At 39.8% G+C, this 57671-nt stretch carries 48 protein-coding genes (1 of these 48 running past the window's edge); 17 read left to right on the plus strand and 31 right to left on the minus strand.

Annotated features, from left to right (window positions below; genetic code table 11):
- Nucleotides 1-354: 354 nt before the first annotated feature.
- The 5 genes from MMO38_RS04455 (at nt 355) to MMO38_RS04475 (ending at nt 6507) form a co-directional block, all read left to right on the plus strand.
- Nucleotides 355-942, plus strand: a complete 588-nt coding sequence (locus MMO38_RS04455; protein ID WP_241322709.1) for a 5-formyltetrahydrofolate cyclo-ligase — start codon at nt 355-357, stop codon at nt 940-942.
- A gap of 145 nt (nt 943-1087) precedes the next feature.
- Nucleotides 1088-3517, plus strand: coding sequence for an endopeptidase La (gene lon, locus MMO38_RS04460; RefSeq protein WP_005197736.1), 2430 nt, complete (start codon nt 1088-1090; stop codon nt 3515-3517).
- Between the two features lie 338 nt (nt 3518-3855).
- On the plus strand, nt 3856-4335 hold the full coding sequence (gene rlmH, locus MMO38_RS04465; RefSeq protein ID WP_004670478.1) for a 23S rRNA (pseudouridine(1915)-N(3))-methyltransferase RlmH: 480 nt from the start codon (nt 3856-3858) through the stop codon (nt 4333-4335).
- Nucleotides 4336-4442: 107 nt separating this feature from the next.
- Nucleotides 4443-5216 carry a dioxygenase gene (locus MMO38_RS04470; RefSeq protein ID WP_241322710.1) on the plus strand — a complete coding sequence of 258 codons (774 nt, stop codon included), beginning with the start codon at nt 4443-4445 and terminating at the stop codon, nt 5214-5216.
- Nucleotides 5217-5400: 184 nt separating this feature from the next.
- Nucleotides 5401-6507, plus strand: a complete 1107-nt coding sequence (locus MMO38_RS04475; protein WP_241322711.1) for an META and DUF4377 domain-containing protein — start codon at nt 5401-5403, stop codon at nt 6505-6507.
- Nucleotides 6508-6571: 64 nt separating this feature from the next.
- Here MMO38_RS04475 and gdhA read toward each other — a convergent pair whose 3' ends face one another.
- The 7 genes from gdhA to MMO38_RS04510 form a co-directional block, all read right to left on the minus strand.
- Nucleotides 6572-7918 carry an NADP-specific glutamate dehydrogenase gene (gene gdhA, locus MMO38_RS04480; RefSeq protein WP_241322712.1) on the minus strand — a complete coding sequence of 449 codons (1347 nt, stop codon included), beginning with the start codon at nt 7916-7918 and terminating at the stop codon, nt 6572-6574.
- A gap of 603 nt (nt 7919-8521) precedes the next feature.
- Nucleotides 8522-8683, minus strand: coding sequence for a hypothetical protein (locus MMO38_RS04485; protein WP_005197745.1), 162 nt, complete (start codon nt 8681-8683; stop codon nt 8522-8524).
- 241 nt (nt 8684-8924) lie between these two features.
- Entirely contained in the window at nt 8925-9692 is a 768-nt protein-coding gene (locus MMO38_RS04490) for a putative type VI secretion system effector (protein WP_241322713.1), read from the minus strand.
- Complete coding sequence (locus MMO38_RS04495) at nt 9689-10453, minus strand: putative type VI secretion system effector (protein WP_241322714.1); 765 nt, start codon at nt 10451-10453, stop codon at nt 9689-9691. The genes MMO38_RS04490 and MMO38_RS04495 overlap by 4 nt, the downstream gene beginning before the upstream one ends.
- A gap of 1 nt (nt 10454) precedes the next feature.
- Nucleotides 10455-13211, minus strand: coding sequence for a T6SS effector BTH_I2691 family protein (locus tag MMO38_RS04500; protein ID WP_241322715.1), 2757 nt, complete (start codon nt 13209-13211; stop codon nt 10455-10457).
- Nucleotides 13208-14134, minus strand: coding sequence for a hypothetical protein (locus tag MMO38_RS04505; RefSeq protein WP_241322841.1), 927 nt, complete (start codon nt 14132-14134; stop codon nt 13208-13210). The genes MMO38_RS04500 and MMO38_RS04505 overlap by 4 nt, the downstream gene beginning before the upstream one ends.
- A gap of 23 nt (nt 14135-14157) precedes the next feature.
- Entirely contained in the window at nt 14158-16773 is a 2616-nt protein-coding gene (locus MMO38_RS04510) for a type VI secretion system Vgr family protein (protein WP_241322716.1), read from the minus strand.
- Nucleotides 16774-16959: 186 nt separating this feature from the next.
- Here MMO38_RS04510 and MMO38_RS04515 point away from each other — a divergent pair, with 186 nt between their 5' ends.
- Together MMO38_RS04515 and nth are read left to right on the plus strand one after the other, a co-directional pair.
- On the plus strand, nt 16960-17757 hold the full coding sequence (locus MMO38_RS04515) for an RnfABCDGE type electron transport complex subunit B (RefSeq protein WP_241322717.1): 798 nt from the start codon (nt 16960-16962) through the stop codon (nt 17755-17757).
- Nucleotides 17758-18444 (plus strand): endonuclease III, encoded by a 687-nt coding sequence (nth, locus tag MMO38_RS04520; RefSeq protein WP_241322718.1) that lies wholly within the window; start codon nt 17758-17760, stop codon nt 18442-18444. It begins immediately after the preceding gene.
- Here the strand turns inward: nth and MMO38_RS04525 are convergent.
- The 4 genes from MMO38_RS04525 to MMO38_RS04540 all read right to left on the minus strand — a co-directional run bounded on the left by MMO38_RS04525 (nt 18441) and on the right by MMO38_RS04540 (nt 21320).
- Nucleotides 18441-18629, minus strand: a complete 189-nt coding sequence (locus MMO38_RS04525) for a hypothetical protein (RefSeq protein ID WP_004670461.1) — start codon at nt 18627-18629, stop codon at nt 18441-18443. The genes nth and MMO38_RS04525 overlap by 4 nt on opposite strands.
- Before the next feature lie 60 nt (nt 18630-18689).
- Nucleotides 18690-19343: an adenylate kinase gene (gene adk / locus MMO38_RS04530; RefSeq protein WP_004670460.1), complete on the minus strand. Its 654-nt coding sequence runs from the start codon at nt 19341-19343 to the stop codon at nt 18690-18692.
- 82 nt (nt 19344-19425) lie between these two features.
- Nucleotides 19426-20739 (minus strand): hypothetical protein, encoded by a 1314-nt coding sequence (locus MMO38_RS04535; protein WP_004670459.1) that lies wholly within the window; start codon nt 20737-20739, stop codon nt 19426-19428.
- Nucleotides 20740-20801: 62 nt separating this feature from the next.
- Entirely contained in the window at nt 20802-21320 is a 519-nt protein-coding gene (locus MMO38_RS04540) for a hypothetical protein (RefSeq protein WP_241322719.1), read from the minus strand.
- Between the two features lie 239 nt (nt 21321-21559).
- On the opposite strand from MMO38_RS04540, the gene mrdA reads away from it, so the two are divergent.
- Together mrdA and rsmD are read left to right on the plus strand one after the other, a co-directional pair.
- Complete coding sequence (mrdA, locus tag MMO38_RS04545; protein ID WP_005197767.1) at nt 21560-23608, plus strand: penicillin-binding protein 2; 2049 nt, start codon at nt 21560-21562, stop codon at nt 23606-23608.
- Nucleotides 23608-24159, plus strand: coding sequence for a 16S rRNA (guanine(966)-N(2))-methyltransferase RsmD (gene rsmD / locus MMO38_RS04550; RefSeq protein WP_241322720.1), 552 nt, complete (start codon nt 23608-23610; stop codon nt 24157-24159). Before mrdA ends, rsmD begins: the two co-directional genes overlap by 1 nt.
- On the opposite strand, the gene MMO38_RS04555 is transcribed toward rsmD, so the two are convergent.
- Nucleotides 24156-24560 carry a hypothetical protein gene (locus MMO38_RS04555; RefSeq protein ID WP_171063425.1) on the minus strand — a complete coding sequence of 135 codons (405 nt, stop codon included), beginning with the start codon at nt 24558-24560 and terminating at the stop codon, nt 24156-24158. The two genes, rsmD and MMO38_RS04555, sit on opposite strands and share 4 nt — an antisense overlap.
- 260 nt (nt 24561-24820) lie before the next feature.
- Here MMO38_RS04555 and MMO38_RS04560 point away from each other — a divergent pair, with 260 nt between their 5' ends.
- Nucleotides 24821-25171 (plus strand): hypothetical protein, encoded by a 351-nt coding sequence (locus MMO38_RS04560; RefSeq protein ID WP_004670454.1) that lies wholly within the window; start codon nt 24821-24823, stop codon nt 25169-25171.
- Nucleotides 25172-25209: 38 nt separating this feature from the next.
- Nucleotides 25210-25848, plus strand: a complete 639-nt coding sequence (locus tag MMO38_RS04565; protein ID WP_005197773.1) for a DUF2238 domain-containing protein — start codon at nt 25210-25212, stop codon at nt 25846-25848.
- A gap of 27 nt (nt 25849-25875) precedes the next feature.
- On the opposite strand, the gene blp2 is transcribed toward MMO38_RS04565, so the two are convergent.
- The 8 genes from blp2 to MMO38_RS04605 form a co-directional block, all read right to left on the minus strand.
- A complete protein-coding gene (gene blp2, locus MMO38_RS04570) occupies nt 25876-28053 on the minus strand; it encodes an Ig-like repeat protein Blp2 (protein ID WP_241322721.1) in 2178 nt (725 codons plus the stop codon).
- A gap of 326 nt (nt 28054-28379) precedes the next feature.
- Entirely contained in the window at nt 28380-29342 is a 963-nt protein-coding gene (sohB, locus tag MMO38_RS04575) for a protease SohB (RefSeq protein ID WP_004670451.1), read from the minus strand.
- Between the two features lie 179 nt (nt 29343-29521).
- Complete coding sequence (gene pstB, locus MMO38_RS04580) at nt 29522-30433, minus strand: phosphate ABC transporter ATP-binding protein PstB (protein ID WP_034595073.1); 912 nt, start codon at nt 30431-30433, stop codon at nt 29522-29524.
- Nucleotides 30434-30447: 14 nt separating this feature from the next.
- On the minus strand, nt 30448-31845 hold the full coding sequence (gene pstA, locus MMO38_RS04585) for a phosphate ABC transporter permease PstA (RefSeq protein ID WP_004670449.1): 1398 nt from the start codon (nt 31843-31845) through the stop codon (nt 30448-30450).
- A complete protein-coding gene (gene pstC / locus MMO38_RS04590) occupies nt 31842-33221 on the minus strand; it encodes a phosphate ABC transporter permease subunit PstC (protein WP_241322722.1) in 1380 nt (459 codons plus the stop codon). Before pstC ends, pstA begins: the two co-directional genes overlap by 4 nt.
- A 104-nt stretch (nt 33222-33325) precedes the next feature.
- Nucleotides 33326-34357, minus strand: coding sequence for a substrate-binding domain-containing protein (locus MMO38_RS04595; RefSeq protein ID WP_241322723.1), 1032 nt, complete (start codon nt 34355-34357; stop codon nt 33326-33328).
- A gap of 283 nt (nt 34358-34640) precedes the next feature.
- On the minus strand, nt 34641-36173 hold the full coding sequence (locus MMO38_RS04600) for an aspartate aminotransferase family protein (RefSeq protein ID WP_241322724.1): 1533 nt from the start codon (nt 36171-36173) through the stop codon (nt 34641-34643).
- A 3-nt stretch (nt 36174-36176) separates the two neighbouring features.
- Entirely contained in the window at nt 36177-37547 is a 1371-nt protein-coding gene (locus tag MMO38_RS04605) for a diaminobutyrate--2-oxoglutarate transaminase (RefSeq protein WP_241322725.1), read from the minus strand.
- A gap of 467 nt (nt 37548-38014) precedes the next feature.
- Between MMO38_RS04605 and MMO38_RS04610 the strand changes: the two genes are divergently transcribed.
- Entirely contained in the window at nt 38015-38719 is a 705-nt protein-coding gene (locus MMO38_RS04610) for an SIMPL domain-containing protein (protein WP_241322726.1), read from the plus strand.
- Nucleotides 38720-38900: 181 nt separating this feature from the next.
- Nucleotides 38901-41111, plus strand: coding sequence for a TonB-dependent siderophore receptor (locus MMO38_RS04615; protein ID WP_241322727.1), 2211 nt, complete (start codon nt 38901-38903; stop codon nt 41109-41111).
- Between the two features lie 52 nt (nt 41112-41163).
- Here the strand turns inward: MMO38_RS04615 and MMO38_RS04620 are convergent, their stop codons facing one another.
- Complete coding sequence (locus tag MMO38_RS04620; RefSeq protein ID WP_241322728.1) at nt 41164-42258, minus strand: acyl-CoA desaturase; 1095 nt, start codon at nt 42256-42258, stop codon at nt 41164-41166.
- Between the two features lie 14 nt (nt 42259-42272).
- Nucleotides 42273-43343 carry a ferredoxin reductase gene (locus MMO38_RS04625; protein WP_241322729.1) on the minus strand — a complete coding sequence of 357 codons (1071 nt, stop codon included), beginning with the start codon at nt 43341-43343 and terminating at the stop codon, nt 42273-42275.
- Nucleotides 43344-43483: 140 nt separating this feature from the next.
- On the opposite strand from MMO38_RS04625, the gene fabR reads away from it, so the two are divergent.
- A complete protein-coding gene (fabR, locus tag MMO38_RS04630; RefSeq protein WP_241322730.1) occupies nt 43484-44179 on the plus strand; it encodes an HTH-type transcriptional repressor FabR in 696 nt (231 codons plus the stop codon).
- Between the two features lie 200 nt (nt 44180-44379).
- Nucleotides 44380-44877 (plus strand): DNA starvation/stationary phase protection protein Dps, encoded by a 498-nt coding sequence (dps, locus tag MMO38_RS04635; protein ID WP_241322731.1) that lies wholly within the window; start codon nt 44380-44382, stop codon nt 44875-44877.
- A 61-nt stretch (nt 44878-44938) separates the two neighbouring features.
- Here the strand turns inward: dps and rapA are convergent, their stop codons facing one another.
- The 6 genes from rapA to MMO38_RS04665 all read right to left on the minus strand — a co-directional run bounded on the left by rapA (nt 44939) and on the right by MMO38_RS04665 (nt 52031).
- Nucleotides 44939-47767, minus strand: coding sequence for an RNA polymerase-associated protein RapA (gene rapA / locus MMO38_RS04640; protein ID WP_241322732.1), 2829 nt, complete (start codon nt 47765-47767; stop codon nt 44939-44941).
- A 188-nt stretch (nt 47768-47955) separates the two neighbouring features.
- The gene (locus MMO38_RS04645) at nt 47956-48600 is read right to left on the minus strand and encodes an RluA family pseudouridine synthase (protein WP_241322733.1); all 645 of its coding nucleotides are present in this window, start codon (nt 48598-48600) and stop codon (nt 47956-47958) included.
- Nucleotides 48601-48742: 142 nt separating this feature from the next.
- Nucleotides 48743-49159: a heme-binding protein gene (locus tag MMO38_RS04650; protein WP_241322734.1), complete on the minus strand. Its 417-nt coding sequence runs from the start codon at nt 49157-49159 to the stop codon at nt 48743-48745.
- Between the two features lie 350 nt (nt 49160-49509).
- Complete coding sequence (gene hemL, locus MMO38_RS04655; RefSeq protein WP_241322735.1) at nt 49510-50808, minus strand: glutamate-1-semialdehyde 2,1-aminomutase; 1299 nt, start codon at nt 50806-50808, stop codon at nt 49510-49512.
- A 61-nt stretch (nt 50809-50869) separates the two neighbouring features.
- A complete protein-coding gene (gene thiE / locus MMO38_RS04660) occupies nt 50870-51481 on the minus strand; it encodes a thiamine phosphate synthase (protein ID WP_241322736.1) in 612 nt (203 codons plus the stop codon).
- A gap of 178 nt (nt 51482-51659) precedes the next feature.
- On the minus strand, nt 51660-52031 hold the full coding sequence (locus MMO38_RS04665) for a DUF962 domain-containing protein (RefSeq protein WP_005197803.1): 372 nt from the start codon (nt 52029-52031) through the stop codon (nt 51660-51662).
- Nucleotides 52032-52270: 239 nt separating this feature from the next.
- Here MMO38_RS04665 and MMO38_RS04670 point away from each other — a divergent pair, with 239 nt between their 5' ends.
- Nucleotides 52271-53719 carry a CYTH and CHAD domain-containing protein gene (locus MMO38_RS04670; protein WP_241322737.1) on the plus strand — a complete coding sequence of 483 codons (1449 nt, stop codon included), beginning with the start codon at nt 52271-52273 and terminating at the stop codon, nt 53717-53719.
- On the opposite strand, the gene MMO38_RS04675 is transcribed toward MMO38_RS04670, so the two are convergent.
- Complete coding sequence (locus tag MMO38_RS04675; RefSeq protein ID WP_034595076.1) at nt 53720-54352, minus strand: hypothetical protein; 633 nt, start codon at nt 54350-54352, stop codon at nt 53720-53722. It lies immediately after the preceding gene.
- A gap of 103 nt (nt 54353-54455) precedes the next feature.
- Here MMO38_RS04675 and MMO38_RS04680 point away from each other — a divergent pair, with 103 nt between their 5' ends.
- Complete coding sequence (locus tag MMO38_RS04680) at nt 54456-54842, plus strand: DUF3144 domain-containing protein (RefSeq protein ID WP_004670422.1); 387 nt, start codon at nt 54456-54458, stop codon at nt 54840-54842.
- A 67-nt stretch (nt 54843-54909) separates the two neighbouring features.
- Here the strand turns inward: MMO38_RS04680 and MMO38_RS04685 are convergent, their stop codons facing one another.
- Together MMO38_RS04685 and MMO38_RS04690 are read right to left on the minus strand one after the other, a co-directional pair.
- A complete protein-coding gene (locus MMO38_RS04685) occupies nt 54910-55875 on the minus strand; it encodes a calcium/sodium antiporter (protein WP_241322738.1) in 966 nt (321 codons plus the stop codon).
- Between the two features lie 147 nt (nt 55876-56022).
- Nucleotides 56023-57671: the 3' portion of a pitrilysin family protein gene (locus tag MMO38_RS04690; protein ID WP_241322739.1), read on the minus strand. The gene runs 1120 nt beyond the window's last position; the window shows 1649 of its 2769 coding nt (coding positions 1121-2769); the start codon falls outside the window, past its right edge — the gene reads right to left on this strand; its stop codon occupies nt 56023-56025.

The following is a 57671-nucleotide window of genomic DNA, read 5'->3' on the forward strand; positions in this document are numbered from 1 at the left end:
ATGCATCTTTATGTGCTTACCAATTATGTCATCAAAACAAGCCAACCATTCGAGTAATGGAATCATTGGCTTAAGCACGATTCGGGTTAACTAACCAATTTTAAGTAAAAAATTTCACAATACTGATTAAGCTTGGATTAATTTACTGTTTAATAAATCACTTTATTTCGATGAAAAATTATAGACTTACATTGTTATCACTCAAGTTATCAACCACTTTTTAATACCTAAAATTATCATCATTCTATCTAGATGTAGAAGGAATAAAGCTTTGCTATTTTTTAGTTAGGTATTAAACCGACAACCCTATAAATCAAGTATGATTATTTTATCAAAACCATTTTCTAAAGCTTTATGAGCAACACATTAAACGCATTAAGAAAACAGCTCCGTTTAAAAAGAAAACGCCTTTCTCGTTACGAACAAAAAAGAGCAGAACATCAAGTTTTGATTCAACTGCGGCATGCAATTCAATTTAAAACTGCAACAAAAATTGGTTTGTATTTACATGCATTTGGGGAAGTACATACCCAAAAACTGTTAGAACTCTGTTTCCAACAGAAGAAACAAGTTTACCTGCCGATGATCTGCAATATGAATCAAACGCTTGTGTGGGTAAAAATTAGCGGAAACCAATATTTCAACAAACGTTTCTCACACCACTCACTAGGGATGAAAGAGCCGATGGCAAGTCGAGGCAAACATGTTTCAACATTAGATTTGCTTATTATGCCCTTACTGGCCTGTGATCATCATGGCACTCGAATTGGTATGGGTGGAGGTTTTTACGACCGTACACTTGCGACAGCCAAACATCATCCATATCGCTTAGGACTCGCTCACTCTTTTCAATATATTGATGAGCAACTATTACGGCAAAAATGGGATCAACCGCTTGATGGACTGCTCACGCCAAAGCAACAGTACCGTTTTAGCCGTTGAATCTATGAAATTTAGTTTATTTTGCCCAAATCCCGACTAATTTAGTTATTTTTTAATATTTTCTGAGAGAAAACCCTTGTAATTTTTAAAATGCACATCACTATAAAAAGCATGGCAACACCGTTGTCACTCATTAGGAGTGCTCATGTCCGAATTTATTATGAATGATGAAACTATCTTAGAGCCGCAAGTTCCGAGTGTATTACCACTTTTAGCATTACGTGATGTCGTGGTATATCCACACATGCAAATTGCGCTATTCGTGGGTCGTGAAAAATCGATCAATGCAGTGGACGTAGCTCGTAACGGTGATAATTTAGTATTTGTAGTTGCGCAAAAAGATTCGCTTACAGAAGAAATTGATCACGATAACCTGTATCAATATGGAACTGTAGCTAAAATCGTACAAGTCGTGAATCATGAAAATGATGAAAACTGCATAAAAGTACTCATTGAAGGCCTACACCGTTCAAAACTAGAACAGATTATTGACGGTGAAGAATACTTAACCGCTGAACATCATTTAAGCCCGATGACTGTTGCATTGGATCAAGAGACCCAAGAGACTCGCTTGAATGAATTACGTACCCTCTTTGCTCAATATGCTGAAGCAAAATTACGTAATGCACGCGAACTCGTTGCAGCTGCAAATAAAATCGAAGACTTATTACAATTGATGTTCTTCGTTGCAACACGTGTGCCTTTGAACATTGAAGTAAAGCAAAAGTTTTTAGAGCACGATGAGTTCGAAGAACATTTGCAAGAGTTGATGAGTTATTTGACCAATCAATCTGCTGAACAGCAAATTGAGCAGACCCTGCATGACAGCGTAAAACGTCAGATGGAAAAAAATCAACGCGAATACTTTCTGAATGAAAAAATGAAAGTTATTCAGCGTGAGCTTTCCGATATGAATGGCGGGGCTGAAGATGATGTTGCTGAGATTGAAAAACGACTTGCTGAAGAAGATTTGCCTGAACATGTGCGCAAAAAAGCCGAAGCAGAGTTCCGTAAACTCAAAGCAATGCAACCTGCTTCTAGCGAAGCCGCTGTAGTCCGTAACTATCTAGAAGTAATTTTAGATACGCCATGGAATAAAGCCAGCAAAGTCAGCATTAACTTGAGTAAAGCACAAGAAACACTAGATGCAGATCACTACGGCTTAGATGACGTTAAAGATCGTATTGTTGAATATCTAGCGGTTCAATCTCGTGTGAAAAAACTTAAAGGCCCGATTCTTTGTTTAGTTGGTCCTCCTGGTGTAGGTAAAACTTCACTTGGTGAGTCAGTTGCTAAAGCAACAGGTCGTGAATTTGTCCGTATGGCACTCGGTGGCGTACGTGATGAAGCGGAAATCCGTGGTCATCGTCGTACTTATATTGGTGCGATGCCAGGTAAAATTGTGCAATCTTTAACAAAGGTTGGAGTAAAGAACCCACTGTTCTTACTCGATGAAATCGACAAGATGGCACAAGACTACCGTGGTGATCCAGCTTCTGCATTACTGGAAGTGCTTGATCCATCTCAGAACAATAAGTTCAATGATCACTACTTAGATCTTGATCTTGACCTCTCTGAAGTGATGTTTATCTGTACTGCAAACAGTATGAATATTCCAGAAGCTTTATTGGATCGGATGGAAGTGATTCGTCTACCGGGTTATACCGAAGATGAAAAAGTGAATATTGCTCAGCGCTACCTTGTTCCTAAAGCGATCAAAAACAATGGTCTGCGCGCAAAAGAACTAACCGTTCATGAAGAAGCGATTCGTGACATCGTACAACGTTATACGCGTGAAGCGGGTGTGCGTAGTTTGGAACGTGAAGTATCTAAAATTGCACGTAAAGTCGTGAAAGAAGCGGTGAGTAAGAAATCGAAAAACTTACAGCTTGATGTCACCTCTGCAAATCTTCCAGATTACTTAGGTCCACATAAATTTGACTTTGGTATTGCGGAAGATGAAGCGCAAGTCGGCCGTGTAAATGGTTTAGCTTGGACTTCTGTAGGCGGAGAGTTATTGACCATTGAAGTTGCTGCCGTGAAAGGTAAAGGCAAATTCATTACCACGGGTTCACTCGGCGATGTCATGAAAGAGTCTATTACTGCGGCCATGACTGTGGTTCGTACACGTGCGGATGAGCTTGGTATTGAAGCATCTCGTTTTGAAGAAACCGACGTGCATGTTCACTTACCGGAAGGTGCAACTCCGAAAGATGGCCCATCTGCTGGTTTAGCACTGACGACTGCACTGGTATCTGCATTTACAGATATTACGATTCGCCCAGATATTGCGATGACAGGTGAAACCAGTCTTAGCGGTCGTGCGATGCGTATCGGTGGCTTGAAAGAAAAACTACTTGCTGCACACCGTGGTGGAGTCAAATTGGTATTTATCCCACAAGATAACGTACGTGATTTGGCTGAAATCCCTGACAATGTCAAAGAAGGTTTAGAAATCAAAGCAGTGAAAAGCATTGATGAAATTCTTCCTTTAGCATTAACAGATATGCCGAAACCTTTGGCTAAAACACCTATTGTTAAACCAGTAGAAGATACCAAGGCTGCGCGACACTAATCTGTGTGTAACAAAAAAGAGAGCCTCGGCTCTCTTTTTTGTTACATAATTTTTTATTACAAAATTAGGTTGAAAAACAACCAATATCTTGCATAATGAAATAGAGTCGATAAAAACAAAAGCTAAATTTGACTTGTGAACTCATTTTTTTAGCGTCATCTGAACTCCAGACGGATGATGCTTTGATCGCAGCTCATACGCATTTTGAGCTGCGTTTTTTATGTTGTGGAATAAAGCACCACCCTGCATAAGATCTTAAGAACAATAAATCTATTCGAGTCTACATGAATCCGTCTCAGCGTTTATAATGCGCTCATATTATTTACACGTATTGTCTTATGAAAATTCGTATCGTGACGATTGGCCAAAAAATGCCTGCATGGGTGCTGACTGGGTTTGAAGACTATTTCAAACGTATTCAACCTTTTGTACAAACCCAAGTGATTGAGCTGCCGATGGCGAAGCGTGGCAAAAATGATTCAGAAGCTGACATCTTAAAATACTGTCAAATCGAGGGTGAAAGTATTCTCAATGCGGTCAAAGCAAATGAGACACTAATCGCCTTAGAAGTGGGTGGACGTGAGCTGAGTACCGAAAAACTTGCGGATACCATGAAGCAATGGATGCTCGAAGGCAACGATATCGTACTTGCCATAGGTGGCCCTGATGGACTATCCGATGCAGTACGCAAAGCTGCTGCTTGGCACTGGTCATTATCCAAACTGACCATGCCTCACCCCCTCGTTCGTGTGTTACTCATCGAACAACTCTATCGGGCCATGAGTATTAATCACAATCACCCTTACCACCGTGCGTGATTTAATATCATGTTCTAGTTTTGGAACAATCTGTTGAAACCTAGCCGCTTTTAAACAGTGCTTATTTTTGTCACCATAACCATGTATTTCCAGTCAGGTGCTTAACGATGAACGTGCAAACTTTACCAGGGTTATTTATTTCTCATGGTTCACCAATGCTCGCACTTGACCCAGAACAAGTTGGTCCTGCTCTGCATCGGCTAAGTACCAATCTACCCAAACCACAGGCAATTATCGTCATGTCTGCTCATTGGGAAAGCCAAGCGCTTGAAGTCAGTACCTCAATCCGACCACAAACATGGCACGACTTCCGTGGTTTCCCACAGGCGCTATATGACATTCGCTATCCTGCCCCAGGTGCACCAAAACTCGCAGAAAAAATACTCACGTTATTTGCTGAAGCAGGATTTTCTGCGCATGCTAACAGTACTCGTCCGCGTGATCATGGCGTATGGATGCCGCTATTACATATGTATCCTGAAGCCGATATTCCCGTGATCGAAATTTCACTTCCTATTCACTTAAATGCCGATGAAATTTATAAAATCGGACAAACCCTTGCGCCTTTGCGAGAACAACAGATGTTATTAATTGGCTCAGGGAGCATTACCCACAACCTTGCGGAGCTTTCTTGGCATACTGATGCCAATGTACCGATATGGGCAAGTAGCTTCCGTAATGCGGTCGTCAATAAGCTTACGCATCAAAACTATGATGCTGTATTGGATTGGCCATCATTGCCTTATGTTCAACGTAATCATCCGACACTTGAACATTTTGCACCGCTATTCTTTGCAATGGGCACAGGTCATCGTTTTAATATCGTACATAGTAGTTTTTCAATGGGTTCATTAGGAATGGATATCTATCGTTTCGACTGAATCATATTCTTGGTGCTCGGCAGAAAAGTTTAATAACTGAGCACCAAGCTTTTAAAAATCCTATACTTTTATTTAAAATTACAAATCAATACATTTAACGAACTTAATACCTAAACTGACTACATGCTCTTTTTTTAAGAATCCATTAAGCTTATGGCTGCTATATTATATATGTTCTTTGAATATGAAAATCAAATATTTAATTCTTGCCTTACTCCCTTTTTCTTTAATGGCATGTCAAACAGTACAAAATGTTGCTGATCATGTAACAACTGAAATTAACGCGACAGCGGCTAAAAACCTCACAGATTATCGCTGGACTTATCAAGCATCTACAGCGTCAAAGCCATTGGTTTTAAACTTTAATGACAATCAACAACTTTCGATTCAAACGGGTTGTAATGGTCAAGGTGGTACTTGGAAAGTTGAAGGCAACAATATTGTTACTTCTGCGCTTATATCAACAAAAATGGCTTGTGCAGATGATTTAATGAAACAAGAACGTTTATCTGCTGATATTTTCAGTGATAAAAAAGTTCCATTTCAAATCAGTACTATGAATGGTCAAGCAATCTTGACTGTAACTGATAGCAAAGGGCAAAAACACGTATTTACAGGTGCAAAAGTGACGAATAGCAACGTGTTAACTAACTACACTTGGTCATATCAACCTGCTGATACCAAACGTCCAATCGTATTAAGCTTCTTAGCTAATGACCGCTTATCTGTAGATACAGGTTGTAACCGCTTAAATACATCATGGAAAATTGAAAATGGTTTAATCGCGACAGGTGATGGTGCATCAACGATGATGGCGTGTAATCCAGCACTTATGAAACAAGAGCAATTTGCAGGAACTCTTTTACAAAAACGTCAGATTCCGTTTGAAGTGAATGCAAGCAACCTTGACCAACCAACACTCGTGATTACTGATGCAAAAGGTCAAAAGTATAGCTTCGTTGGTAAAATGACAGCTGAAGCAAAATACCAAACAGAACCTAAAACTGTTTTCATAGAAATCTCACCTGAAACTAAGTCTTGTGTAGGTGTAGCGCCACAGACTTGTATGCAAGTTCGTGAAATTAAATATGATGACAAAGGTGTAAAAACTTACGCAGATAAAGACTGGTCACTTTACTACGGTCAAATCGAAGGTTTTGAACACAATCCAAACCAACGTGTCATCGTTCGTGTGAAACGCTTTGAAATTAAAAACCCAGCGGCTGACCAATCTAGCCTAGCTGACGTATTAGATATGGTTGTTGAACAAGAAATTGTTAAGAAACCTTAATACATTGCTATAAATAATAACTCCGATGTTTTTACATCGGAGTTATTATTTGCTCAGCGAAATATTAATAGATACCTTGTGCCAAAATAGCATCTGCAACTTTCACAAATCCTGCAATATTAGCACCATCTACATAATTCACTGTACCATCTTCTTTAGTACCATATTTCAAACAATTGGCATGAATATCTTTCATGATTGCATGTAAACGTTCATCTACTTCCCCATGCATCCAACTGAGGCGCAAAGCATTCTGTGACATTTCAAGCCCAGAAGTTGCGACACCACCTGCATTGGAAGCCTTACCTGGTGCATAGAGAATTTTTGCAGCAATAAATTTTTCTACAGCATCTAATGTACACGGCATATTGGCACCTTCAGCGACACAGATCACACCATTTGCAAGCAGCAACTCCGCATCCTGTTCGCCTAACTCATTTTGAGTCGCACAAGGCAATGCAATATCAACAGGAATATGCCAAGGTGTCTTGCCTTCAAAATACTCAAAGCCATGTTTTGAAGCAAACTCAGAAATACGCCCACGCTTATTATTTTTAAGCTCCATCACTTCGGCAAGCAACTCATCAGTAAAACCATTTTTTAAGTAAACTGTGCCATTTGAGTCTGAAAGACTAACCACTTTTGCACCCAAGAACATGGCTTTTTCTGCTGCAAATTGAGCAACGTTTCCTGAACCTGAAATTGAAACTGTTTTATCAGTAAAATTTTCACCGCGCGTTTTGAGCATTTCCTCAGCAAAATACACTGCACCATATCCTGTTGCTTCAGGACGCATTAAACTTCCACCAAATGAAATGCCTTTACCTGTAAATACACAAGCAGTATCGTTACTTAGCTTTTTCATCATGCCAGCCATAAAGCCAACTTCTCGACCGCCAACACCAATATCACCAGCGGGGATATCGGTATTCGGACCCAAATGACGATATAGCTCTAACATTAATGCTTGGCAAAAGCGCATAATTTCCGCTTCAGACTTTCCTTTTGGATCAAAGTCCGAGCCGCCCTTTCCTCCACCCATGGGTAAGGTGGTTAATGCATTTTTAAAAGTTTGTTCAAAACCCAAGAATTTTAGAATTGATAAATTCACCGATGGATGAAAACGCATCCCGCCCTTATATGGCCCAATGGCTGAATTATATTGAATACGGAAAGCACGGTTAACATGTGTTTGCCCTTGATCATCCATCCAAGACACTCGGAATTGAATTGCACGCTCAGGCTCAACTAGACGCTCTAATAAACCATATTGAGCATATTTGGGATTCTTCTCAATGAATGGCCACAAGCTCAACATTACTTCTTCAACAGCTTGTAAAAATTCAGGTTGATCAGGATCTCTAGCTTTCACATAAGCCAGAAAGTCATTTAAGCTATCGTATTTCAACATTCACCCCCGAGTCAGTGATTTATTTTGGTGCTAGAAATGCACCAAAATAGAATATCTCACACAACGAACATAGATTACTATTCAACTTTTATACGACTTTCAATAAAATCTTAATTAAACCTTAAAAATCATATAGATAAATTTATGTATATTCGTTATTTTTATAGTAAATATAGATAAAACAAACACTTTTTCAATTATTCTCGCCATTGCTACCGCTTAGTCCTAACAAGCATTTTCTTTTATTGCACCAAATAGAACGCAATAAGCATTGTTTTGGAGCAAAAACACTAATGATCAATACTCTTTCTATTTCCCTTCCTGCTTTCACAATCATTTTTATTCTAAAATTATAAACACTATCGATGCTTAACTTTACGATATCAACAAAAGAAGCAAAATTATAAAAAAAGAATGCTTATACTTATACTGAGTAAATATGACATCCTAAAATTGATCAGCGATCTATTTAAATTAATTACTTATCCATGATTAATGTTATATATAAAATCAACCTTATAAATAATATAGGAAACTAAATAAATTAGTTTCCTATAAATTTGGATTTAGCTGATTAGATTCTTACAAGCATAGAAATAATGATTATTTCTGTTGCCCATTATTTTCACTAGGTTGCTTTGGAGTTGGCTGTTTTTGGTCTTGTTGTGCTGGAGGCTTAGCATTTGGCTCAGACTGTTGTTGTTGACCAGGTGATTGATTTTGCTGATTAGGTTGTTGTTTAGAGTTATCTTGGTTCTGAGACATGAGTGTCTCTCCTTTATAATGATGTGTAGATAATTATCTAGCACTCATCCACCATAAGCGCTTAATTCAAATATTGATATCAATAAGATGTGTCCAGTTGTAAGCAGAATAAAATATAGTTTTTTGGAATGCTTAATAATCTAATAAATAAAGAGTTTATTAAAATATACACATATAAAGTTACAATTCACTTATTTTAATCCTACCACCTTATTATTTATTAGATGTGCTTCTACATTTTTTATAGCTTATCAAAGTAACTTTCAGGATATGGGTCTGTACCTTTTAAACTTCTACGGTAATACATTACACTACGTTTGAAAGCATGCCCATTTTCCTTAAAATGATCTGTAGTTCCAAAGAAATCTTGATTTTTAACATCCTCAAAACCAAGTACCAAAAAAACTTTTTCAGATAGTCGGCAAGCTTGTTTGAGATCACTAGAAAAGAAAAACATACTAAATATAAATAGAAAAGTGAACATAAATGGTGCCACAACAAGTGGCAGTATATATTCATAAAAACTAAAATCTAAACTTTGACCACTTAAAAGAGAAGTAATTAATATTATTATATTAACGAATAATAAAAAAAATAAAGCAATTAAGATTCCTGCTTTAATAAAGCTAATATATCCTTTTTTTAAGGATCGTCCCATTTCATTGATCATATGTAACAATCCTGTTTTAGGGTCCAAGGTTGAATAAACCAAATGTCTACCTCGTTCTTTTTGCTCCTTGATTACCCAAACCAGTTCATCACCATTCTTAAACTGCACTGTTGTAAACTGACCAATTAATCGATAATCGCCCACTTCACAAGTAAAGGATTTAGCATCTTCCCCTCTAGCTGCCATCATCATAATTGGAGCATTAGCAGCCATACTACTACTTGCGGTTAAAGCGCCAACCATAGCTGTACCGACAGCTTGCCTTTCGATGTTTCTAAATGGGAAAACCTTAGAATCTTCAACTTTCAGATTCCTTACATGACCTTCGATTTTTATCATTTCTTATCAAAATAATCCTCTGGATATGGGTCTGGGCCTTTTAAGTTTTTTCTATATTCCATGACACTAATGTGAATGCCATCTTTGACGATACAATCATTGTAGAAGTCCTGTTCAATTATTTTAAAACCTAAGACTTTAAAAATTTTCTCAGACAATACACCCGTTTTCTTTGATACTCGGCCAAAAACAAGATAAGAAAAAGAGAAGGAAAATAAAAAACTTATAATAAAGCTAAAAAATAAATATTTAATGATTTCATTAAAAGAAATATCTACACTATCTCCATAATAAAGTTTCGAACCTAATATTAAAATAGATATAAATGAAAAACATACTACTCCTAAAAAGAATGCTACCTTATTGTTATAGTTATAAGCTTTTTTCAACGACCGTCCCAATTCATACATCATATAAAGTAATCCAGTTTTAGGATCAAGTACAGCGTAAGCTAAATGTCTTCCTTGCTCTTTTTCCCTACTAATCACCCAAACCAGTTCATCGCCATTCTTAAATTGTACTGTTGTAAACTGACCAATTAATCGATAATCGCCCACTTCACAAGTAAAGGATTTAGCATCTTCTCCACTTGCTGCCATTAGCAAAATTGGTGCATTAGTTGCTGCGCTACTACTTGCAGTTAAGGTTCCAAGTATTACACTACCAGCAGCTTGTGATTTAATATTCTTCAAAGGATAAATTTTAGAGTCCTCAACTTCTAAATTCTTTACAAATCCCTTAATCAATAACATTTCATTCATTTTATACACTCACTACAGCTTTACTAAAAGCGTCATCTTCATCTTCAAGAGATTTATATTTCCCAGCTTCAGTCCCAAATACCGATTTTTTACACCATTTTTGCAGTTCGTCTTCTGTGTAATAATAATTTCTTAAAACAATTTCAATAACGCTAAGGCCAATACCAATCCAGTTTAACCATACAGCAGTACGTATAATACCTATAGTTAAAAAGCTTTTAAGAGCTATAGACTTTTGCAATTTTATTACAATATCTCTGCCGGCTAATGCAGGGAGCCTTAATAACATTCCAATACCTACACCAACCATTAATAAAGAAATGGTAGCTTTTGCACCTAATACAATCAGCAAGAATATATTATCTTTACCGCCAAACTCTTTTACGAATGCTGTAATGTCAGCAATCATACTAAAAGTGGCCCCTCCAATTGCAAGTCTTGCACCATATAACCTAATTTTATTGGCTTTTTCTTGGAAACTTAAAGCATCCATACCGCCACCAGCAATATCTAAAACTACTGCTGTAGTTGCTAATAAGCCTGCTGTTACTTTAAAACCATTTTCCCAATTTTTATCCCCAGCGAAAAGACTGGCTTGTGTTCCCAAATTCATTAACTCAAACAAAGCAACAATACCAGAAATCCTGATAGAAACACTTTGTGGAGATTTGCTTAGAATATCTTGAATCTTTTGTGTAGCCGTGTTTTGTCCAGCATTTTTCCAACGTTTTTGGATCTCAGTCGCATTCAGTTGACTACCCGCATTTGTCATTTTTAAGTCTATGTTATACAGCAATGACCATTTCGGCACTTTATCAGTTAACAGAGAACTATGCGCATAAGCGATAAAAGAAACCCTCGAAAGTTTCTTTGCAATCAAAGGATTGGCATTATATTGTAGACTCCACTTGGCGACGCTACGTGTTATCTCAGAGATCCAAGGCAAAGTCCGTGCTGGATTATACCACTTCAACTCATTGATTTTATTCGTTGGATCAGCAAGCCATTGTTCCCATAACTGATCTGCACTGACAAACGCAGCAATTAACCCTTTTAAACTTGTCTGTGTTTGATCCCATGTTAAGGAGGTGATATCAGGACTTTTCGCATTATATTCATCAATCAAACTTTTTTGATTATAGGTCACAGCCCGCATATATAAATTATCGTCAGAGATTTTATCGACCCCTAACCATTTTTCCATCAATGCTTGGCCTTCATCGCAGCCTGTCATGCCATTCATGACTGATAGTGCTTTTATATGAAATAATGCACCATCACCTTTTAAAACTGTCTGATCGTATACATAAAAGGCATTTAACAACTGCTTTGATTGCAGCCATTTCAAATGATCACTTGCATAAGCTTGGGCCAGTTTACGTGCATCATCAGTTAATGCTTTAACTTTGGTATCGAAAGCATTTTTTTCAGTCCAATTAATTTTTGTCGAATACTTCGTTTCCCAATCCAATTTCGCTTGTGCTTTGGATTGACTAATAATCTTATCTCTTACCTGCTTTTGTCCCGCTGCATATTTTTTATTGTACTGTTGTAAAAACTTTTCTTTTTCTTGTGGAGATGCCTTATCCCAAATTTCGTTGACTTTACGTTGGTAGTCTCTGTTATCCATCGAACCGAAGCGAGGGATTTTATCTTGCGCGAATATTAATTTAGTGCTCAAATCAACTTGCAAATTATTGGTACTTAACTTCTGATTAATGAGTTTATTTTCTACAATGATTTTAATACTATCAATCAGCTGAGATGATTGAAGACGATGCTCATTTGTAATTTCTTTATCTTTTTCTGCAATAAACTTGGTAAGTTTTTCAAATCTCGTATTTCTACTATCATTTAATTTAAGCGTAATTCCAATTGGATCATATAATGCCATGCATGCAACAGTATTTGGCTCTTGAGCAAACTTTTTCAAAATCTGCTCGATACGCCCTGTGCCAAAGCTTTTAATATTATAAATTGAATTTTTTAGATTAGCTGCAGCCAAACAATGATCTTGGGTTGCTCCGCCACCCACAATAAACTTTTGCCATTTACCTTCAGCGACAAATTTCTCGGCATTTTTTTCATACTCGTTGAGTTTTAGCTTACTCATCGGATCATGGGTATGGATAATATAAGCAACTTTAGCGTCATCTTTCGGATTACTTTCTATGGTAATCAATGATGAATTAACACTATGCCCCGCACCTTTGCAGGCAAACTCAGGAACACTTTTAGGTGCGACTTTGCCAACAGGAAAATATGATAAATGCCCCTTTGGTGTGACCAAATAGCCAGCCCATTCTAAAGTACCAGATGCTCGTTTTATTAAACGATAGATATATCCTGTATCTATCATTTCTACAGCATATTTAAAATGTTTTAATTGAATATCTTTGACATTTTTGCCTAATGTTGCAGGCAAAGCAGGTGCATTGCCACCTACCACCGTATAACGTAAAGGTAAAATATTAAAACCAGTTTTACGACAAAAATTAGAACACTCTTTTTGAGACTGTCCAGCACTACTGTTTTGCAAATTTGCAGGCGTAGACTGTTTTGCTGATTTAGCAATCGGACCTTGCTCTATTTTTTTATTTACATTCTTGGCAACTGTTGGCTTGCGCATGTCCCCAACTGTTTCCGTTTTTCCAACAACAGGAATTCTAGCTTGTTGTTGTTTTTGCTTTGCAATTTTCTCAGCCAGTATGTTATTTGTTTGCGGCTTAGCCAATACCGTCTTTTGATTCGTAGTCATATTTCGTATCCATTCAATTCTTTACTAATTTGCTCATATAAATCTTTACCTACATAATCCATGGCATCAGTAAATGTCATTTCATCGACGACGTAGTGCTCATAAAGAACATCCGTGACAATCGAGTGCTGAATAAAATCTTTATGTACAATCTGGCTATAAAGACCATATGTCATCAAATCTAAATAATTTTGAATACCATATTCCTGATATGCATATTTTAAGCTTTGATGTATATCGATAGGATTGATCTCATCCATTTCAATCTGTTCAAACTCATTTAGTTGCTGAAATACACTATTCGCAATTTCAATTAAGTCTAAATCTATAGACTGCTCATCATTCACTTGCCTTAAAGTCAATATCGAGACTACGTCTAAGGTTGCATCAAAACTAAAAAAACCTTTAGGATGCAAAAAATGCCATTCTTTAAAATCTCTCAACAGACCTAGAACATATTCTTTTTTAATAATTTCGGGTAAATAGATTAATACCCGTGGATCATACCAGCGAAAAAGAATTTTTTTATCTTGATCAACAATCACCAATTTCTTTTTTATAGACTCAACTAATTCATCTAGTTCTATATCAGACTTACCAACTCCGAAACCATGAACAAAATAGCTGTCGTTTTCTATTTCATGATTTTTTAGAAGCAACTGAATAAGGTTATCTTTTATTAAGTTGAATTTTTCTTTCGCTTCAATTTTTATAAATAAAAGATTTGAAACCTGCATATCCTTTTTTAAAGCTAATGGAATGTAGGCAATATTTTTTTTCTCAATCTTAGGTAAAAGATCATCAAAGATTGATTCATTTAATGTCCGATCAAGTAAAAATAAAATATGTCCATACGTATCTAATATTTGTAAGCAGCGATTTTCTAAAGCTAAGCAATCAAAATTTAAGTGTTCTGCTTCCATCTGCTTTTGAAAAGGAGAAACAATCACGATAAATCCACCTTTGCTGAACCATTTTGAGCAGCTTGAGTCTGCTTCGCCGAACAATCAGGTAAATCAATCGCAGGCGTACTAACAGATGCTCCGCTTTTAAACAAATGCTGTCCAGCCTTGACCTCAAACTTGCCACCTGTTGTTGGGAAGATTCCTGAGCTATTAATCTTGATACCTGAGCTGCCCCCAATCAAATTGATCTCTTTCGGACTGGTAATGTAAATCGTATTCTCCGTCGAGATAATTTGAATACCACCACGAGCGATCACATCCAAAGCATCACCTTGCGCTAAGATTTCAAACTTACCTTTTGCCGCAACTTGCTTAATCCCGCCTTGTGCTGCAAATAGACTGATCTTTTGACTGGCTTGGGCGATTAAATTCTTTTGCGTGGTTAGGTTAATGCTGTCCCCTGCAAACTGGTTCAGTTGTCCATCCGCTGATAGATGAATGTCTTCTGATGTACTGAGTCCTATACCATTGGGTGAACTCAGCAATAGCATTGCTTGTTCAAAACGAGAAATTTTGTCTTGAATCTGCTCTGCAAATGCCTGTAACTGCTCAACCGATTCCAACTCATCGGTTTGTTGATTCTTCGCCACTTCACTTAGGGCTTTGGCATTACCTTTGTTGCCTTCCAGCTGTTGTTTGGCTGTTTGCGCTTCGAGATGATCGCCTTGTGCTTGTTGTTGTGCATGGGTGGTAATCAGTAATCCTTCGCCTGCTCGAATCGCTCCCCATTGGTCAGTGCGTAGTTCAAAACCTTCGCCTCGGTCCTCGCTTTCTGCTTGGGCTTTAGGATGGCTGAGTTTACCGAGATTGAGTTGGCTGACCGCATGGCTGCTTTGCAGTTGCGCGCTGATCTGTCCAGTGGTGTCGTCAAAGCGTAGTTGGTTATAACCTGAGCCTTGGTATTCTTTGGATTTGATCCCTGCCAGTTTTTTGGTATCTGGCAGTTGTCCTTGGTCATCGAATTTGGTCGGACTGCGTTGTGCTTCGTGCAGTCGTCCTGTGACATAGGGTCGGTCAATGTTGCCGTCAAAGAAGTCGATCACCACGATTTCGCCGATACGTGGCAGGAAGCGTGCACCGTAACCTTCGCCAGCCCAAGGAGTGAGTACATCGACCCATGCTGAATCGGTATCGTTGTCGTTACTGCCTGCACCGCCATCATGTTGGTGATCCTCATTTCGGGTAAACAGGAATCGGACTTTAATTCTACCCCATTCATCGACATGGATTTCTTCACCTGATGGTCCAACCACTTTGGCTCGTTGTGGGTTGGCTGCTGGACGGTGTTGTAGGGGTTGGTATTCGGGTACAGTTTTGATATTACGACGTTGTAGCGTCAGTTGGTTGGCTTGGCGTTCTTCACTGTTGTTTGTGTGCTTGTGGTCTTGCTGCCATTGGCTTTGTTCAACTAATTGGCTGATTTGATCGCTCAAATCTTTGGGCAGGTTGTTTTGGTTGTAGTAGTTTTTGGCGATGATCAGAAATTCTTGGTCTGCCCCACTGTGTTGATTTATTTCAGGGTGTTCGTTCAGTTTAAACCAGTAGCCGACTTGGGTATCGCGTACTGTGGTATTGGCAATAAACTGTTTTGCTTGGGCATCGTGGTAATGACCGAGGTTTTGATTAAGTTTTTCAATTTGCTTGTTGCCTGATGCAGTTGCGCCATCTTCTCCATCGAGGTCTTGCATCCATGCTGGGGTGAAGTGCCATGCATCTTCAAGTCCCAGGCTGGCATTGTCGTGTTGTCCGCTATGTTGATGGCTGCTTTGTACACTGCCTGCACCGTCTTCTTGTTCTAGGGCATCGGCTTGCCAGCGTTGGATATGCACGGCTGTGGGTTGTAGACTACGTTCCGCAATGAGGCTGGTCATGCTGTCGTATTGTTCGGTGGCACTGCTGCGGTGGTAGCGAATCGTTCTTCGATTTAAGGCTTGGTATTGGTTGTTATCATCAATTAAGCGAAGTTTTTGTGCTTGGATCGGGCTATTGCTGTTTGCAACAGTGAGTTGGGCTTCGTCGATGAGCCAGTTAATGCCTTCGCTTCTGAGTAGTCGGGTAATGAAATCGTAGTCGCTTTCATTGGCTTGCATCACAAAGGGTCGGACATCGTAGTCTTGTGTCACGCCGCTGATATCAAGCGTGAGACTGGATGCGAATAAGGGGCTGCGTTGTTGCCATTCTTTAAACAGGGTTTGAATAATATCCAGTACGGTTTTATTCATAAACACGCGGCTGTTACGGCGTTTATGCCACAGTGCGGTGGCATCTTGGAGTTTGAGTTTATATAAGGTCAAACTTCCATCAGATTGTCCTTGTACGGCTTCGGTAATAATACCTGTGGTTCTAAATAATGTGCCTGTGTCGGTCACTTGATCAACGGCGACTTGGCAACCAATGAATTGTTTTAATGGGATGGTGGCATTGGTTGATAGGCAAATCAGTTCCGCAGTTACGCCCTGATTAATGGCATGCTGACCTTGTATTTTTTGTAGGAACACTTCTGTGTTGAGCGCTTGATTGGCAAATTGAATATGAATCGCGCGTTTTTGTGCGGTTAAGCCTAATTGCGACAATGCTTGGAATATGTTGTTCAACATTTGTTATAAAATATTTACTAAAATCTGCCCGATTCTATAATAAACATACAAGTTAGTCTATGTTTTTAATGTCAACCAATTGAAACGGGCACTTTACATAAAGTGAAATCCAATGCCTAGATGACTCGTCGCACTAAACTATTATTTGCTATACTACCTATCCTGTTTTTCGCTCCACCCTTTTTCATGTCACCATCTGCACAACGTTCTCTTATTGTCCAAATTGACCAACTTTTACCACAAACACAGTGCGGTTTATGTGGGCATCGTGATGGCTGTTTGCCTTATGCGAAATCGATTGCGGAAGGTGAAGCAGCCAATAAATGTGTTCCGGGAGGACAGCCTGTTGCCGATGCACTTGCTGTATTACTACAACGCCCTTATCTTACGGCCGAGCCAAGTGTTTGGGATATACAAACAGATGGGCGACCGCAAAGAATGAAAGCGATCATTCGAGAAGATGAATGTATAGGTTGTACCAAATGTATCAGTGCGTGTCCCGTTGATGCCATCATTGGCAGCGGCAAACTGATGCACAGTATTTTGACTGACCTGTGTACAGGCTGCGAATTATGTATTCCACCTTGTCCTGTCGATTGTATTGATCTAGTTGCAGATCTCCAACCTTTACCCACGATACAACAACGTCATATCGAACAAGATGATCTTAGACATCGTTACTATGCGCATATCCAACGTGAAGAAAAACGTCGTATCAGTCGTAAAGGGCCTATCGTACGTGCAGAAATTGATATTGAGTTCTTTGCTCAGTTTTCACAAGCCTCAAATAATATTCCGACGATTACCTTAGCAGACAAACCTAAAGAAAATCCTGTTCTGGATGCCAAAACAACCATTGAACTTGCTAAAACTCGCACTCAAATTAAGAAGTTAGAAAAGCAACTCAGTGTCCGTCCAGATGCACAAAAACAAGCCCAGCTCATTGCACTTCAACAACGTTTAAACGAGCTACAGGAAATCTAAATGCCCGTTAAAAATATGACCAAAAAGCAGATTCAAACCTTTTTTGAGCGTTTACGCGAACAGCGACCAAACCCTGAAACGGAACTCAATTATTCATCACCATTTGAGTTATTGATTGCGGTCATGCTTTCAGCACAAGCCACCGATGTCAGTGTAAATAAAGCCACCGACAAACTTTATCCGATTGCGAATACTGCTCAAGCCATTTTCAACCTCGGTGTAGACGGTTTAAAAACCTATATAAAAACCATTGGCTTGTATAACTCTAAAGCTGAAAATGTCATCAAAACTTGTGGTATTTTGCTGGAACAACATCAAGGTCAAGTGCCTGAAACACGCCAGGCACTCGAAGCTTTGCCCGGTGTAGGTCGAAAAACAGCGAATGTGGTGTTAAATACGGCTTTTGGACAACCTGCAATGGCGGTAGATACCCATATTTTTCGTGTCGGTAATCGTACAGGTTTGGCTGTTGGAAAGAATGTTTTAGAGGTAGAGCATCGCTTAGTTAAAGTCATTCCTAAAGAATTTATTTTAGATGCGCATCATTGGTTAATTCTACACGGACGTTATTGCTGTATTGCACGTAAACCCAAGTGTAATGAGTGCATCGTTTCTGATGTATGCAATTGGCCTGAACGCTTTGAGTTTGGCGCAAGCAAAGCCATCGCGATCAAAAATCTCAATTAATCCTGAGTCTCTTTATTCTTGTTCTTTTGCAATTCAGGATGTAACTGACGTTCTTTGCCATTTTTCTTATTTTCCAAAGCTTGTTGCGCTTGCACATGACGCAGCATTTTTTGACTTTGGTACAGTAAGAATAACAATAATGCAAAACTTAAAATAACAGCGGCGATCAAGACAATTTTTAGCATTTTTTCTCCAAAATAAAAAGAGCCCTATATTCAGAGCTCTTTTCCGATCAACAATCCAAATTATTTATCTAGGATCGCAAATAAATCTGTTTGCACATTTTCAATCGCACGTAAACCATCTAACTTATTGTAAGTTGGTGCGTTCTCACCAGAAGCTGCACGGCCTTGGTAGAAACCAACCAATTGTTCAGTTTCGGTGTGATAAGACGTTAGACGCTTACGAATCGTAGCTTCTTGATCATCAGGACGCTGTACCAACTCTTCACCTGTTTCATCATCTTTACCTTCCACTTTTGGTGGATTGTAAACAATGTGATACACGCGGCCAGAAGCTGGGTGCTGACGACGACCTGAAAGACGCTGAACAATCTCTTCATCTGGTACATCAATTTCAATCACATGATCAATACTGATACCCGCTGATTCTAATGCTTCAGCTTGTGGAATCGTACGTGGGAAACCGTCAAAAATACAACCATTTTCACAGTCAGGCTGAGCAATACGTTCTTTAACCAAGCCAATAATCAGCTCGTCAGATACTAAGCCACCTGACTCCATCACGCTTTTCGCTTTTAAGCCAAGTTCAGTACCTTCACGAATTGCAGCACGGAGCATATCACCGGTTGAAATTTGTGGGATATTGTAGCGCTTACAGATCAACTGAGCTTGAGTACCTTTGCCTGCCCCAGGTGGTCCGAGTAAAATAATGCGCATAAAGAACATCCTCATCTAAAAACAATAAATTTTAAATTGAGCAATATCATACAGAGTTATCACTCAACCAACATCAAATTAATTATAAGAAAGCAACAAATAAGTGAATTAAACCAGCCAAGAAACCGGTTACCCCACCCAGTACAATTAAAATCCATTCATCTTCTTGGAATGCAGGACGTAATAAGTTCTGGAACTCTTTCGGTGTTAGTTCACGAATACGCTCTCTAAACATATGAAAGATTTTCTGCGCACGGCTTGCATTCAAGGCTGGATCACATACTGGACCCATGGTAATTTCAATTGAACGATCAATCAAGTCGGTCTTTAGTCTAGCATACTCCCTAGGACCTAAAGATAACTGCAACGACGTGCGTACCAATGGTGTTTCCATGATTTCATTGATATGACGTTTAACAATACGGCGTGTTTTATCTTTCTTACTGCCATACATCATTTCAGTCATAATTGACTTCAAGGTAATCAAATCTTCAGTCACTACACTCGCAAATACATCAGAAACTTCTTCCTGACGCTTCATAAATGCACCTTGAACATTATAAGTTCCAATCTTGAGGACTGGCACAACCCAAGGGAATTTACGGTCTTTGGTCAAACGGAAAAACTGCGGATAGCGAACAGGATGCGGTTGAATTGGATTGAATACCATCCAAATTGCGATCCAGTTGGTCAAGAAACCCCATATCGCAGCCCAAAACGGCACTGTCCAATGCCAAGGCACCACGAACCATACAATCATCTGGAAGATACCGAAGAACATCCCGATGAGTGCACTAATATGCCAAATAAAGTTAATTTCTTTTTGTCCAACCTTGAGGAACATGCGCACCATCAAACGGCGATCACCTTCCATTTGGCTGACCACCATTTCTCGCATATCTACCAATGACTCAACATTCAGAGTCAGCTCGGTGACAAGCTCTCTCAAGGTGGTTGGTAATTGCTTATGTGCTTGTGCATAAATACGGCGTTTAATGGAATAAGGTAAGTTTTCCCATAACACCGCATTGCGATCAATCATGACTTCATCAATGAGATGTTCAAGCTCAAAACCAACTTGCTCACCAATGATCATCGCCATGTCTTCAGGATCCATTGCTTCTAAAAACTCGCGCAATGATCCCAATTTAGACAAGGTATTATCCGTAATAATGCCTGAAATACGCCCCGCTTTGCGTGGCACGATTCCTTGCCACCCCACAGGCAATGGCCCTAAGTGAAATCCCCAAAAGTTAATCGGGTAAAACACCATTTTTAAAGCCATCCACACATGTGCCCAAGTCACAAAAGCAGTTACAGGTATAATACTGAGGACTGCCCAAAAATCTGGACGTGCTAAAAAAATCTGCCACAATTCATTGACGTAATCAAACATGCATGACTCTCAGAATTATTGATACATGATGGTTTATAAAAAAATGAACAGTGTGTTCACTCCTATAAACCAAAACTTAACGAATATGAAAATTGCAGCGTTGGTTCAGTTTTCTCAATCACGTTTCCACGATCATTTTTGAGTTTTTCACCCGCTCCAATTCCCACACTAAAGGTACTGATGCGTTCTGAATTTAGCCACACGTACGCAAGATCGACACCTGCGCCTAAACGCGCTTTTTCTTCACCATCAATTTGTTTACTTTCTATATGGCCGGCATACGCACCGATGTAATAACCATTTTTATCTGTGCCAGTAAGATGATACGGATAGCGAAATCCGACTTGTCCCCCTGCTGGATTTTCATCATTTAAAAAAACACCAGCTTTGGCATAGGCGATCCCATAAGGATTTACCCACTCAAGATTGGCATGTAATAATTTTTTGGTAAAACCAGCCCCAACATTCCACGTTGAAACGTTTGCCCCTGTCAATTTTGCTTCGGGAAGATATGCATTCTCTCCTGCATGCGCTAAACCATTTGATGCTAAAACCGCGAGTAAAAGATAAATTTTTCTCATTATTTTCTCCATTTTCCCTAAGAGTGTATATTGGTCTTTCCATTTCAAACAGTTTGTGACTTTAACAGAATTATTTTGCTTCTAATATACAAGACCGTACAATTTTAATGTCTGCAAAGTCAAAAACTGTCGCGTCATCATTTGCATGAAGTGTTGAAAATTCTACAGTAAGATCATGCAACTTACGTTAAAATGTTTAGCCAATCCACCCCTCAATCGTATAATTAAGTCGACACCCTATGAAACAGCACTTTCTTTTAAAAAACATGCAACAAGAAAAGCGCATTTATAAGGGTCGAATTTTGTTTGCAATGTTTCTGGTTGCGACTTTTTTACTTTTACTGATTTGTCGTTATGCATATTTACAGATTGTTCATTACGATGATTTTACAACGGCCTCAGATAAGAACAGAATTCGCTTGCAACCTCTTCCGCCTGCTCGTGGTTATATTTATGACCGCAATGGTATCCTGTTAGCAGATAATTATCCTGTATTTACAGCCACACTCAGTCGTGCTGATGTCAGTGATATTGACGATAGCATTGAGCGCTTAGTTCCAATCCTAAATCTCACACAAGAAGACGTTGACCGATTTAAAAGTCGTGTAAAAACAGCACGAAAGACCGAGCGAATCACCATCAAACTTAATCTAACCGAAGCAGATATTGCCAAGTTTAGTGAAGTTAGATATGCATTTCCCGGCGTAAAAATAGAAACACAAATGACGCGCTATTATCCATTTGGTGAGTTATTTGCGCATGTAATCGGCTATGTAGGTCGTATTAACGATAAAGAACTCAAAGCGATTGATAAAGACTTATATGCGGGTACCAACCTCATTGGCAAAATTGGGGTGGAAAAAAGCTATGAAGAACTGTTACATGGTTTCCCCGGATACGAGTCAGTTGAAGCTGATGCTCACGGCAATGTACTGCGCAATCTAGGCCGCAAAGATCCCACTCGCGGTAATGATTTATATTTGTCACTGGACTATGGCTTACAAACCATTGCATCAGAGCAACTCGCAGGACGTCGTGGTGCAATTGTGGCGATGGACCCGCGTACAGGTGAAATTTTAGCGTTGGTGTCTAGTCCAAGTTTCAATCCAAACTTATTCGTAACTGGAATTAGTTTCAAAGATTATGGCGAGCTGCGCGACAATCTGGATCAACCCCTCTTTAACCGTGCTGTCCAAGGTGTGTACCCTCCAGGGTCAACCATTAAACCGATGTTTGGTTTGGGTGGTATCCACTATGGCTTGGTGGATTGGAATACAGCGATTTCTGATCCGGGCTATTTCTCACTACCGGGAGATAGTCACCGCTTCCGTGATCACAAAAAGAGTGGTCATGGTCTCGTCAATATGCACAAAGCACAGATTGTTTCATGCGATACCTATTTTTATGTACTGTCTTATCGCATGGGCATTGAAAAAATGAATGACTGGATGCGCCAATTCGGTTTTGGCGAAAAAACAGGAATTGATTTGCCGAGTGAAAGTACAGGCTTATACCCGAGCCCTGCATGGAAAATGCGCACTCGAAATGCAAAATGGTTAAAAGGTGAAACGATTTCCGTGAGTATTGGACAAGGTGCTTTTACCTCAACACCTTTACAATTAGCAATGGCAACTGCCATTACAGCAAATCAAGGTGCTCACGTAACCCCTCATGTATTACGTGAAACCAAAGGTACCAAAAAATTTGATGTCCACAATGCCCCAGACGGACAAATTAAATTTAATGGCACACTCGATGATTGGATCAAAATGCGTGAGGCAATGGTCGATGTCATTCAATCAGGTACAGGTCGAGGCATCAAAAGTGGTCTACAATATTCCATTGCTGGTAAAACAGGGACAGCCCAAGTTAAAAGTATTGCGCAAGGCAAGCGTTATAATGAAGCGGCACTTTCTGAACGTCAGCGCGATCATGGTCTATTCGTTGGTTTTGCCCCTGCCGAAAATCCTGAAATTGCCATTGCAGTGGTTTGGGAAAATGGTCGAAGTGGCGGTGCAGCCACACAAATTGCCCGTCCAATTTTTGATTATTGGCTGGTAAAGCGTAAAACTGATCCATTGCGTCCAGCCAACCATCAAGTTAGCGGTGGTCTCATGACTGCTGGTATTAAACCGGGTGAGTTACCAAGTGGTAACGGAACGATCGAAAGCATCCAACAAAATACAACGGCAACGACAGACGCAGCACCGACCAATAATCCTCCAATCGTAACTAATAGCACAGCGACAACAACTCCTGCTCAAGCAAGTGAAGGAGCAACTGAATAATGAAAAATCAATTGCGTATTATTGGTGGAGAGTGGAAACGTCGAACACTCCCATTTGCCAATATTGAAGGTTTACGACCTACACCTGATCGGGTTCGTGAGACTTTATTTAACTGGCTGATGTGGGATATTCAAAATACACAGGTTTTAGATCTATGTACTGGATCAGGTGCACTTGCTTTTGAAGCCCTATCACGTGGTGCTGCTCAGGTCGTGATGATCGAACCGAATGCAACTCAAGCAGGTTTTTTAAAAGAAAACATTCAACTGTTAAAAGCCCAAAACTGCAAATTGCTCGTATCAACAGCACAACAGGCTTTAAAGAAATTAAGCACTTCATCATTTGATGTGGTCTTTCTCGATCCACCTTATAGTCTTGATCTATGGCAAGAACTGGCTGAATTGACTGATCCATTGATCGTAGAAAAAGCTTATATTTACGTCGAAGCTGATCGAGATTTATCTCAACTCAAACTTCCAGCTACATGGCAAAAAGTTAAAGAAACCAAAGCAGGTCTGGTTCGAGCAGCTTTATATCAAAAAATAAGCTAAAAAATACTTAGCCAAAAGAACCGAATCAATTGTCCACGATCATAAGGGAAACTGGATAGATATTCATAACCGATGCGATTGCTTTGATTGAGTTGATAAACGATGCCATAGCCCAGTGAAATTGAGAAATCGTCCAAAGACAAGTTTGTGGTATCGCCTGTTAACATTTTTTGATTAAACTGATTGGTTTGGTATGCGGTGTAGTTATATACACGCCAACGTTCATCTTGAAAAAATTGATTATGCAAAACGGAGTAATCAGCCTGCCTCTGTGGATAGGCTGAATCAAACATGTGTTCAGCATCATCGTTTATCTCTGCAAAAAAATCATAGTCATTCGCATAAGTTCCAACAGAGAGAATCATCAAAAAATAGAATAAGAGAATGTGCTTAATATGCATAACAAGATGTGTAATGATGACCCTCTTTAGCATACCGCTAAAAATCATTTTTTATCAATCAATTGAATATTTTTTATGCTTGATACACAGTCATTTTAGAAGAATAGTTCCATTTTTAAATCCAACCTATTTAATTTTTGTTCAATTAGATATACACAGCAAAAAAAGATTAAATTTTATTATGTTAGACATAAATAATTAATATATAAAATCAATATTTTATACAATAATGCCAACTCTTAAATTTCACCTTATCTCTCATGAAGCTTTTTTTCTTGTCTATTGTCACTTTAAGCTTAACTGGTTGTGTCTTTGGACAATCGAATGAAATAAAACGTGCCGAAAAAATTTTGCAAAATTTTCAATGTAATAATATTGAAACGAGCCAACTCGCCACCTCATCCATCACCAACTTTCATCAACAAACCCTTGCAGTAAATAAAGAAAAAGTGTCAACTTACATAGACCAATATAAAAATGGTGAAGATCTTTTTAACATTCCTTTGGATGAGGTTGTAGAACAAAAATATCAACTTTATAAACAAGCTTGTCAGGCACTTGGCGGAGTATCATCCCCAAAGCAACAGATTACTTTAGGTTCTGCTGAGTAAAGAAAAACAGATGTGCTTGGCTTATTTTTGGAAATCGCATGATCGAAAAACATCTAAGTTTGAAGCACTACATTGCACTTGCTATGCTTATACTGGCTGTAGTCGTTGCCAGTATTGATCCACTCGAATTTGAATCATACCTGCTCCATCAGGCAGGTACGGTTTTGATGCTGATCGTACTGATCCTAAGCATAAAAAGGATCGGCATCAGCTTTGTCAGTTTTTGTTTATATCTACTTTTTCTTTTCATTCATATCGTTGCGGCACATTACCTCTATTCCTATGTTCCTTATAATGAATGGATCTTAAAATTATTTAATTTCGACTTAAATCAAACCATGGGTTGGTCACGCAATATGTATGATCGACTAGTGCATTTTGCCTATGGGGTATTACTCTATCCTTTTTTCTATCGTTGCTTTCAAGTGTGGTTCCCAACTGCAAAGCCTTTTACACTGTTCCTATTGGTCATTCAATTTGTCATGGCTTCAAGTATGCTTTATGAGCTACTGGAATGGGGACTTTCGTTGGGTTTATCTCCTGAAGATGCTGAAAACTATAATGGTCAACAAGGTGATATGTGGGATGCACACAAAGACATGTTCTTGGCAACGATAGGTGCGATTCTCATCGGAATAATTCAACTCTATAAAGAAAAAACTCCTATCCGAAAATAAGAGTTTGAATTGACACGATTTCGCCTATTAAACGATTGAATGCTGCACTACTTCTAACTGTTCAAAAGGATCAGATTTCATGACTTGTGCATATTCAACATGTGTTGAGTATACCGCTTGAGTTGTGACGGCAGGAGTTGATTCTGTCCCTACAAACTGATTGAGTACATCATCAACTTGGTGATCAGAAGAATCTGATGAGAGCAGTAAATCATCTATTAGCATGTTTTCAAGCTCTGGCGGTTCATCAAAAGTTACGATCGAATCACTTTCTAAAGCCGCTAAATCAATGGGTTCTACTAAAGAAACTTCAATTGAATCTAATTCCAAATTTTCACTGTATGCAACGGTATTGGTTGTCGTCGGTGCAACCACAGTAAAATTAAATGAATCACTCACTTCACTGGTATTACCTGCGGCATCCGTTTGCGTGAGGGTGATCTTATGTGCCCCTAAAGCAAGATCTTGGCTGATTTCGAAACTCCATTTTCCATCATTTCCGACAGTAACAGTTCCAATTGGTTGACCATTATCATAAATGGTTAAAACAGCTTTTGCTTCGCCTCTTCCAGATAAAACAGGTTTGGCATCATCGGTACTGCCACCTGCTGCGACTGCACCTTTTACTGCACCAACATCATCCATGACCTTTTCTAAGATTGGCTTATTTGGCGCAATGGTATCTTTACTACCCACCACATTTGCCTCAACCGAACGATTTCCAGCAGCATCAATCACGTAAACCTTACCGATATTTTTATCAGTTAAAGCTGGCGATACAGCAATAGTGAATTTCCCATCAGCTCCTACAGTGCCCGTACCGATAATTTTTCCCTCAGCATTTCTAATCTCAATTTTAGCATTTGCTTCCGCTGTGCCTGAAACTGAGTCTCCAGCAGCATTGATTTGTACCGTGGCTTGGTCAGGTGCAATGGTGTCTTTTCCTGGGCTAATTTCGACAGGCTTTGATTGATTGCCTGACGCATCTTCAATAATAATTGTGCCTTTTTCACCTGAAGCCAATGTAGGAGAAATATTTACCTCAAATTTACCTTGTGCATCAACCGTACCACTGCCAATCACTTTCCCATCCGCATCTTTAATAATGACCTTGGCATTAGCCTCTGCTTTTCCGTGGATAGAAGTACCTTCTTTATTGACTTCGATTAAAGGTTGTTCAGGTGCAACCGTATCTTTGCCCGCAACCACCTTGGAAGGTTCCGACTTATTACCAGCCGCATCCTCAGCAATGACGGTACCTCCTTTGTCACTGGTTAATGGCGGTGAAACTTGAATCGAATATAGCCCCTCTTTATTGGCTTTGACCGTACCTAAAAGATGTCCATCCGCATCAAAAATAGACACTTTGGCATTGGCTTCTGTTTTCCCAGTCACAATCGTTCCATCTGCATTTAATTGTGCAGTTGGAGCATCAGGGGCAATTGTATCTTTGCTTCCTGTGACTATCACACCTTGTGAAACATTTCCTGCACGATCTACAGCAACGACACTGACCTTATTACCGTTGACCAATGGTTGATCGAGCTTAATGGTATAGTTTCCTTGATCGTCAGCTTGCCCCGTGGCGATCACCTTACCAGTCAGATCACGAATCAGAATTTTCGCTTTTGCTTCGGTTTTTCCTGTGATGGTTTGGGTGTCGCTAGATAAAGCTGCGGTTGGTGTGGCTGGGGGGGTGATGTCTGGTGATTTATTATCTTTATTTTTATCTTTGTCATCGTCATCTTTCACTGCCCATAAATAAACTCCTTCCGCGGCCAGTGCCACCAGACCCGCTTTCATCAATTGTGATTTGCTGATCCCACTATCATCTATTCCATCCTGTCCCATGGGCGTTTGTGCAGAGACTTCCGTATATGCAAATTGAGTTAACTGCGTTGTTGGGACATAACGAATAAATTTTCCAGAATCATCAAATTGAGCAACCTCATAAGTACCGTCCTCTTTGACGAGTGCTAAGGTATGTTCAGTGACATTTACATCATTATAAAAACCACTGATAACAATTTTTTCTCCACTGTTGAGTGTAATGACAAGGTCATCACCTTGTTTCATCATGGATTTAATATCTGCTTGAGTTACACCAATCTGAACAATAGAAGGTTGATTAAGAATCACATCTTGCATTTGCGCATCTTGTAAAGTCATTAAATTTTTTTTTGAAGAAACGACAACCTTTGTCATTATTATACTCACTGATCAATTATATTTTTAAACACTTGTCGATTAATGAATAATTAAGTTATTAATCTAGCAATTAAAATATCAAATGATCACGATAAGGACAATCTTTGCCGACAGAAGTTTTGTCAATTTTATTTAACTAACCATTTGTTCAAAACTCCTGTCAGAAATGATGAAAATAACCACCAAAAAATAAAGAAGCCAGTCATATGGACTGGCTTTCTTTTAAAGAATCGATAGACCTTTTCATCATTATTTACCCCTCTTTGTATTTCTCCTAACTGGAGTAGCAAAAGGATGTACGAAAAAGTCTATTGTAAATTTAATTAGAATTTAGGATCACGCATTTGAACCAATGTACTGTTCGCTTTAACTAAACTATCAGTAATTTTATTCATTACCGTCGGAATCAAACTCTCAGCCATTTGCGCAGCTTGCAGACCGAGTTTTTCACCCAAAGTTGGACGTTTACGCGTATTGATCACATAGACATCGTGCTGTGAAAGTAAGCCAAGCAAATATTCATCAGAAGTCTGTAATTTATCGACCAAGTTTAATTCACGCGCATCTTCACCATACCAATGTTCGCCTGTTGCAACTTTTTCAACATCGAGTTGTGGACGATATTTTTCAATAAAGTGTTTAAATAAGACATGCGTTTGCTGTAACTCTTCTTCAAACTTGGCTTTGCCTTCCGCTGTATTTTCTCCAAACATGGTTACAGTACGTTTGTACTGCCCAGCCGTATACAGTTCAAAATCAACATTATTATGTTTTAGTAAACGATTGAAATTTGGTACCTGCGCGACTACGCCGATTGAGCCAACCACTGCAAATGGTGCTGAGATAATTTCATTGGCAATACATGCCATCATATAACCACCGCTTGCAGCGACTTTATCGACACAGATGGTGACATGAAAACCAGCATCACGTAACCGTACCAACTGTGCAGCTGCCAAGCCATAGCCATGCACCATCCCACCAGGACTCTCCAAACGTACTACGACACGATCCTGACCCGCTTTGGCTGTGGCCAATATCAAGGTGATTTCTTCACGAATCGAATCTACTGCCGAAGCTTGGATATCCCCTTTAAAATCGAGGACATAAATTTTTCGATCATTCTTTTTACGAACTTTTGCTTCTTTAGCGAGTTGTTGAACAAGCTGTAATAATTCCAAACGAGATGCGGTGGTTTGCGTAATCTTTTTTCTTTGTTCATTTACACGCGCATTTAAATGACTGATACGAATTTCAGCAGGAAATTTAGGTAAATGGAATAACATAAAATAAGTGCTCTTTAGTTCGGCTTTATTGCTCTAAGATGTGGCCTGTTCAATAAAAATTCAATAGCGATTTTGCAAAATAGATTCATTTTCATCGATATAACAAAAAAAACACCCAACCAGCCAGACGCTTGGTCCGACATGAAGGGTGTTTTTTAGAGCGTTCGTGCGGAAAATAATTAACCGAAACGACCCGTAATATAGGCTTCAGTAAGCTGATGATCAGGTTGAGTAAAGACTTTTTCAGTCGAATTCACTTCAATTAAATCACCTAAATGGAAATAAGCTGTACGATCAGAAACACGCGCCGCTTGTTGCATTGAGTGCGTTACGATTGCAATGGTATATTGCTCTGAAAGCTCAGAAATAAGTTCTTCGATTTTTGCTGTTGCAATCGGATCAAGCGCAGAACATGGTTCATCCATCAGGATCACTTCTGGACTAACTGCAATCGTACGTGCGATACACAAACGTTGTTGCTGACCACCCGATAAACCAGTCCCCGGTTGGGCTAAACGATCTTTCACTTCGTCCCATAGCCCTGCTTTACGCAAGCTATTTTCTACAATTTCTTCTAAATCATATTTATTGCGTGCAAGCCCATGTAATTTTGGTCCATAAGCGACATTTTCAAAAATCGACTTTGGAAATGGATTCGGCTTTTGGAACACCATACCTACCTGTGCACGTAACAACACAACATCAAGATTAGGATCGTAAATATCTTGTTCATCTAAAGTGACTTTACCCGTTACACGACAGATATCAATCGTATCGTTCATACGGTTCAAGGTACGTAGAAAAGTTGATTTACCACAACCTGACGGTCCAATAAATGCAATCACTTCATTTTGGTAAATATCAAGATTAATGCCTTTGATCGCTTCAGTTTCACCATAATAAACATGAACATCTTGCGTACTGATCTTCACATCACCATGCTGCAATTTTTTTGTATGGGCCGATGTTTCAAATTGTGCGACGAAAGCGGTACCTTGCTGTGCAGGTCGTTCAGACGATGTAAATTGAGTTTGCTGTGGGTTCACTGATTTATCCTTTTCTAAGGAGTTCGTGGTATCTATAGTATTCATCATGTTATCTCCGATTACCAACGTACTTCAAATTTCTTACGTAACCAAATTGCAAGGCTGTTTAAACCGATCATTAATGCAAGCAATACAATAATTGCTGCCGCAGTTCGCCCTTCAAAGAAATTACGCAACTCATTACCTTGCCATAAGAAAATTTGTACTGGTAATGCCGTAGATTGATCTAATGGCGAAGCAGGTACACTTGCCACGAAAGCACTCATACCAATAAGCAAGAGCGGTGCTGTTTCACCTAATGCTTGAGCAACTCCAATAATTGCACCTGTTAAAATACCCGGTAAAGCTAATGGTAAAACATGGTGAAATACAGTTTGAACTTTAGATGCGCCCAGCCCTAAAGCTGCTTGGCGGATCGAAGGTGGCACTGCTTTTAATGATGCACGTGTGGTAATAATCACAGTAGGCAATGTCATCAAACTCAGAACTAAACCACCGACCAAAGGTGCTGAAATCGGTAAATGGAACCAACCGATAAAAATCGAAGCACCCAATAAACCAAAAACAATTGAAGGTACAGCAGCCAAGTTATTAATATTGACTTCGATAATATCCGTCAACCAGTTTTGTTTAGCAAACTCTTCCAGATAAATCGCACTCGCAACACCGATTGGAATCGAAATAAAGATCACAATCAACATCATAAACAGCGAGCCCATGAAAGCACCAGCTAAACCACTTGATGCCAAAGAGCTACGAGAATCAGGATTGGTAAATAAGTTGAAGTTAAACGTACTAGCAATGATCCCTTTTTCTTTAAGTTCATCTGCAATCTGACGAACTTCTGGGCTCAATTGTTGTTGTTCATCTGGCAAAGATCGATCGATATTACCTGCCAACCAGACATCAATATTGGCATCAGCAAGAAATTCGATTTCCTGTTTTTTACCGATCAAAGATGGATTTGCAAAAACCATATCACGTAAACGATACGACTCAGAGCTGGTATACAATCTGCTCAAATCATCTTGTTTATCTGCTAAAGACGGATCTTTTGCGACCAGACCATTGATAATCAATGCATCCCAATCAACCATTCCCATTTCAGTTTGCCACGCTACATAGCGCTCTTGATAGTCAACAGGAGCTTCGCCCGCAAGCTGTTTTGGTTTTGGTCCAACATCAATGATGGCTGGATCAAAATAAACAGGCACTGTCATGCTGGCTTGCCAAAATGCAGGTAAACCCTTTGCTAAAATACTCGTAAATAACAGCGCGACAAAGGCCAAACCAAGCACAACAGCAGAAAATCCAAAGAAGCGAAATGCCTTTTCTTTACGATGGCGTTTGCCAAGCGACTTTTCGATTCTTTCTTTACGTTGTGCACGTAACTCTTGCGCCGTTTGTGGATCAAATACATTTTGATCCACAGGAGAAGATGTATTTGATGAACTCATTCGTATTGCTCACGATATTTACGCACAATGTACAATGCGACAATGTTTAAACCTAAAGTAATAACAAACAACGTTAAGCCTAATGCAAAAGCCACTAAAGCTTGCGGACTAGAAAAATCTGAGTCACCTGTTAACTGAGTAACAATGGTCATCGTGACCGTAGAAACCGCTTCAAATGGATTCGCATGTAAAACTGGGCTATTCCCTGCAGCAAGTACCACGATCATGGTTTCCCCAATCGCACGAGAAGCTGCCAATAAGAATGCACCGATAATACCCGGCAAAGCAGCAGGAATAATCACACGACGAATCGTTTCTGATTTGGTCGCTCCCAAACCTAATGAACCATCACGTAGCGTACGAGGTACTTGAGTAATAATATCATCCGATAAAGAAGACACAAACGGAATAATCATGATCCCCATGACCAGACCAGCTGTCAGTGCGCTGGTGGCATTAATATTAAGACCGACGCTTGCGCCTGCCATCTTAATAAATGGACCAATAATCATCATCGCAAATACACCGTACACAATGGTCGGAATACCTGCGAGAACTTCAATCGTTGGTTTCGCCCAAGAACGTAAGCGCGGAGAAGCATATTCGGCGAGATAAATCGCGATCATTAAACCAACAGGTACTGCGACTGAGAGTGCAATTGCACTCACCATTAATGTACCCCACAGTAATGGTAATAGTCCGTAACTGCCTGATACTTGACCGACTTGACTAAATCCAGGCTGCCATACAGTACCGAAGAAGAAATCGAAAGGGCTTACGAATTTAAAGAAGTTGAGTGCTTCACCAAACATCGACATCACGATACCGATAGTGGTGAGGATGGCAACACCTGAACATAAAATCAGTGCGACATTAATCGCACGCTCTACTTGATTACGCGCGCGATACTGTTCACTTATATGTTTTTTGGCCCAAATCAAACCACCCAGTGCTACACTAATGACCACCGCTATTTTGGCAAATGTACCAATCGCTATGAATCTAGCCAGTTGCTCTGCTGCGGCAACTTCATATGCAACAGGCTCACCAGCAACACCAAAGCCAGAAGCTATTGCCTGAACACGACGGATCAATACATCCTGTCCAGCAGGATCTAAAGAAGCACTGACAGATGCAGGAATATGATTGAGAATAATATGTTGTAAAATACTCGGTTCAATCAAGTTCCACGTGATCAAAATTAAAAAAGCAGGAATACCACACCACAAAGCAACCAACGCACCGTAATAACCAGGACGAGAATGTAGTGTGACTGAGTTATTTCCTTTACCTGCTAGGTTACGGCTTTTGCTCAGCCCGATTTGATATGCAATTGCCATGAGGGCTAATAACACACCTATGAGTAGCAGATTCATGTGATCTCCACCGTTTTTCCAATTCCAATCATTTGAAAAAACCTAGTTTGACAAAAAGGCCGATGGTAAATTCCCCTCACCATCAGCCTCTATTAACACCAATATTACTTAAATACTTTACCAGCTTTAAAGTCGGCAAGGATTTTTGCACGTTCAGCATCAGACAAAGGAATTAAACCAGCTCTTTCTAATTTAGAGCCTTTACCAGAAGTCTTCTTGTTCAAGAAGAACTCAACAAACTGCGGTAAACCTTTCACTGATTGTAAATGCTCGCCTTTTACATAGAAGAATAAAGGACGTGATACAGGATATTTACCACTTAAAATCGCGGCTTCTGTTGGTACGATATTGTTTACTTTTGCTACACGTAATTTATCACGGTTTTGATCATAGAAACTCAAACCAAAAACACCTACTGCACTTGGCGTTGTTCTTAAACGTGCCAATGTTTCAGTATAATCACCCGCGATTTCGATCACACGTCCGCCTTGACGGAAAGTCGTACATGCTTTCTTTTGTGCATCTTTGTCTAGGTTTTTAATGTATTCGTAAGCTTCACAGCCTGCATCAACCATTTTTTCTTGGAACACTTCACGCGTACCATGGTTTGAACCAGGGATGACCAAAGTAATCGGCTCATTTGGAAGTGTTTTATCGATTTGATTCCAATGTGTATACGGGTTTGGAACCATTTTGCCATTCGATGGTAACTCAGCTGCAATCGCAGTGAAGACATGATATGGCTTTAATTTGAACTCAGCTTTGTTGATGTTTGAGGCAAAAACAATACCATCATAACCAATTTTGATTTCATGAATCTTATTCACACCAGCTTTTGCACAAGCTGGAAGTTCGTTGCTGCGCATCGGACGTGAAGAGTTTGCGATATCAATCGTGTTGTCGCCAACACCTTGACAGAATTGTTTCAAACCACCTGAAGAACCGCCAGAACCGACAACAGGAGTTTTGAACTGTGGGAACGTATTACCAAACTCTTCCGCTGCAATACTTGAAAATGGCAGCACAGTTGAAGAACCAGCGATCTGAATAGTATCACGAGCTGCATGTGCAGTGGATGCCGCAGCTACCCCAGTTAATGTTATAGCAAGTGCGATTTGACGTGGATTTAAGCGCATTCTATTTCTCTCTCATTTATGCAATTTGAATTACAACTCTTTTTGGATTTAAGTGTTGCACTTTGGTTAACTGCATTTTGAATAGATAATATGACAATAAGGTTACAGCTTTATGACGCTTTGATGATGATCAATTTTAGTTGTAAATTATTTGCAGTTTTTTCTAGTTTAGCTATTTTTTATCACAATGCAATGCACCAGAAATTCGGCAACTTCAATCGCCCCTCACCTCCAAAAACGAAAAAGGCACAGATATCTGTGCCTTTTTCAACCGATTCAATGATTAATCGAGCGCTGAAACATACGTTCCTGCAACAATCGCATCTTTAATACGATCAGTCTCGATCAATACCAATGAAAGCAAGTTCTGTACGTTCTCAAGCGTTGCCACTGGGCTTAAAGTCGTCATTTTCAATGATTGAACTTGACCAACCTTTGTTACACCAATATTCGCCTCACCACGTGCAAATAATTCATCTGCGACGTTTTGGTTTAAGCTATCGATGAATTCAGCAGGATAGCCTTCAGGCACAACACGGAACAGCACTGAAGCAAATTGAGGTTCAATCAACAATTCAAGACCATTGGTCGCTTTAATATAGTCAGCAACCTCACGCGTCAATTTCACACCATGATCGATCATCGAACCATAAAGTTCTTCGCCCAATGCTTCAACCGTCATCCACAATTTCAACGCATCGAAACGGCGCGTCGTTTGTAATGATTTAGACACAAGGTTCGGTACGCCATGTTCTTCATCATAAGCAGAGTTTAGATATTCTGCTTCATAATGCATAAAGCGATAGTTTGCTTCGTCTTTCAATAAGAAAGCACCACAGCTAATGCTTTGGAAATAATGCTTATGGAAATCAAGCGTGATTGAGTCTGATAATTCGATACCGTCAAGCATTGCACGATGGTCATTCGAAAGTAACAGTGCACCACCCCAAGCTGCATCAATATGCATCCATGTACCATATTTGGTGGTAATTTCACGGATTTTCTTGAGTGGATCAATCGCGCCAGCATCGGTTGTACCCGCAGTCGCGACCACACAAGCCACGATTTTGCCTTCAGACTGAAGATGCTCCATAGTTTTTTCTAACGCATCGACATCCATTTGTGCATTTTCGTTCACAGGAACAGTGACAACAGATTGGAAGCCCATACCCATCATCGCCATGTTCTTTTGCACAGAAAAGTGTGCATTTTCAGAACAAATGACTTTGACGTTTTTCATTGCATCGGCTGGAATACCATCACGCTGTACAGACCATGGCTTGCCATTTTCGTCTTTCCAGTTTTTTGAGATACACCAGTCACGCGCAAGCAAGACACCCATCAAGTTCGACTGTGTACCACCAGAAGTGAACACGCCTGCTTGACCTGCACCATAACCAACTTTTTGACGAAGCCAATCAATCAACTGCACTTCCATCAATGAACCAGCAGGGCTTTGATCCCATGAATCCATCGATTGGTTGGTCGCATTGATCAACACTTCCGCGATTTGGCTTGTCACCATAGTTGGACAGTGTAAGTGTGCTAATGAATGCGGATGATGTACTTTTAAACTTTTATTTAGAAAAAGCTCAATCATACGTTGTAATGATTGTTGTACACCTAAACCTTGTTTCGATGGATTAAAAGAAATTGCTGCACGCAAATCTTTAATGCTTCCACCAGTGTACATTTTATCGCTTTGCAACCATGCTGAAACGGCTTCAACCGCCTCGCCCATTGCTGACTGATAGTCAGCAATGGATTGAGCATCATTGCAGAGTAACGCTTTACGATGTTCCGCAAAATCAACCATGAATCAGCCTCGCACTGCTTTTAATGCTTCAGCAATCGCTTTTTTGAAGCGTGCAATAACTTCAACACATTCATCTTGATTGATGATCAATGGGCAAAGTAAACGGATAACCGTACCATTGCGACCACCTTTCTCAAGCAATAATTTATTGTTGAAACATGCGGTTTGAATAGCTGCTGCCAACTGCGCATCCGCAGGAAGAGAACCCATATGATCTGCAGGTTTACGCTCGTCAACGATCTCAATACCAATCATCAAACCACGACCACGCACATTACCAATACATGGGAATTCTTGAGCAAGTTTCTTCAACTCTGATTGTAAGAAATCACCACGCTGTTGTGCATTTTGGGCAAGGTTTTGTTCCTTGATCACTTGAAGTGATGCTAATCCCGTACCCATTGCGAGTTGATTACCACGGAAAGTCCCTGAATGCGTACCCGGCTGCCAAGCATCAAACTTACGTTTAATCCCGAGGACTGCAAGTGGCAAACTACCGCCCACAGCTTTTGACATCACGACAACATCAGGCTCAATCCCTGCTTGTTCAAAGGCAAACATTTGACCCGAACGTGCAAAACCAGCTTGAACTTCATCCAAAATTAAAACGATATTGTGCTTTTCAGTCACTTCACGAATTTTTTGCAACCATTTCACAGGTGCAGCGACCACGCCACCTTCGCCTTGAATCGCTTCAAGGATCACTGCAGCAGGTTTAGTTACGCCACTTTCAACATCTTCGATGAAGTTTTCAAAATAGTAAGTTAAAGCATCAACACCAGCTTCACCACCCAAACCAAGTGGGCAACGGTACTCATGCGGATAAGGCATAAATTGTACGCCCGGCATTAAACCATTGACCGCATTTTTTGCACTCAAATTACCCGTCATCGCCAGCGCACCATGAGTCATACCATGGTAACCGCCAGAGAAGCTGATCACAGAACTACGACCAGTATAAGTTTTTGCGAGTTTAATCGCTGCTTCAGTCGCATCTGCGCCTGTAGGCCCACAAAACTGTAAACAATATTCTTCTTTACCACCTGGCAAATATGCCAAAAGTGCTTCTGTAAACGCATCTTTTAAAGGAGTTGTTAAATCTAAAGTATGCAATGGCAAACCACTTGCCAATGTATCTTGAATACTTTGAATCACCGCAGGATGATTATGACCTAAAGCCAATGTTCCTGCCCCAGCTAGACAATCAAGGTACTCTGTACCTTCAACATCAGTAACCCAGCAGCCTTGCGCTTTTGCTATTGCCAACGGTAGTTTACGAGGATAACTACGAACATTTGATTCCATCTGACTTTGGCGAGTCAAATAATATTCGTTGGTTACATTAGCGGCAGGATTTACGGAAGTAACGCTCATATCGAATTACCATCTCTGATATGGGTAAAAGAAATAAGTCTGGTGACTTGCGGTCGTAGGACTCGGTGCTTGTAAGAATCTAGCGCAGACACAATATTTTATATCTTTCAACTAGGAGCGAGATGATACCTAATTTTTAGAGAAAAGAAATACTTTTTATGCCTGACACTGATCTAATATTATTGAAAAAAAAGTTCTTTCAATTAAGTATGATGAATTATCATCATACTATGTGACAAGCGAAAGAAAGTAAGCTTTTTTTAACCAGACAATTATTTTTAGATAAATGGTCAAATATTACAAGCCAATGCATTGATTTATAAAATATTTGTTTATTTTTTCTTCGTTGCAAGAGAGCATCAAGATATTACAAATACCCCACAAAATGTGCAGATATTTTCCATGACTTCTTTTTAATATCGAACATGTAAAAATAAATTTTTGATACTAAATTCCAAGGATTTTTTATGCGTACTTTAGCTCTCATGACCATGATGCTTGGAGCAACACTGAGTCCAACTCTTTTTGCCCATGAGCCAGAAAAAATAAACTATAACATTGTCAATATTCAAGCCGATGCTTCACGTCAAGTGGCCAATGATGAAATGCGAGCTGTTCTCTATATTGAGAAAAGCCATAAACAACCTGCTGAGCTTTCAAATCAAATCAATCTACTGATGAATCAAGCACAAGCTGTTTCTCGTAAATACTCACAAGTCAAAGTAGAAACGGGGGCACAAAGTACCTATCCAGTTTATGACAATGACAGCAGAAAACTCAAAGAATGGCGTGGTCGCGCTGAAATCCAAATCGAGAGTAAAGACTTTAAAGCAGCCAGCCAGTTGATTAGTGAGTTACAACAAAATTTCCAAACTCAATCCATCAACTTTACAGTGTCTGATGAACAGCGTAAAAAAGTTGAAAATGAATTGATGATTGAAGCGTCTAAAAGTTTCCAACAACGTGCGCAAGCCATTAGCCAAGCTTGGAATAAAGCGCAATATAATCTTGTTAATCTAAACCTAAATACCAGTAATTATTTCCCGCAGCCAATTATGCGTGGTGCGATGCCAAAATTTGCAGCGATGGCAGAAGCAGCTCCTGCACAAGATATGGCAGCAGGCGAATCTAAAATTATTGTCAATGCCAATGGAACGATTCAGTTTAAATAATAAGGTCAGTTTCACTAAAGCCGTGCTCAAGCACGGCTTTTTTTAGATATATTGGACTAAAATATCTCCCATAAAAACAATAAACCCAAGCCATACAATTGTTATAAATGATAATAGTTATTATTTCATTTTGTGTAATAAAAGATTAATATTCGGTAAATTTACACCATTTTCTAGCCTTATGAAATTTACATCTTACTCTACCGCCTGTTTAGTAAAATTTCCGCCCTCTTCTCTAAGTCTCGCTATCACAACATTACTCAGTGGCATATGTCATACCGCAGTTGCCAATGAAGCACCACAAGCTGAAACGCAAACGCTTGCAACAATTTCCATTCAAGCACAAGGTAACTGGCTAGAGGAAGCAAATGCAGAAAAAGTACTGCAACATGCAGGTGCACGTACCATTATCGATCGAAACCGACTCGATGAAATCGCAACAACCTCTATCCGCGACGCTTTAAAACAGATTCCTGGAGTCCAAGTCCAAGACAGTAATGGTACTGGTGGAAGTGATGTTTCCTTGAATATTGGCGTACGTGGTTTAACCTCGCGCCTATCCCCTCGTTCAACTGTATTAATGGATGGTATCCCACTTGCAGTCGCTCCTTACGGTCAACCACAATTATCTTTAGCTCCAGTATCAATGGGTAATATTGAATCTGTAGATGTGGTTCGCGGTGCAGGTTCTGTTCGTTTTGGACCACAAAACGTGGGTGGAATCATTAACTTTACAACACGTGCCATTCCACAGGAGTTTTCAGGCTCAGTTGGCTTAACCACAGAATTTGCAACGGGTACAGATCAACTTAAATACACCCCAAATCTTTTCCTCGGTGGAACATTGGACAATGGTTTAGGTTTAGCTTTACTTTATTCTGGGACAAAAGGAGATGGATATAGGGAAGCAAATAATAATATTGACATTGATGATGTCATGTTAAAAACAGCTTACCAATGGACTGACCAAGATCAAATTGCCATTAACCTGCATCACTATGAAGGGCGTGGAGAAATGCCCGAAGGGTTAACTGCCGAAAAGTTTGTAGAAAATCCTTATCAATCTAATCAAAGTCGCAATTATTTCGCAGGGCGTCGATCTGATATTTCAGTGAAATATAGCCACAAAGATGACCTGAATAATTTTGAACTTTTGGGTTATTACGTTGATTCATTTCGTACCAGTGACTTAGAATCAATTGGCAATAAAGGCACAAGTACGCTCAGCAGCTCACCGCGTGATTACAAATACTTTGGTATTGAGCCGCGTTACTCACGTGCCTATCAATGGGCAAGTATGGATAACGAAGTGACCGTGGGTTATCGTTATTTACAAGAAGAAAGCTCTGAGTTTTCAGGACGCTCACAATATGACACCGCTACAGGAAGTCCTGGTAAGCCTATTGCAAACACAACCAGTGAAGGTGGCACCAAAGCACATGCGATTTATATCGATAACCGATTTGGCATCGGAGATTGGGTGATCACTCCAGGCCTTCGATTTGAATCAATTGATACACATAATAACTTCACCGCATATAGCAATGGCATACCAACCAACACGATCAATCCAAAAATCAAATCAGAAGAGTTCTTACCAAGCCTTTCTGTACTTTATAAAGCCAATGAGAACTGGAATATCTTTGCCAATGCAGGCGTTTCATTTGGACCACAACAATATAATCAACTTGTCACGACGAAAACTGTTGATGGTAAAAATACAGCTTTTTCAACACTTGATGGCTTACATCCTGAGAAGTCAAAAAACTATGAAATTGGTACCAAATATTTAGGTAATGGCCTCAGTGCCGAATTAACCGTATTTTATTTAGACTTCGATAAAGAACTTTTCTTAGAGCGCCCTGATAATATTGGTACAGGGATTTGGACAGATTTAGGTGCAACCAGCCATAAAGGAATAGAAACTGGGATCAGTTATGATTTTGGTCAACTCGCTGATGCTTTAGAGGGTCTTAAAGTCTATAGTAACTATACCTTTACCAAAGCAACTTCTGAAGCAGGCAAGTTTGAAAGCAAAGATTTACCCTATTATTCACGACACATAGGTAACCTAGGTTTAGCGTTTCAAGTTGATCAGTGGTCAATTAATGCAGACATGTTTGCGCAATCAAAACAACATGCTCCGGGTTCTGGTGATGTTTATCAGACACAAGAAACCGCAGATGGTCGTATTGGCGACATTCCGGGGTATTCAACTTTTGCAGTAAGGGCGGGTTATGATTTTAGTCATCAACTGAAAGGTTTAAAAGTTGCTGGAGGAGTGAAAAATGTATTCGATAAACAATACTTTACTCGCTCATCTGACTCAACGGGCGGTAAATACGTGGGACAGCCACGTACTTTCTTCTTACAAACATCTTTTGATTTTTAAATAAAAAAAAGCCCCGAAGCAATTAAACTCGGGCTTTTTTATGTTCAAAAATTTACTTCTTAAACGGCAATGCATATTTAAAAATACGCCCAACCACTTCACCGAACTGTTTCACAAAGCTCGCGTTATTATAATTTAAGCCATATTTTTCGCAGACAGCCTGAACTTTCGGTGCAATTTGGCGATAGCGACGTGCAGGAATATCTGGAAATAAATGATGTTCAATCTGATGACTTAAATGACCTGTCAAAATATGAAACGCTTCCGAACCCGTTAAATTGGATGAGCCACGAATCTGACGCATATACCAGTGTCCACGGCTTTCATTTTGTAAAATAGCTTTGGGGAAAACTTCCACATCTTTGGTGAAGTGACCACAAAAAATAATACTGAATGTCCAAACATTACGGATCCCATTGGCAACCAAGTTACCTGCAAAAACAGGAATTGCCGAAGGCCCTGCAATCAATGGGAAAAACACATAGTCTTTGAACATTTGCTTCATGATTTTCTTTTGCGCTGGCTGCCATTCACGCTTTAATTGCGCGACTGATTTACGCTTGTAAATCACTTTACCTAATTCAAGATTTTGAATCGCAACCCCCCATTGAAATAACAAGCTAAATGGCACGATGTACAAAGGTTGAATTAAAGTAAGTTTCGACCAACGTTGCTCAGGAAACAGACGAAACACACCATAGCCAACATCATCATCCATTCCTTTCACATTGGTATAGGTATGATGCTTAAAGTTATGCGTTTGTCTCCAATTGTCTGATGTTCCTACAGTGTCCCACTCATAGGTCTGACCATTGAATTTTGGATCATTCATCCAGTCGTATTGTCCATGCATGACATTATGGCCAAGTTCCATATTTTCCATGATTTTGGCAAAGCCCAATAAACCTGTACCCAATAACCATGCCGGCGGAAACCAACCAGCGAATAACAAAGCACGCCCTAATATGCTGCTATAACGAATAGAAGAATAGACACGACGGATATATTTGGCATCTTTTTCACCTAAATCATTCAAGACCTCTTGTTTGATTTGATCCAGCTCTCGCGCAAAATCATCTAACTCTGCGGCAGTCAAATCACGGTTTTTAGGATTTTTAAAATATTCAATTTTAACAAGCATATTCATAATCATTTTCTCGCTTATAGATCAATCACAAGATCTGATTGAGCCGAATTTACACAAATTTTTAATAGCTGAGCAGGTTCATGATTTGCTGAACCATTCAGAAGATTTTTGGTTGCACCTTGCGCTTTGCTACACGCGCATTTATTACAAATACCCATACGGCAGCCGTGATTTGGCTTGATGCCTTGCTGTTCTAAACTGGCTAAAATCGATTGGCCTTTTGGAATTGCTACCGTCTTATTGGACTGGGTCAACCGAACATTAATAAAGCCTGTATCATTTGCATCAACATCAAATTGACTCAAACTGAATGCTTCTGTCTGAATCGAAGCCGCATCTGCAAACAATGTTTCCGCTGTCGCTGCAAATCCTGATGGCCCACATGCATATACTGTCGTTTCACTTAAAGTCGTGAATTGCTCAACATGGCTTTGGTTTAAGCGTTGATCTTGTTGTTGGGTATAAAAAATTTGATAACTAAAATTCGGAAAATTTTCAGCAACTTCTTTTAAATATTCAGCATAAGCTGCATCTTCATGCGTTTTCACCCAATACATCAATTGAACAGGCATACGCACAAGTTGTTTTGACTGACAAAGGTCTTCAACCAGACTCAACATCGGGGTAATGCCACTACCTGCCGCGAGAAGTAATAAATGAGGGGTTTGAATATGACGGCGTTGCATTTCGCCATATGGTTGTCCGAAATACAGAATATCTCCGATTTTACTTTGTTCAACCAACCAAGAGCTCACGATTCCTTGATCAACCTTTTTAACAGTTAAACAAAGATTATCTTCATCCAATTGCATCAGACTATAAGTACGTTCGTAATGACGCCCAGCGATCTCAACTGTAATCGGATGATGCTGACCTGCTACTCCACGCTGCACATGACGATTGCACTGCAAAATAAGACTCACGGTATCTTTTGCCACGATTTGTTTTTTTACAACTTTGGCTAAGGGTTGATTAATCGACCATAGCGGATTGATCTTCTGTAACCAAAAATTGGCGTCATGGCTGTTCATTACGCTTTGAGCCAATGAATTGAATAGAGAATTTCTCTTTTCGGTTGCATACATGAGCAGGTACTCTGGTTGTTTTTTAATTATTATACACATGTATATATATTTGTATATATACATGTGTATAATAATTTGTGTTTCACAAGTTCACAGACAACCGCTATACTCTGAACTAGCTCACTTATATTTTGACAACAATGGTTCATTCTTCTTTGACAGCACCAACTCATGACACATTAGCGCAACAAGATGTCAATCCAGTTAAACAACCCATCCGTACTGTTGGGCGAAAAGCGACGATTACCAAAGAAGAATTATTTCAAGCAACCTTAAATTTAATCGGTCCACAAAAAAGCATTTCATCACTCAGTCTTCGAGAGATTGCACGTGAAGCAGCGATTGCGCCGAATAGTTTTTATCGTCATTTTAAAGATATTGATGAACTTGCAATTGCCTTAATTGATCGAGCAGGCTTGGTTTTGCGTAAAATTATTCGTGAAGCGCGATTAAAAGCCATAATGCAACAAAGTATTATCCGTAGCTCAGTCGAAGTGTTTATTCAACAACTCGATGCCGATGAAGGCAATCTCAGTTTATTACTTCGTGAAAGCTATACGGGTTCGACCTCTTATAAAGCCGCAGTTGATCGCCAGTTGATTTTTTTCCAACAAGAATTACAAGAAGACTTGATTCGTTTAGAGCAAATGAATAACAGCAAAATCAGCCATGCGGATATTGCAGCGAAAGCCATCACCCAATTGGTTTTCAATATGGGAGCAAAAGTTCTTGATCTGCCTGCCGAACAACGTCTAGAAGTTGCAGAGCAAACCATGGTGATGATTCGTATGATTTTGGAAGGTGCTCGCCACTTGGATGAAGCCAGTCTAAGATAAATGGCATCTAAGAACTCTAAATTACAATTCTAAAAGGGTAAGTATTTGAATATTAAATACTTGCCCTCTTTTTATAGTTTAAGTATTACAAAAGCATAGAAAATTAAAACACACAGTCCCCCATCATTAGGCGTAGGCTAAAGTTGAAATAAACGTTTTATTCACTTCGTTTCACCCTACTATAATTGAATGAGGTAACTATGAGTTCTTCAGCAGCTAAAACTTTAAAAGTTTATACACGTAATAATTTAGACGACTCGATCAAAGAAGCCACCGTAAAAATACTCAATCAAATTCTTGCCAATCTTATTGATTTATCATTGCTGACCAAACAAGCACACTGGAATATGCGAGGAAGTAACTTTATCGCTGTTCATGAAATGTTAGATATGTTCCGTACTTCGCTTATTACGCATTTGGATAATGTTGCAGAACGTGCAGTCCAAATTGGTGGAACTGCATTGGGAACGACTCAAACCGTTGCTGAAAGCTCGCATTTAAAACCCTATCCAGTCGCTATACACGCTGTACAAGATCACTTAAAAGAACTGGCAGATCGCTATGGTGTAGTGGCAAATCATTTGCGTGGCATGATTGATGAAATTCAAGATCCAATTTCGGAAGATATTATCCATGCTGCTTTGGAAGATTTAGATCAATATTTATGGTTCTTGGAAGCCAATATTGACCAAAAATAATTTTATCTCAGCATAAAAAAACGAGGGAAATACCCTCGTTTTTTTATTGAAACGATTAAATTTAAGGTTTAACCACAACCAAAACTTGAATCGCTTCTGGTGTCACAGAAAGACCATCCAATAAACCCAAGCCTTCTTGCTGGAACTTTTGTAAACGTTCAATTTCATCTTGACGAATACTTGGATTGAACTGTTTAAGATAGGTTAAACGCTCGATTTCATATTGCCATTTATTACTATAGTGTTCTTTGGCTTGTTGAGTCAGCTCTGGTAAAGAAGTCTTGGCAATTTCTAATGCTTGCGCATAACGCTCTTCGATCACATCACGACGCGCTTTCACCACTTGGCGACAACTATTACCGTCTAAATGATGTAAGTAAGGACGCAATATACTTGGATCAATTTTGGCAGATAGATCCTGACCATTTTCACTGAGCAATACGCGAAGCAATTGCTTAGGCAAACTTGAAGGCAAATTTAATGCTTTCGGTGCAATCACTTCCACCTTAAACCAAACCTCAAGCAAAACTGAACCTTGTTTAAGAGCATTGGATTTGAGCAATGCAACATTGGTACTACCAAACGATTGAGTACGGATCATTTCCATCATACTTTCGATAAATGGATGTTCCAACGTCAAGTATTGCGCGTCTTCACGGATCTGTGCCTGATCACGATAGAAGGTTGCGGTCATACCCTCTTCGTCTAAAGTTAAACCTTGAACTTGCATCTGATCAGTTGGTTTGATGATCACAGTACCATTGCTTTGCTCATCAAAATCAATATTGGTCGATGACATAAAACGTTTTACGAACATTGGCAATGTCGTATTGTCATCATAATCTTCAAGTGCTTGTACAATCCCTTGCGCCACAATCGGACGACACGAGTTGTATTCTAACAAACGGTCACGACCCGCTTGTAGCTCAGTTTCCAATGCTTGACGTTGAACATTAACTTCTTCAAGTAAATCTTCAAAGGTCTGACCTTGATCCGCCAACAAACAGTCTTTAAGCTCAATAATGAAGTTTTCTTGCAAAGTTTGCGCTGTCGGTGAAATCGTACTGAAAATATTCAGTGCTTCGTTATACCAACGGAACATTCGTTCTTGCGCTGTACCGATTAAATATGGCACATGGATTTGAATACGATTTTCTTGACCAATACGATCTAAACGACCAATACGTTGTTCAAGCACATCAGGATTTGCAGGTAAATCAAATAAAACTAAATCGCTGGCAAACTGGAAGTTACGCCCTTCCGAACCAATTTCAGAACACAACAGGATTTGAGCGCCATAACTGTCCTCAGCAAAATACGCCGCCGCTTGGTCACGTTCCAATAAGCTCATGCCTTCATGGAACATCGCCGTACGAATCCCAGCATGTAAACGTAAGACATTTTCGAGTGCTTCGACCACAGGCCCACTACGTGCAATTAATAACACTTTTTTGTGTTTTAAATCTTTGCGTAGCACTTCCATCAACCATGATACACGCGGATCACTTTCCATCCATGCGCCATCAAGTTGACCTTCTTCTGGCCACATTTGCTCACGCATTTTGCCATCCATTGACCAACCTTCTGGTGCTGGCAATGGTGCTGGCTGACAATCACGTCCAGGGAAGCCTTGAATCGCTTCACGGGTGTTACGGAATAAAATACGACCTGTGCCATGACGGTCTAATAATTCATGAATAGCGCGCATACGCTGTTCAGGCTGATCATCAATACGATGACCCAATAAGCTTTCCAGTGCCGCAAGGTGCTCTTCAGTCAATGCATCATCTGACATCAACACTTCTGCAACTTTTGCAGTGTGTTGATATTTTTCTTCTTCATCGAGGAAACGCTCTAAGCTACTAAAACGTTGCGGATCGAGCAAACGTAAACGGGCAAAATGACTTTCTACGCCAAGCTGCTCAGGTGTCGCTGTAAGCAATAATACACCCGCCGTTTGTTCTGCAAGTTCTTCGACCAGATCATAACGATCATTGCCGCCCTCTTCTTCACTCCACATTAAATGGTGTGCTTCATCGACCACGAGCAAATCAAAACCAGCTTCGATGGCTTGTTCGCGTAAATCTTCATGGTCAACCATCAGATCTACGCTGGCAATAATGCATTGCTCAGTTAAAAATGGATTGAGATCAGGATCATGTTCTTTGATCGAAGCCGTACGGGTCAAATCAAATAAGGAGAATTGCAAATTGAAACGGCGACGCATTTCAATCATCCACTGATATTGCAATGAATCAGGCACTAAAATCAGGATACGCTCAGAACGCCCTGTTTTAAGTTGTTGATGCATAATCAAACCAGCTTCAATGGTTTTACCTAGACCTACTTCATCAGCCAACAAAACACGTGGTGCAAAACGCTTACCGACTTCATGCGCGATATAAAGTTGATGCGGAATCAACCCCACTCGCGCACCGAGAAAACCACGTAATGGGCTGGTGTGCATTTGGGCTTGCAACAGCATAGATTCAATGCGAAGGTCATACCATTCTTTGTAATCGACCTGACTGGCTAACAGACGTTCTAATGGTTTTGAAAGCTGGATTTGCGCACCGATACGCGTTTCGTTCAGAGATTTACGCTCTTGTTCGCCATTTTCTAGGCTGCGAATCACATCATAACGCAATACACCGTGACGATCTTCGATGGACTCTACAATCCATTTAACGCCTTCTTGGTCTTGAACTTCATCTTTTACATTAAAAATGATCCGAGACAAAGGTGCGTTATTGCGTGCATAAACACGGGTCTCATCGCTTTTTGGAAATAAAATGCTGATAGAACGTTCATCTACATCAATAAGAACACCTAAACCAAGTTCAGTTTCTGTATCTGATAACCAACGTTGACCAATAGCAAACTGCTGCAATTTATTCCACCTTTATTTCATGTTAGCCTACATATTGTATGCGTTAAACCGACGAAAGTTTAAGCTATTTTATGTAGTTTTAAGTTTGGTATTATGGTGTGATTGAACCACCTAATAACCCCAATATTTTGACATAAAGCAAGCTCAAATGGCGTGCTCTATATCCTGTTTAATCAAAAAATCTACTGCTAAAACGGCACAGCACAATCAAAAGTGAGTGTTGCGCCTGTTTTAGGGTGAGCAAAGCTCAATAGCGTTGCATGTAAACATAAACGCGCATAAAGCTGTTGCTGTTCTGCTGTGGCATATAAAGTATCGCCAAGAATCGGATGACCTAGATATTGCATATGCACACGAAGCTGATGGGAACGCCCTGTAATTGGCGTTAGTTTGACACGTGTAACAGGTTGCCCTTGGATTTCAAAATGCTCAATCGCTTGCCATTCGGTTAATGCAGGTTTGTGATATGAGGCATCGACGATATGAAGTGGTGGACGAGTTGGATCATAAATCACAGGAATATCGACCGTGCCCTGACCCTGTAAATGCCCTGCCACCAATGCTTGATAAATTTTTGAGGTTTGACGATCTTGAAATTGACGTGAAATGGTGCTTTGACCGAACTTAGATAAGCCAAACACTAAGATACCTGAAGTATCTCGATCTAAACGATGGATAAGTAACGTTTTTGCTTCTAATTCTAATAAACGATTGATCAAACAATCTTGTAAATCAGCGGTTTTCCCCGGCACGGTGAGTAAGCCTGCTGGTTTGTGGATGACCATAAAATCTTCATCACGATGAATCAAATGTTCACTTAGAAAATCATTCAAGGTAGCTTTCCAACGACTGGATGAAAACAAGCGGGCAATCATAAAAAGCTTGGCGCTGAATTACAATGCATGACACGTATTTTTACTGATTTTTTTCGTGTTTCTCTCGATATTTCATCCAGAATCGAATTTAAACGATAATTTAGGCCTGTTTCCCTAAAAATTGTTGAATCGCATACTGAGCAATTTCTGCATCTTGAAAAGATTGTACCCCTGAAACACCAACAGCCCCGACAACCTGCCCTTGATAGACAATTGGCTCACCGCCTTCTAACATGCCTTTTGCTGCATTAACCGTTAAAAAGCCGATTTTACCATCGCGAATCAGATCTTCTGATACTTTGGTTGCCCTACGACTGACCGCAGCAGAGTGAGCTTTTTCTTGGCAAATCTGTGTCGATAATACCGATGCATCATCCATACGCTTCATCATCAACAGTGTTCCACCGTCATCAACAACTGCAATGCTGACATTAAAGCTATGTTCTGTTGCATATTGCAATGCTGCATCAACCAGAATTTCCACATCCGCCGCAGTTAAATAATGTTTAGTTTTCATTGTTACTCCATTCCTATGAGTTTTTTATCAAAAGCTTATTTAAAATATGATCCATAGAAGCGCCATCTATAGCTTGCGCAAGCCAAAACGTTAAGGCTTTTGGACAGCTAAAGATAAGCGCAAATATAGTTTACTATTCAAGCATTATTTTATCTTGCGGTACAGTAAAGATTATTTAACTTTGCTGTTCGTAGTTGAGGTTTATCATACAAATAACTGGGAACTCATTAAGATTGCATTCCAATCATTGATTATTTTAAATCGATTAAGGTCTATTTTTATTCAGATCAATCTAAATCTATTCCATTAAAAAAGCCCGAACAAATCGGGCTTATGTAGGCATCACAGCATTATTTCATTTCAATAAAAGTTTCTTTTGCTGCTTGAATCGTTTCCGCAATATCCTGATCTGAATGCATCGACGAAATAAATCCTGCTTCAAATGCAGATGGCGCAAGGTAAACTCCACGCTTTAACATGCCATGGAAGAATTTCTTAAATGCTTCGACATCACACGCCAACATGGAATCAAAGCTGGTAATGTCCTCTTGATCGGTGAAATACAAACCGAACATACCACCGACTTGTTGGGTCTTAAATGGAATACCCGCTTCATCTGCTGCAGCTTGTAAACCAGTCAACAATTTTTCTAACTGCGCAGCAAGTTTTGCATAGAAATCAAGTTCGCGTAAATGCTTGAACATGGCGATACCCGCACGCATTGCCAATGGGTTTCCTGACAATGTTCCTGCTTGATAGACACCACCTAAAGGTGCGATGCATTCCATGATTTCACGTTTACCACCAAATGCACCAACAGGTAAACCTGCACCAATAATTTTCCCTAAAGTGGTTAAATCTGGTTTTACGTTATAGACCGACTGAGCGCCGCCTAAAGCAACTCGGAAACCTGTCATCACTTCATCAATAATAAACACAGATTTGTATTCATCACAGACATCGCGAATCGCTTGTAAGAAGCCTTCAATTGGTGTGACTAAGTTCATATTACCCGCTACAGGCTCAATGATTACGCCAGCGATCTCATGACCAAACTTAGCAAAGCATTCCTTTAAAGCTTCAATATTGTTATACGGTAAAGTAAGTGTATGTTTAGCAAAATCGGCTGGCACACCTTTCGATGTTGGTTCGCCCTCGCCTAAAGTCAGCAAGCCTGAACCTGCTTTCACTAATAATGAATCTGAATGACCGTGATAGCAGCCTTCAAATTTCACGATTTTGTCACGACCTGTATAACCACGAGCTAGACGAATCGCAGTCATGGTTGCTTCTGTACCTGAACTGGTCATACGAACCATTTCAATTGAAGGCATGATGTCGCAAATCGTATCCGCTAAAGTGGTTTCATGAACTGTTGGCGCACCAAAACTCAGACCATCTTCAGCCGCAGTTTGGACTGCTTGGATAATATCAGGATGCGCATGACCTAAAATCATCGGTCCCCATGAACCAACATAATCGACATAACGCTTGCCATCTACATCCCATAAGTACGCACCTTTTGCCTTTTCAATAAAGACAGGCGTACCGCCAACACCGTTAAATGCACGTACAGGCGAATTTACACCGCCCGGAATATGTTTATTTGCTTGTTTAAATAACTGTTCTTGCTTTGGAGATAAACTCATAAAAGACTCAACCTAAATCGAAAATGAGGAACGACTACAGTTCCACAAGGCGAATGAAAAATTATGCAAATAACTTGGCCCATGCGTCTACACGAGCAGGAATTTCGGCTGTTGATCGCCCTAATATATCACTAATCACCGCACAAAGGCTCGCCCCAGCATCAATCACCGCTTGAGAATTTTCTACAGTTAGACCACCAATTGCACAAATCGGTACATGATATTTTTGTTTGGCTTGCAGAATGACATCAATGCCAACATTTCCTGCTTCAGGCTTAGTTGCCGTTGCATATACTGCACCAAAAGCCACATAAGTAGCACCTTCAGCAATTGCTTTATCCGCCAGCTCTAATGAGTTGAGACAAGTACGCCCAATAATGACATCTTGCGCTAAGCGTTGAGTCGCTTCGGTAATCTCTCCATCTGACTGCCCAAGATGAACTCCTAAACCAAATTTTTCCGCCATAGCCAAATCATCATTAATCACAAAAGGAACTTGGTATTTTTCACAAAGGCTTTTGATTTGTTCGACTTCGGTTGGTTGATCTAATTTCGCTACTTTTTTACGGCGATATTGCAAAATGGCAATATGCCCTGTCCCCAATGCTGCATTTAATTTTTCTAGTAATAATTGGAGAGGATCATCATTGGTAATGAGGTAAACACCGCGCATTAGAATTTCACTATAAGTAAGTTCACATCAGATTATATTTTCTATTCGGAAATTTAAAGAGAGGTTGTGTGTTGTCACTTTTAAACGATGAAAATCAGAACGAATAAAAAGCTGCCGAAGCAGCTAGGCGACATATTACGTCGTTTTAACTCTGATTATTTTTTAGTGCCGATCCAACTCAAGAATCTATCTGATCAAACTGGCGATCAACCAAACTCAAACGTCCACGTGCAACATCGGATAACATCCGCCAATCCGAAATAAAGCTAAAAAGCGGCTGTTTAAAACTTGCAGGTTTATTATGTTCAAAGAAGAAATGCCCAACCCATGCACAGGCATAACCCGACAATAAACCATAAGCCAAATATTTAGCTTTGCGCTGACGAATCGCTTTACTAAAGAAATATAAACCAACTGAACTCCCCGCCACATGTAAACGGCGACTTGCGATACTACGATGCTCGGTTAAATAAAAGCGATAAAATTCATCATAGTTTTTTATTGGCAATGAAAATTCCACTGGCTTGGTCAATGTCGCTGGTGCATTCATTTTGATCGTCCTAATCCTATATAACGCTCATGACAAGGTACTGTATTTTTTGTACAAAATAAAGTCATTGCATGCCAACAAAGCGATACTCTATTGATATACCACCTTACGAGCTATAGCTCTCATTGCGAGATCAGCTTTTTTGGCGCAAGATAGTACAGTATGAAAAACAACGATCCACAAGTAAAATATACTCATTTTTAAATTCTTCATTCTAAAAGATCAGGAGTCACGGCATCATGGAAATAGAACTTAAATTTCAACTTCCTGCATCTAAGAAAAAAAGTGTTCTACTAGCTTTAAATAAGCAAAAAGCGCAAAAAATTCGATTACAAGCAAAATACTATGATACCGCTGATCGCCTACTGGCAAAGAACCATGTTGCGATTCGTCTGCGTCAGGAAGGTGAACATTGGGTTCAGACCTTTAAGGCAGCGAGTAAAAATCATTTACAACGGATTGAAGAAGATATTCATTTGGGTCAATGTGAACAAGAACCCGAGCTGGATTTATCCCTGTATCAACATAACCAAACTGTTCAAGACATTTTACGCGAGCTGCTAGGCGATACACCTGCTGATTTACGTTTACAGTTCCAAACCGATGTAGAGCGCACATTTCACGTTTTTGAATTCCAAGGTTCTCAGATCGAAGTCTGCCTCGATGATGGCGAAATTCGTACACCAACTGATCAAGCCAAAATCTGTGAAGTCGAGTTTGAGTTAAAACAGGGATCGGCTCGAGATCTGATTATTTTTTCAAATCACTTAGTCGAAAAATATCAATTATGGCTCGATGTAAGCAGTAAAGCTGAACGGGGCAATTTACTGGCGATGGGGGAAAAAGTCTCTCCAGCAACCAAAGCCAAAACACTTCAACTCAAACCAGAGCTTTCGGCTGAACAAGCCCTCAAACTGATTATTGAAAATTGTTTAAATCAGATTTTACCCAATGCCGCTGCAATTGCTGATGGTGTTGCTGAAGCAGAACATATTCATCAAGCGCGTGTTGGTTTAAGACGTTTACGCTCAGCACTCAAGCATTTTTCACATTGGTCAACGCAAATCGATCCTACTTGGGAAAGTGAATTGGCTGACATTTTCAGGGCTTTAGGACAATCGCGAGATAATGATGCCATTCAAGATTCAGTCATTCCGTTGATCAAAGAAGTTTGTGATTTTGATTTTCAATTCAACGCTCAAGCAGCGACAAATGTCACTAAGCTTTTGAGTAACACCAAAACTACGCAACTGTTTTTATCACTGTTAAGCTTTAGCTATAGTGAAAATGAATCAAAAACCAAACTCACAAAACAAGTGACCAAAAGTTTGACGAAGCTTTATCAAAAAATCTTAAAAGACGCATCTCAATTTTCTGATCTTCCTATCGAACAGCAACATCGTACCCGTAAGCGCGTGAAGCAATTACGCTACTGCATCGACTTTGTATCAGGCTTATATCCTGAAAAGAAGATTCAGCAATTTCTAGATAAGTTACAGCCGATTCAAGAATATTTAGGTTTTTATAATGACTTGTTTGTGGCTGAGCAAATTTTTCAGCAGCATACAGCGAAGCAATCGCAATTTTTATTTGCTTTAGGTTGGGTCAAGGCACAACAACCGCATGTGATGAAAAAAGCAGATAAAAAGCTCCAAGTATTGTCTCATAAAGATATTTTCTGGGAGTAATTACCGATACTTCCCAAAAATCTTCCACGTGCCATTATCGGCAATCGGATCACTGTAGCTATCATTGCGTTGCTTGCGCGGCTTATCCCGTGCATCGACCAATTTAAAATGCGGCTCTACAGTTAAAATCATGCCATTCATATAAAAACGGGTTCGCGTATATTCGCTCTGGCCATGTTGAAATACATAAGTCCGCAGATCAATAAATTCACGGTGTGCGACCAACGCCGCCGTGTCATCACTTTCAAGCCATTCTTGCATCGCAAAAATCTGGTCTGTATCAAACTGTCCACATTTTTCGACTAAAGCTGCCACGCCCCGAAACGTTTTTGATTCCTTCGCTCGGGTTTTATTAATCCGAATCCGATCCACATGAAAGAAAAACAGAGGTAAATTCAAATGACTCGGTAAATGAATCACGTCTACGATTTCATCCTGCATAAATGGCTGACAAAGCTGTTGTGCCCTTTCAATCAATGGTTGCCATTGACGATAGTACTCATCCACCTCTGCTTGCAGTCCATAGTAAATCGGTAAGCCCTCCACCTGTTGTAAAAGTTGCGGTGGATGGATATGTTGACGAAGTAAGGCAATATCTGTTTTTAGACTTTGAATAGCGATTGCATCTTGCATCATGATTATTCTAATTGCTTAGGCTATTTTAGATTAAGGCAACGGTTTTGTTTATGCAAGGCTTTGTCTATAATGTCTGATCTTGTTTTCGTTGGAAAAGACCATGTCTCAAAAAATTAATGCGACTGATGTAACAGAAGAAGAAGCTTTAAATGCGATTTTTTTTGAGCGTGCGGATGAGTTTATCAAACAAGCCAATGATTTTTGCCGTCCACAAAAAGGTCAACAAGCAAAACCTGAAGAATTACGTGCCCAAGTCAGTGCTGCCATGCTGTTCGGAACAGCTCGTTTTAATACGTGGGTCGCTGCCAACAACTTTAAAGATGGCAATGAAATGCGTGAAGCTAAAGAACAAGTGATGTCTTACTTGTTGCAACAGTTTCAAATGATGTTAGAAGATAACTTTGATGAATATTGCGAGCAGTTTGAAAACTATCTTCGTTTCCGTAAAAACGAAGATTTTCATACGCATAAGCATGATGATAAGTAATTAAGTAAACCTAGAATCCGTTTTATATAAAAAAGGCATTGAATGATTCAATGCCTTTTTTAATGTACTAAAATGCGGTGTGAACCAAATAACTAGTGTAGGCAATAAAGCTAAATACCCACACGCCCCCTTTGACACGCCCAATTCGTCCTTGACCTTTCAGACTCAACGTAAACAGCAATAGGCTCAGGGTAAGTGCGCCCATAACCACCATATCTCGATGGAGCACTTCTTGCGGTACGATAGTCGGATGAATGACACCTGCAAGCCCGACTACAGCTAAGGTGTTAAACATATTCGAACCAATGATATTGCCGATCGCGATATCAAGCTCACCCTTTCGAGCCGCCGCAATAGAAGACGCCAACTCAGGTAATGATGTACCGATCGCAACAACCGTTAATCCGATCACTAATTCACTCACACCAAAGGCTTGGGCGATTTCAACAGCCCCCCAAACCAGTAAGCGAGAGCTTATGACTAAAACAATCAAACCGAAGATGAGCTGAAGAATTGATGTTTTTAATGGCGTTTCGTGCTTCTTTAGCTCGATATCAAACTCATGGCTCAATATGTCGCTTTGATTGCGCATCCCATACCAGATCGTCCATCCCATATAGAGAAGTAGCATAAACAGCATCAAAATGCCATCAATACGGCTCAACACACCATCAAAAATTTGTAGGATACAAATCGCTGTCACCAAAAGTAATATTGGCAGCTCTTTACGAACGACAGCCGAATGCACCATGATCGGATGAATTAAAGCGGTAATACCGAGAATAAGCGCAATATTGGCAATATTCGACCCGTAGGCATTTCCTAATGCAATACCCGGATTTCCATCAATAGCCGCCATAATAGAGACGACAATCTCAGGCGCAGATGTACCAAAACCAACGATAACCATACCCACTAATAAAGGCGGCATACCTAAGTAGCGTGCGGTAGCAGATGCGCCATCCACAAATTTATCAGCACTTAACACCAATAAAATTAAGCCGAGAAGCACAGCAAGTGCTGCCAAAATCATGTTAATCCCCTTTCGTTTTCTTGCTTAAAATTCATCATAAATACTGATTCAATCCATTTTATGATGTGATTTAAAAACAGAAGAAACATGCAGAATAGTAGCAGCACAAACTTTTTTTAAATCACTTTAAAATGTGAAGGTTCCAAATTAACGATTGTCCTGCGCTTTGCCATATTGGTCCGCCATGACTTCAACAAAATGTTCAAGTTTAATGTATTTTTTAATCACGGCATCTACATCGGCTTTACTGAGTTGGGCGAACGCTTGATCTCGAACAGCTCGATCTAATAAAGTTTTGTTGCGTTCCAATTGTCCCGTCAACATACCGTGGATATTACGTTCATCTTCCAACGCTGTCACACGCTTTTTCATAATATCGGCTTTGGCTGCTTCAACTTCCTGCGCAGTCACACCTTTATTTAACAGATCAGTCAACACTTTATGTACGGACTGTGACACTTGGTTAGAACGCCCAGCCGTATAATTTGCTGTAATACTCAAAGTACCATCATCGACATCAGGATCTAAACTCAAACCACTACCAAAACCATATACTAAAGCATTCTTCTCACGTAGCTCTTGCGCTAAACGCGATGAAAGTTGAGAGTTTCCTAAAATATGGCTCAGTACGATTAAGGCTGGCGCATCTTTGTGATATGAACCGACTGGCAGCGCTAAAACACTTTGATAGCTACCAAACTCACGCTGTTCAGATAAGGCATGAATTTTCTGTGCTTTATATTCCGTGTATTGCCCTGTGACTTTCTTAAACGGTTGCTTTGCTTTCCAAGAAGCAAAAGTTTTCTTTAGGGTCTTCTGCATCTGCTTCGGATCAAAATCACCTGTTACCGCGATCTGAGCGTAATTGGTCACAAAGAACTGATCATAAAACTGCTTCACCTGTGCTTGTGTCGCTTCGTTTAATTGTTTTTTGGCTAGCTCAGGTTCAAAGTGGTAACGCAAATCACCCGGTTGATAGATTTCCAAAACTTTAGATAAAGTCATGGATGCTACTACAGCAGGCTCAGTATATGGTCGATCCAACACCGACAAACTTTGATTTTTTGCTAAATCAAATTCAGATTGGGCAAACTTAGGCTGCTTCACGACATCCAGAATAAAGCCTAAAAAGTCTTCAAACTTATCTTTTTTCGCCTGAACAACCAGCGTTAAACCATTGCCATTTGAACTAACCGATGCACCACCACTGGCTGCAATGGCTTTATCCGTGATTTCTTGTAAGGTATGTTTCTCCGAACCACGCAACATCAAATAACTGGTTAAATCCAATGTGGTTGCTTTACCAAATAGAGATTTTTCATCACCAAAATCTAAACTGATCGTGGCATAGGTTTTATCATCACGGGTTGCGGTTGGGAACAAGGCATAGCGAATCCCATTTTTTAACTGGCCACGTTGGATCTTTTGCTCATTTTTCTGTAATTGCTGAGCAGACTGCGTGACAAATTGTGCCACTTCTTGTTGATAGACTTTGACATCTTTTAATGGCTCAGCCTTTTCAGCACTTTGGTCTAGAGTCTTTGGTTTCGCTTCAGCTTTAAGCGTCATGGCCTGCTTTTGGTCTTCAGGTGTCGGTAAGATATCACCTAAAATACGATGCGATGGAACCAAAAAGTCTTTCAAGGTTTGATTCATATCTTTCAATTTTAAGTCTTGAACTGCTTGTAAGTCCTTAAAATATTGATCCCACTGACCATGTGAAGAAACCGCATAATCACTTAAGCGTGAACCTAAAGCCACTGCATCATTGGCAATGCTTTCCGCTGTATTTTGAG

Origin of the sequence: Acinetobacter sp. NIPH 1852, assembly GCF_022549455.1 — a bacterium.
Lineage (GTDB): Bacteria > Pseudomonadota > Gammaproteobacteria > Pseudomonadales > Moraxellaceae > Acinetobacter.

Coding starts and splice junctions, on each gene's coding strand:
- MMO38_RS04565 (WP_005197773.1), top strand. CDS start 25,210: ATGATCGAAAAACATCTAAGTTTGAAGCACTACATTGCACTTGCTATG.
- MMO38_RS04610 (WP_241322726.1), top strand. CDS start 38,015: ATGCGTACTTTAGCTCTCATGACCATGATGCTTGGAGCAACACTGAGT.
- dps (WP_241322731.1), top strand. CDS start 44,380: ATGAGTTCTTCAGCAGCTAAAACTTTAAAAGTTTATACACGTAATAAT.
- adk (WP_004670460.1), bottom strand. CDS start 19,343: ATGCGCATTATTTTACTCGGACCACCTGGGGCAGGCAAAGGTACTCAA.
- pstB (WP_034595073.1), bottom strand. CDS start 30,433: ATGAATACTATAGATACCACGAACTCCTTAGAAAAGGATAAATCAGTG.
- MMO38_RS04475 (WP_241322711.1), top strand. CDS start 5,401: ATGAAAATCAAATATTTAATTCTTGCCTTACTCCCTTTTTCTTTAATG.
- MMO38_RS04455 (WP_241322709.1), top strand. CDS start 355: ATGAGCAACACATTAAACGCATTAAGAAAACAGCTCCGTTTAAAAAGA.
- MMO38_RS04510 (WP_241322716.1), bottom strand. CDS start 16,773: ATGTTGAACAACATATTCCAAGCATTGTCGCAATTAGGCTTAACCGCA.
- MMO38_RS04505 (WP_241322841.1), bottom strand. CDS start 14,134: ATGGAAGCAGAACACTTAAATTTTGATTGCTTAGCTTTAGAAAATCGC.
- pstA (WP_004670449.1), bottom strand. CDS start 31,845: ATGAGTTCATCAAATACATCTTCTCCTGTGGATCAAAATGTATTTGAT.
- MMO38_RS04595 (WP_241322723.1), bottom strand. CDS start 34,357: ATGCGCTTAAATCCACGTCAAATCGCACTTGCTATAACATTAACTGGG.
- MMO38_RS04495 (WP_241322714.1), bottom strand. CDS start 10,453: ATGAATGAAATGTTATTGATTAAGGGATTTGTAAAGAATTTAGAAGTT.
- MMO38_RS04665 (WP_005197803.1), bottom strand. CDS start 52,031: ATGAATGCACCAGCGACATTGACCAAGCCAGTGGAATTTTCATTGCCA.
- nth (WP_241322718.1), top strand. CDS start 17,758: ATGCCCGTTAAAAATATGACCAAAAAGCAGATTCAAACCTTTTTTGAG.
- MMO38_RS04555 (WP_171063425.1), bottom strand. CDS start 24,560: ATGCATATTAAGCACATTCTCTTATTCTATTTTTTGATGATTCTCTCT.
- MMO38_RS04490 (WP_241322713.1), bottom strand. CDS start 9,692: ATGATAAAAATCGAAGGTCATGTAAGGAATCTGAAAGTTGAAGATTCT.
- rsmD (WP_241322720.1), top strand. CDS start 23,608: ATGAAAAATCAATTGCGTATTATTGGTGGAGAGTGGAAACGTCGAACA.
- MMO38_RS04685 (WP_241322738.1), bottom strand. CDS start 55,875: ATGATTTTGGCAGCACTTGCTGTGCTTCTCGGCTTAATTTTATTGGTG.
- hemL (WP_241322735.1), bottom strand. CDS start 50,808: ATGAGTTTATCTCCAAAGCAAGAACAGTTATTTAAACAAGCAAATAAA.
- gdhA (WP_241322712.1), bottom strand. CDS start 7,918: ATGTTGAAATACGATAGCTTAAATGACTTTCTGGCTTATGTGAAAGCT.
- MMO38_RS04515 (WP_241322717.1), top strand. CDS start 16,960: ATGTCACCATCTGCACAACGTTCTCTTATTGTCCAAATTGACCAACTT.
- MMO38_RS04620 (WP_241322728.1), bottom strand. CDS start 42,258: ATGAATATGCTTGTTAAAATTGAATATTTTAAAAATCCTAAAAACCGT.
- MMO38_RS04605 (WP_241322725.1), bottom strand. CDS start 37,547: ATGAGCGTTACTTCCGTAAATCCTGCCGCTAATGTAACCAACGAATAT.
- MMO38_RS04540 (WP_241322719.1), bottom strand. CDS start 21,320: ATGAGAAAAATTTATCTTTTACTCGCGGTTTTAGCATCAAATGGTTTA.
- thiE (WP_241322736.1), bottom strand. CDS start 51,481: ATGCGCGGTGTTTACCTCATTACCAATGATGATCCTCTCCAATTATTA.
- mrdA (WP_005197767.1), top strand. CDS start 21,560: ATGAAACAGCACTTTCTTTTAAAAAACATGCAACAAGAAAAGCGCATT.
- lon (WP_005197736.1), top strand. CDS start 1,088: ATGTCCGAATTTATTATGAATGATGAAACTATCTTAGAGCCGCAAGTT.
- blp2 (WP_241322721.1), bottom strand. CDS start 28,053: ATGACAAAGGTTGTCGTTTCTTCAAAAAAAAATTTAATGACTTTACAA.
- sohB (WP_004670451.1), bottom strand. CDS start 29,342: ATGTTATTCCATTTACCTAAATTTCCTGCTGAAATTCGTATCAGTCAT.
- MMO38_RS04600 (WP_241322724.1), bottom strand. CDS start 36,173: ATGGTTGATTTTGCGGAACATCGTAAAGCGTTACTCTGCAATGATGCT.
- MMO38_RS04470 (WP_241322710.1), top strand. CDS start 4,443: ATGAACGTGCAAACTTTACCAGGGTTATTTATTTCTCATGGTTCACCA.
- MMO38_RS04485 (WP_005197745.1), bottom strand. CDS start 8,683: ATGTCTCAGAACCAAGATAACTCTAAACAACAACCTAATCAGCAAAAT.
- MMO38_RS04625 (WP_241322729.1), bottom strand. CDS start 43,343: ATGTATGCAACCGAAAAGAGAAATTCTCTATTCAATTCATTGGCTCAA.
- MMO38_RS04675 (WP_034595076.1), bottom strand. CDS start 54,352: ATGCAAGATGCAATCGCTATTCAAAGTCTAAAAACAGATATTGCCTTA.
- MMO38_RS04650 (WP_241322734.1), bottom strand. CDS start 49,159: ATGAAAACTAAACATTATTTAACTGCGGCGGATGTGGAAATTCTGGTT.
- MMO38_RS04680 (WP_004670422.1), top strand. CDS start 54,456: ATGTCTCAAAAAATTAATGCGACTGATGTAACAGAAGAAGAAGCTTTA.
- MMO38_RS04525 (WP_004670461.1), bottom strand. CDS start 18,629: ATGCTAAAAATTGTCTTGATCGCCGCTGTTATTTTAAGTTTTGCATTA.
- MMO38_RS04615 (WP_241322727.1), top strand. CDS start 38,901: ATGAAATTTACATCTTACTCTACCGCCTGTTTAGTAAAATTTCCGCCC.
- MMO38_RS04670 (WP_241322737.1), top strand. CDS start 52,271: ATGGAAATAGAACTTAAATTTCAACTTCCTGCATCTAAGAAAAAAAGT.
- MMO38_RS04500 (WP_241322715.1), bottom strand. CDS start 13,211: ATGACTACGAATCAAAAGACGGTATTGGCTAAGCCGCAAACAAATAAC.
- rlmH (WP_004670478.1), top strand. CDS start 3,856: ATGAAAATTCGTATCGTGACGATTGGCCAAAAAATGCCTGCATGGGTG.
- pstC (WP_241322722.1), bottom strand. CDS start 33,221: ATGAATCTGCTACTCATAGGTGTGTTATTAGCCCTCATGGCAATTGCA.
- fabR (WP_241322730.1), top strand. CDS start 43,484: ATGGTTCATTCTTCTTTGACAGCACCAACTCATGACACATTAGCGCAA.
- MMO38_RS04560 (WP_004670454.1), top strand. CDS start 24,821: ATGAAGCTTTTTTTCTTGTCTATTGTCACTTTAAGCTTAACTGGTTGT.
- MMO38_RS04535 (WP_004670459.1), bottom strand. CDS start 20,739: ATGTTTGATTACGTCAATGAATTGTGGCAGATTTTTTTAGCACGTCCA.